The organism is Streptomyces sp. NPDC051364 (assembly GCF_040682115.1).
In the GTDB taxonomy this organism is placed as follows: Bacteria; Actinomycetota; Actinomycetes; order Streptomycetales; family Streptomycetaceae; genus Streptomyces.
Map to the genome: position 1 here is coordinate 276,928 of NZ_JBFBAH010000006.1, position 57,149 is coordinate 334,076.

Consider the following 57,149-nt stretch of genomic DNA (forward strand, 5'->3'; position numbering starts at 1 on the left):
ACCACGCCACCCGCACCGACCTTCGCCTGCGGCACACCCAGACCCGACCGCGTGTCCATCAGACGCTTCGGACCGATGTTGGTGTGCGTGGCGCCGCCACCGGCCGACGTGAAGTAGCCCGTGACGTCCGCGATCAGATCCACGGTGCCCTGGTTGTTGAAGAAGCTGACCTTCCCGTCCACCACCGGGACGACCACCAGGTTCGGGATCGTCTGGCCCGGAGTGAAGTTCAGGTTCGAGGCACTCGAACGCGTCACCCCGCTGGGGTACACCGACACGAAGCTCGGCTCCGTCGGGTTGGTCGCCGTCACGTTCAGGACCACGGCGGTCACACCGGCCGCGGGAATTCCATTGGTACCGGCCACCGGCAGCGTCACCACGCCACCCGCACCGACCTTCGCCTGCGGCACACCCAGACCCGACCGCGTGTCCATCAGACGCTTCGGCGTGACCGGCGTGAACGTGGCGGGCTTCACCTCGGCCACGACCGTGACGGGGAGGGTGGTGGAGGTCTTGCCGTTGGTCGCGGTCGCCTTGACCTGGACCTGGTGGGTGCCGTCCGTCAGCGTCGTGATCGCCGTCCGGGCCGTGCCGGAGGCAGTCGCCACCGAGGTCCCGTCGACCAGCACCTCGAACGAACCGATGCGGTCGCTCGCCGTGCTCGTCGACCAGCCGACGGACAGGACACCGTCGGACTTCGCGTCGACGCCCGGCTGGACCGGCACACCGTTGACGGTGGCCACCTTCAGCTGCGCCGCGGGGCCAGAGGTGCGGAGCGCGCCGAGCTGCCCGTAGAGCTGGTTGCCCGGGCACTCGGTGTTGAAGCCGTCCCGGTGGCCCGAGAGCGACTTGAACGTGTACGGCTTGCCCGCCTCGAACGCGGTCCCGAAGAAGTTGGTCTGCGTGGCGCCCGCGGTCAGCGTCGCCGTGCCGTTCATGTCGCCGTCGTACTGGCCGAGCTTGTAGGCCGCGATCCTGGAGATGGCGTCCTGGGCGGCGGCCGAGGCGCCCTCGGCGTTGTAGTCGCCGAGGACGGCGATGCCCGCCGACTCGTTGTTCCAGCCGTACGTGTGCGCACCGAGGACGGGCTGGTCGGTACCGCCCTGCCGGCCCTCGAAGATCGTGCCGCACTTGTCGACGAGGAAGTTGTAGCCGAGGTCCCGCCACCCGTTGGTCTTCACGTGGTAGACGTGGATGCCGCGGACGATCGCCGCGGACTGCGAGCAGTCGTACGGCTGGGTGTCTGCGGTGTGGTGGACGAAGACCGCCTTGACCTTCCCGCCGGGCAGGTAGATCGGGCCCTCGTTGTTCATCGTCTCGTCGGCGCCCCAGGCGAGGCGCGAGACCACGTTCGGCTGCGGGGCCGTGGAGACGGGCCCGGGGACCGACGGCGGAGTGGTGGGCGGGTCCGCCGGGGCGGGGCCTGCCGCCGGCGCGGCGAACGCGGCCGGGCCGGCGTTCAGGGAGCCGCTCTGCTGGGCGCCGTTCTTCTTCGCGCCGCTCTTCTTCGCCGGACTGTTGGCGCCGCCCGGGTCCACCAGGTTCAGCTCCAGGCCCGCGGGCAGCGCACCGCCGCCGCTGATCCGTACCTCGGCACCGTCCGACGCGCCGACCCAGACGGGCTCAGTCGAGCCGTGCGCGCCGGGGCGTACGCCGTCCATCCCGGCCTTCACCGGGTCGAGGGCGATCCAGTGCGACCACTTGCCGGTCTTCGCGTCGCGGGCGCGGGCCTCGATGGTGCCCTTCACCTCGGCCTTGGGGTCCGTCCAGGAGACGCCCAGCAGGCCGAAGGGCTCGGTGCCCTGCTGCGAGAGCACGGCTTCGCCGCTGCCCTTGGGCTTGAGCGCGAGCTTGTGCACCTCGCCCTCGACCGGTCCGGTCTCCTTGACGCCGGCGCTGTAGGCCTTCGCCGGTTCGTTGCCGTCCGAGCCCAGTTCGGCTCCCCCGGCCCATCCCTGAACGCCCAGTACCGCGGCGGCACCGATCGCGGCCGCCAGCGCGGTACCGCGCACGCGTGTCAATCTCAAGTTTGCTCCCCACCCCTGTGGCGATTGCGCCATACGACACCACTGACGGGGCGGATGCTACTGGCCGGCTATGACAGGTGGTACGGGTGGGGTCGCCCGGGGGGGCGCCCCGGGCGACCGGACCGCGTGGCTCTACTTCTTCTGTGCGTCCTTCTCGGCCCCGGCGGCGTCCTTCCGAGCCTGCTTTTCGGCCTCGGCGTCCCGTTCGATGTCCGCCTTCGACCTCACGCGCTTGGGCGCCTTCATCCCGCAGACGCTGGGCCAGTCGTCGGCCACGATGCCGGCGCACCAGATGTAGTCCTGGATGGGGCCGGGCTTCCAGTCGTTCTTCTCGATGTCCCAGCAGCTCTCGCGGGGCGAGAAGCGCGGGCAGCTGCCGTCCCGCGTCTTGATGACGTGTGCGCGGTACGCGTCGATGCCCATCGAGTCGACGTCGGACGAGGGCATGTAGCGGTTGGCCGACCAGGACGCGCCCATGGCCGCGAACAGGGCGACCACGCACACCATGCCGGCGGCGAGCTGGCGGATCACCCGTGGCGGAACGACCCGGGCGAGCCCGGCCCCGGAACCGGCCCCGGCACCGCTCGGGCGCAGCGTGCGCTCGATCCACCCGGAGCCCCGGTTGACCACGGCCATCATGCCGAGGACGGCCAGGATCATCAGGCAGTACATGATGATCCACGTGGTGCGCGGGTAGAGCTGGATGGCCTTGTCGTGCGCCATGTGCCCGGCGAACCAGAAGCGGGCGAGCCAGGCGCCGGCCAGGACCGCCGCCGCGGTGCGGACCATGATGTTGCGCAGGCCGAGACCGAGGCCGAGGCCCACCCCGAACAGCAGCAACAGCGCGAACCCGCTCTGGCCGGCCATCTCGCCGGCCACGGGCCAGGTCTGGTACGTCAAGGGCGAGGACCGGTCCGAGACCCAGCCGAGGACGTACCCGGGGTCCGCGTACACGGCGAGGAAGGCGTAGCGGTCGGGGTTCTCCGAGCCCAGCCGGACCATCTGGTAGAGCAGCGGGGCGCCGACGACGCCGGCCGACAGCAGCGTGACCCCTATGTACAGGCCCGCCTTCTTGGCCGTCGCCGCGCCCTGGCGCCACGGGAAGAAGAACAGCACGGCGGCGAGCGCGCCCGGCGCGGCCCAGATGTACCAGCCGGAATACCAGAGGAACAGCGCGCCGAAGATCAGGCCGAGGACGAGGCCGCGCAGCAGCAGGTGCCGCGTGTCGCGCCGCCCGGCCAGGCGCATCTCGCGCAGCCAGTAGCCGAGCAGCGGCAGCAGCACGATCATGACGATGTGGCTGTACGGGCGGATCGGGTCGAGGAAGAGCACCACGGCCGGAACCGCGATCAGCAGCGCCCAGAAGGGCCTCAGCAGTATCCGCCAGGCCAGGTAGGCCATCGGTCCGGCCACGGCGGTGAAGAAGATCTGCAGGTCGTGCAGGGCGAAGCCGGTCTCGCCGCGGCCGTTGTAGCGGATCTTCGCCCAGAGGGCCATGAGGGCCGGGAAGGCGGGCGGGTAGATACCCGACATCCCCTCGTGGTGCAGGAACGAGTTGGCCATGTCGATGAGGACGCCCGGGTCGGCCTCCTGGCCGCCGAGCGGGTGCGGCGTACCGCGCAGGGCGACGACGACACCGCCGGCGATCACGCCGGTGGCCAGGCCCGCGAGGGCGGCGCAGACCAGGCGCTTGACCAGCTGGTGGCGCCGGGCCGCGCCCCGGTGGGCGGTGTACAGGAGCAGCGCGAGCAGCGGCAGGCCGATGACCGCGGCGTACTGCTGGAGCGTGGCGAGCCCGCTGACCTGGTCGAGGCGGACGATCGGGTTCACGCTGATGTGGCGGCTCAGCAGCATGTAGCCGAGGGCCGCCGTGAGGCTGACGACGGCCTCGGCGAGGGCGAGCACCCGGCGCCGTGACGTCCACGGGCGGCGGGCCGCCGAGCTGGACGGGACCGGCCCGGGGTCCGCGGTCCCGGTCCGGCTGTGCGCCGGGCCGGATGTTCCGACGACCTCGGGGGCCAGGTGTGTCATCTCAGTCCAATTTCCGTCGCGGGTGTCAGTCGGCGCGCTGACCGGCGGTGAAGGCGTGCTTCGCCAGCGTACGGACGCCCTCGCGGTGTCCGCGGAGCAGGGCGCCGGGGAGCATGGTGATGGCGTGGAACCGGGAGCCGCTGTGGAAACGGGCCGCGCGTGCGGCCTTGGGCCAGCCCCGGGCGTCCATCCGGCCGGCCACGGCGGAGAAGTACCGCTCGGCCTCGGTGAAGCGGGTGCCGGAGAACGCCTGCACCGATGACTCGCTGACCGCGTGGCGGCGGTACTGGAAGACCGTGGTGGTCTCGTCGATCAGCATCTGCTCGCCGAGCTCGAGGAGGTCGACCACCAGGGCCAGGTCCTGGATCACCGAGTACTCGTCGCGGAAGTTGACGCCGCGCAGGGCTTCGCCGCGCCAGCAGATCGACGGGAAGTACAGCCAGTTCCCGCGCAGCACGCTGGTGGCGAGCTCTTCGCCGCCCATCAGGCGCCGGCCCTTGACCTGCGGGGCGTACAGCCGCCGCTTGGTCTGGTCGGCGAGGCCGGACGTCAGCTGCCCGTCGCCGTCGATCACCTCGACGCCGGGCTGGACCATGCCGATGCCCGGGTTGGCCGCGATGAGGCCGCGGACGGTCTCCAGGTAGTGCGGGTGCAGCAGGTCGTCGCAGCCCATGATGACGACGTAGTCGGCCTCGGAGAGCCGTACGCACTTCTGGAAGTTCTTGGTGATGCCGAGGTTCTGCTCGTTGCGGGTGTAGTGCACCCGCTCGTCGCCGAGTGCCTCGAACCAGCCCGGGACGTCCGGCTCCTTGCCGTCGTCGATGACGACGAGGCGGAAGTCCGGGTCCGTCTGGGCCAGGACGCTGCGGACGGCGTCCTGCATCAGCTGCACGTCCCCGTAGTAGGGGAGCATGAAGTCGAAGGTCACCACGGGACGTCAGGCCTTCACGGTGTCGGAGTCGGCAGGCTCGGGCTCCGGCTCGGCGGCAGCGCCGGCCTCGGTGGCGACGGCAGCGGCGGCGGTCGTGGTCGAGCCGAGGCGCGCGTCGTTGTGCCGTGCGCCCTCGCTCAGGGCCACCGTCCGGGCCAGGTCGGTGAGCTTCTTCTCCAACGAGCGGAAGCGCAGGAAGGTGTTGAGGGTCAGGAAGCCCATCGCCAGCACCATCACGTACAGCACGAGGTCGGTGCCACGGCCGACGCCGAGCTGGTGGGCCACCCAGGTGACGTCCGTGGGGCGGAGCACGGCGTACACGTTGACGATGACGAACAGCGAGAACGCGATGCGCTTCCAGGCGCGGTTCTTCGCCTGCCCCCACGTGCGTATGAACATCAGTGCCATCGACACCGAGCCTGCGATGAGCAGCAGCTGGATCCAGAAGTACTTCATCAGCGGCTTCGCTCCCGCATCGTGATGTCAAAGATGATGTTGACGCCGTTGATCAGGGACTGACCCTTGGCGCGCGAGTACTCGGTGTAGAGGATGTCCACCGGGACCTCGGTGACGCGCAGGCCGGACCCGGCCAGGAAACCGACGATCTCCGACGCGTGCGCCATGCCGTTCATGGTGATGTTCAGCTGCTCGGCGGCCTTGCGGCTGAGCACGCGCAGGCCGTTGTGCGAGTCGGTGAGCTTCAGCTTGCGGGCGGTCGGACTGACCGACGCGGCCGTACGCAGCACGACGCGCTTGATCCACGGCACCTGGCCGTTCTGCTCGATGAAGCGCGAGCCGAGGACCACGTCGGCCTCGTCGTCGCGCAGCACCTGGACCATCTTCTCGACGTCGTGCGTCTGGTGCTGGCCGTCCGCGTCGAAGGTCGCGAAGTAGCGGGCACCGGGCTGGGTGAGGGCGTACTTGAGGCCCGTCTGCAGGGCAGCGCCCTGGCCGAGGTTGACCGGGTGCCGCACCAGGTGGGCGCCGGTCGTCGCGATGTGCTCGGCCGAGTTGTCGGAGCTGCCGTCGTCGACGACGACTATGTTCGGGAAGGTCGCACGCGCTCCCTCGACCACATCGGCGATCACCTGGCCCTCGTTATAGGCCGGAATGACCAGCCAGACATCGTCGTATTGGGACACGGTAGCTCCAGCGGAATGTGGCACGGGCGCGTGCTCGGTGATCGGTGGGACGTCGGAAGCCGGCATGGTCACTCCCCGACCGCTCCGGCGCCCAGTGGGCTTGGGGCGACCTTGTGCGCGGGTCCTTCGGTCACGCCCGGAGCAGCTCCGGGGAACCTCAGCCTCAGCACGGACAGCATACTGAGCACGGTGGCAAGGGACCCGAGAGCGTAGGCCAGAGTGACACGCACGGCAACGTCGCCCGGAGCAAAAGTGATGCCGATCAGGACGACGGTGCCGATGGCCCAGCAGAGCAGTTGCAGGTTGTGCCGCTTGAATACCATCAGCGCCTGTCCGAGCACCATCGCGAACATGTACGCCACGGTGCCGGCGGACAAAAGGAAGAAGTCGAGGCATCCCAGCGCCGGCTTGGCGTGGAAGAGGACCTCGATCAGCCAGGGGCCCAGGGCGGTCGCGGGCACTCCGCCGAGCAGCCCCAACAGCCCGACGACCACGCCGATCCGGCGCAGCATCGCGGAGAACGCCGCCCGGTCGCCGGCCGTGTAGGCGGCGGTGAGCCCGCCCAGCAGCGAGGCCTGGAGCGAGCCGAAGACGAACAGCGGCACCCGGGCCAGGACCAGCGCGTTCAGCAGCGCCGCGATCAGCACGCTGTCGGTGGGGGCGAGCAGCTTGGTGCTCATCACCGCTGCGTTGACGACGACCTGGGAGAGCAGGGTCGAGCAGATCAGCAGGCCGAGCCCGCCGGTCAGCTCCCGCCAGGCGATCTCCTCGCCGGGCTCCACCGCGCGCAGCAGCGCAGGCAGGGTGATCAGCGTCGCGGCGACGGGCGCCACGGCCAGGACCAGGCTGAAGGCGAGCGCGGAGTGCAGCCCGGACACCGCGCAGCCGAAGGCGAGGGCGATGCGCAGCCCGCCGTCGACGGCCAACTGGGTGCCGTACGCGCCGAACCGGCCGAGGCCGGCCAGGACACCGCGGGTCAGGTAGCAGACGGCCATGCCGGTGAAGGCGCCGCCGAGGGCCGCCACCAGGCCGCGGTCGCCGTGGAACAGCAGGTCCGCGATCGGGCCCGCACCCACGGCGAGGAGGAGCAGGGTCGTGCCGAGGATCCCCGAGGTCAGCAGTGTGGCCCGGCGCAGCACGGGGGCCGCGCCCTGGCCGAGCACCACGCGGGCGGCGACGAGCCGGGTGAGCTCCTGCTCGATCGGGAAGAAGATGCCGAGCCCGAGCGCCATGACGATCGTCCACAGCACCGAGACGTTCGCCACGGCCTCCGTGGACAGGCTGTAGCCGGCCACGCCCAGGTGGACGTACGAGGCCGCACCGAGCACGACGGTGCCGCCGGCCACCGCGACGGTGCCCGGCGGCAGCGCCGCGGTGAGCCTGCTCAGCAGGGACTTCATCCCGTACTGCCGTTCCTGGCTTCGTCGGCCAGGACGGTGAACGCGGGAGCGGCGAGCGCCTCGGCGAGCTGCTCGCGCCAGTCGGCGAGCGGGGCCAGGCCCGCGTCGGCCCAGCGGTCGTGCGCAAGCACGCTGAACGCCGGGCGGGCGGCCGGGCGGACGAACGCGGCGGAGGTGGTCGGCCGGATCCGCTCCGGGTCGAGCCCGCTCAGCCGGTAGCTCTCGCGGGCGAGCCCCATCCAGGTGGTCCGGCCGCTCGCGGTGCCGTGGTAGATCCCGCCCATGGCATGGCCCTTCAGCGCGGCCAGGCCGAGCTCGACCAGGTGGCGTGCCAGCGCGTAGGACCAGGTGGGCTGGCCGTGCTGGTCATCGACCACGTCGAGGGTGTCCCGCCGGGCGGCCAGCTTCAGCATGGTGGCGACGAAGTTCGGCCCGTGCTCGCCGTACAGCCAGGCGGTCCGGACCACGTAGCCGTCCTGCGGCAGCAGTTCGGCCACGGCCCGCTCGCCGACCAGCTTGGAGCGGCCGTACGCGTTCACGGGCCCGGTGGCCGCGTCCTCGCGGTACGGCTCCGAGGCGTCCCCGGGCAGCACGTAGTCGGTGGAGACGTGCAGCAGGCGCACATGGGCGGCGGCGCAGGCCTCGGCGAGGACGCGTACGCCGGTGCCGTTGACGGCGGTGGCGGCTTCCTCGGCGGTCTCGGCGCCGTCCACGTCGGTCCAGGCGGCGCAGTTGACGACCACGGTGATGCCCTCGACCGCGGCCCGGACGGCGGCCGGGTCGGTGATGTCGAGGTCTGCGCGGCGCAGGCCCACGGCCTCGATCCCGGCGTCCTTGAGCACGGCCAGGACGTCCTGGCCGAGCATCCCGGCGGCGCCGGTGACGAGCCAGCGCCCGGCCGGCGAGTTGGTGCTCACTTCTGCAGGGCCGCCTTCGCCTTCAGCGGCTCCCACCAGGCGCGGTTCTCGCGGTACCACTCGACCGTGGCGGCGATGCCGTCCTCGAAGGTGACCTGCGGGGCGTAGCCCAGCTCGGCACCGATCTTGCTGATGTCGATGGAGTAGCGGAGGTCGTGGCCCTTGCGGTCCTCGACCTGCTCGACCATGTCCCAGCCGAGGCCGGCCGCCTCGAGCAGCACGCCGGTGAGCTCCTTGTTGGTGAGCTCGGTGCCGCCGCCGATGTTGTAGACCTCGCCGGCGCGGCCCTTGCGCATCGCCAGGTCGATGCCGCGGCAGTGGTCGGAGACGTGCAGCCAGTCGCGGACGTTGCCGCCGTTGCCGTACAGCGGGACCTTCGTGCCGTCCATCAGGTTCGAGACGAACAGCGGGATGACCTTCTCCGGGAACTGGTAGTGCCCGTAGTTGTTGGAGCAGCGCGTGACGACGACGTCCATCCCGTGCGTACGGGCGTAGGCCAGGGCCAGCAGGTCGGACGAAGCCTTGGAGGCGGAGTACGGGGAGTTCGGGACCAGCGGCCACTCCTCGGTCCAGGAGCCCTCGGTGATCGAGCCGTACACCTCGTCGGTGGAGATGTGGACGAAGCGGCCGACGCCGTGCTTGCGGGCGGCGTCCAGCAGGACCTGCGTGCCCACGACGTTGGTCATCACGAACGGGCCGGCGCCGGCGATCGAGCGGTCCACGTGGGACTCCGCCGCGAAGTGCACCACGACGTCGTGTCCGGGCATGACCCGGTCGACGGCCTCGGCGTCGCAGATGTCGCCCTTGACGAAGGTGCACCCGGGGTGGTCCGCGACCGGGGCGAGATTGGCTTCGACACCGGAGTAGGTCAGTTTGTCGAAGACCGTGATCTGAGCCGATGTGTCTGCACCGAGCTGCTGGCGAACGAATTCTGAACCGATGAAGCCGGCGCCGCCGGTCACGAGGATGCGCATAATACGAAGAGTCTAGCCGCTCGTACACCACCGTTCGGGCCCGGACCACGCCGCCCCCGCGCTCTCGCATAGGGTTGTGCCCATGCGTGGAATTCTCTTGGCCGGTGGCACCGGATCCCGACTCTGGCCGCTGACCCGGGCAGTCTCGAAGCAGCTGCTCCCCGTCTTCGACAAGCCGATGATCTACTACCCGCTCTCCACCCTGGTCATGGCCGGAATCAGCGAGATTCTCGTCATCACCACGCCGGAGGACCGTGCCCAGTTCGAGCGACTGCTCGGCGACGGCTCCCAGTTCGGCATCCGGCTGGAGTACGCGGTCCAGGAGCGCCCCGAGGGCATCGCCCAGGCCTTCGTGCTCGGCGCCGACTTCATCGGCGACGAGTCCGTGGCCCTGATCCTCGGCGACAACATCTTCCACGGCAGCGGTCTCGGCACCCGCCTGGCGGAGCACACCGACTCCAAGGGCGGCCGGGTGTTCGCGTACCCGGTGGCGGACCCGACGGCGTACGGCGTGGTCGAGTTCGACGAGAACGGCCAGGCCATCTCCATCGAGGAGAAGCCGGTCAAGCCCAAGTCCCGCTACGCGGTGCCCGGTCTGTACTTCTACGACAACCGCGTCGTCGAGATCGCCCGCACCCTGAAGCCCAGCGCGCGCGGCGAACTGGAGATCACCGCGGTCAACGACGCGTACCTCCAGGCCGGTGAGCTGAATGTCACCATCCTCGACCGCGGCACCGCCTGGCTGGACACGGGCACCTTCGTCTCCATGGTCCAGGCCTCGGAGTTCGTCCGCGTGATCGAGGAGCGCCAGGGCTTCAAGATCGGCTGCATCGAGGAGGCGGCCTGGCGGGCCGGCCTGATCGACTCCGCGCAGCTGCGCGAGCTGGCCCAGCCGCTGCTCAAGAGCGGTTACGGCGACTACCTGATCAGCCTGCTCGACGAGGAGTCCTCCCGGTGAAGTTCCGTCAGCTCTCGATAGAGGGCGCCTACGAGATCACCCCGCAGCTGCACGGCGACCCGCGCGGCATGTTCACCGAGTGGTACCGCTTCGACAAGCTGTCCGAGGTCGTCGGCCACCCGCTGAACCTGGCGCAGGCGAACCTCTCGGTGTCCTCGCGCGGCGTGGTCCGCGGCATCCACTTCGCCGACGTACCGCGCGGCCAGGCCAAGTACGTGACCTGCGTACGGGGTGCCGTGCTCGACGTCATCGTGGACCTGCGGGTCGGCTCCCCGACCTTCGGCCGCTGGGAGGGTGTCCGGCTGGACGACGTGGACCGCCGCGCGGTCTACATCCCGGAGGGCCTGGGCCACGGGTTCTGCGCGCTGAGCGACGACGCCACGCTTTCGTACCTCTGCTCGGAGACGTACAACCCGACCGGCGAGCACTCGGTTCACCCGCTCGATGCGGATCTGGGCATCGACTGGCCGGCGGACATCCCGCTGCTGTCCGCCCGCGACGAGGCCGCGCCGTCGCTGGCCGAGGCCATCGAGTCGGGCCTGCTGCCGGACTACGCCGCCTGCAAGGAGTTCACCGAGTCGCTGCGCGTGACCGGCTGACCGCTCCCCCGCAGCACACGGATGAGGGCCGCACCCCGCGATCGGGGGTGCGGCCCTCTTCCGTGTCCCGTACGTCCTGCACGCCCGTACGACGAAGGGCCCCTCCCCCGCCGCCGAGGCGGAAGGGAAGGGGCTCTTCTGTCAAACATGGTGCCCGCTCGCGCGAGCTACCAGGTCAGAGCACGAATTACTTCGTGATCTTGATGACCTGGCCGGCGCCGACCGTACGACCACCCTCACGGATGGCGAACTTCAGGCCCTCCTCCATGGCGACCGGCTGGATCAGCGCGACCGTCATCTCGGTGTTGTCGCCCGGCATGACCATCTCCGTGCCGGCCGGCAGGGTGACGACACCCGTGACGTCCGTGGTACGGAAGTAGAACTGCGGGCGGTAGTTGTTGAAGAACGGGGTGTGACGGCCACCCTCGTCCTTCGACAGGATGTAGGCCTGGGCCTCGAACTCGGTGTGCGGCGTGACCGAACCGGGCTTGATGATGACCTGGCCGCGCTCGACGTCCTCGCGCTTGATGCCACGGAGGAGCAGACCGACGTTCTCACCGGCCTGGCCCTCGTCGAGCAGCTTGCGGAACATCTCGATGCCGGTGACCGTGGTGGTGGTCTTGGCTTCCTTGATGCCGATGATGTCGACGGTCTCGTTGACCTTCAGGACACCACGCTCGATACGGCCGGTGACGACCGTACCGCGACCGGTGATCGTGAAGACGTCCTCGACGGGCATGAGGAACGGCTTCTCGGTGTCACGCGGCGGGGTCGGGATGGCCTCGTCGACGGCGGCCATGAGGCCGAGAAGCTTCTCGCCCCACTCCTTGTCGCCCTCGAGGGCCTTCAGCGCGGAGACGCGGACGACCGGCAGGTCGTCGCCCGGGAACTCGTACTCGGAGAGCAGCTCACGGACCTCGAGCTCGACGAGCTCCAGGATCTCCTCGTCGTCCACCATGTCGGCCTTGTTCAGGGCGACGACGATGTACGGAACGCCGACCTGGCGGGCCAGGAGCACGTGCTCCTTGGTCTGCGGCATCGGGCCGTCGGTGGCGGCGACCACGAGGATCGCGCCGTCCATCTGCGCGGCACCGGTGATCATGTTCTTGATGTAGTCGGCGTGACCCGGGCAGTCGACGTGGGCGTAGTGACGCGCCTCGGTCTGGTACTCGACGTGCGCGATGGAGATGGTGATACCGCGCTGGCGCTCCTCAGGAGCCTTGTCGATCTGGTCGAAGGCCGAGGCCTCGTTCAGGTCCGGGTACGCGTCGTGCAGCACCTTGGTAATGGCGGCCGTGAGGGTCGTCTTACCGTGGTCAATGTGACCGATGGTGCCGATGTTGACGTGCGGCTTAGTCCGCTCGAACTTCGCCTTCGCCACGGGGTCCTCCTGGAGAGTGGTTCTGTACGCCTTGCTCATCGGCGCCAGGTGATCTTTGCTGGAAAGCCGGCCCCTCCGGGGCAACGGAGGGTTACTCCTGTTGCCCCAGAGGCTCCGGTGACAAGCCTAAAGCGTGTACTCGGAAGAGTTACTCGCCCTTGGCCTTCGCGATGATCTCCTCGGCGACGTTCCGGGGAACCTCGGCGTAGGAGTCGAACTGCATCGAGTAGCTGGCGCGACCCGAGGTCTTGCTGCGGAGGTCTCCGACGTAGCCGAACATCTCCGAAAGCGGCACGAGGCCCTTCACGAGACGCGCGCCGTGACGCTCCTCCATGGCCTGGATCTGGCCACGGCGGGAGTTGATGTCACCGATGACGTCGCCCATGGACTCCTCGGGCGTGGTGACCTCAACGGACATCATCGGCTCGAGCAGCACGGGAGAAGCCTTGCGCGCGGCCTCCTTGAAGGCCTGCGAACCGGCGATCTTGAAGGCGAGCTCCGAGGAGTCGACCTCGTGGTAGCCACCGTCGAGAAGAATGACGCGGACGCCGGTCATCTCGTAGCCGGCCAGGATGCCGAACTGCATGGCCTCCTGCGCACCGGCGTCGACCGAGGGGATGTACTCCCTCGGGATGCGGCCACCGGTGACCTTGTTCACGAACTCGTACGCCGGACCATCGGCGTCCGTGATCGGCTCGATCGCGATCTGCACCTTGGCGAACTGACCGGTACCACCGGTCTGCTTCTTGTGGGTGTAGTCGTGACGCTCGACGGTCTTGCGGATCGTCTCGCGGTACGCGACCTGCGGCTTGCCGACGTTGGCCTCGACCTTGAACTCGCGCTTCATACGGTCGACCAGCACCTCGAGGTGCAGCTCGCCCATACCGCCGAGGATGGTCTGGCCGGTCTCCTCGTCCGAGTGAACGTGGAAGGAGGGGTCCTCCTCCGCGAGACTCTGGATGGCGACACCCAGCTTCTCCTGGTCACCCTTGGACTTGGGCTCGATGGCGACCTGGATGACCGGAGCCGGGAAGTCCATGGACTCCAGGATCACGGGTGCCTTGTCGTCACACAGCGTCTCACCGGTGGTGGTCTGCTTCAGGCCCATGACGGCGACGATGTCACCGGCGCCCACCGCGGCGATCTCTTCACGCTTGTTCGCGTGCATGCGGTAGATCTTGCCGATGCGCTCCTTCTTGCCCTTGACGGAGTTCAGCACCGAGGTGCCGGCCTCCAGGCGGCCCGAGTAAACCCGGACGAAGGTGAGCTTCCCGAGGTGCGGGTCGCGCATGATCTTGAACGCCAGCGCCGCGAGCGGCTCCTCGTCGGACGGCTTGCGCTTCACGACGGTCTCGGCGTCGCGGACGTCGTGGCCCTCGATGGCCTCGATGTCCAGCGGCGACGGCAGGTAGCGGACGACAGCGTCGAGCAGGGGCTGAACACCCTTGTTCTTGAACGCCGTGCCACAGAACACCGCGGTGATCGTGGGCTCGCCCTTGCCCTTGCCGGAGCCGAGGATGATGCGACGGACGGCGGCGTGCAGCTGCTCCACGGACGGCTCGTCGCCGTTCAGGAAGAGCTCCATGATCTCGTCGTCGTTCTCGGCGACGGTCTCGACCAGCTTGCCGCGCCACTCTTCAGCGGCCTCGGCGTGCGTGGCCGGGATGTCGACGATGTCGTACATCTCGCCCTTGGTCGCCTCGGCGGACCAGACGAACGCCTTCATCGTGACGAGGTCGACAACACCCTGGAAGTCGGCCTCGGCGCCGATGGGGAGCTGCATGACGATCGGAACCGCACCGAGGCGGTCCTTGATCATGTCGACGCAGCGGTGGAACTCGGCGCCGGTACGGTCGAGCTTGTTCACGAAGCAGATGCGCGGCACGCCGTAACGGTCGGCCTGACGCCACACCGTCTCCGACTGCGGCTCCACACCCGCGACACCGTCGAACACGGTGACGGCACCGTCGAGGACGCGGAGCGAACGCTCCACCTCGACCGTGAAGTCCACGTGACCCGGGGTGTCGATGATGTTGATGGTGTGGTCGACGTCCTCGAGCGGCCAGTGGCAGGTCGTCGCGGCAGACGTGATCGTGATGCCGCGCTCCTGCTCCTGCTCCATCCAGTCCATCGTGGCAGCGCCGTCGTGGACTTCACCGATCTTGTAAGAGACACCGGTGTAGAACAGGATGCGCTCGGTGGTGGTCGTCTTGCCCGCGTCGATGTGAGCCATGATGCCGATGTTGCGCACCTTGGCCAGGTCAAGCGAAGTGGTAGCCATATCGGCTCAGTCTTCTCTCGGTCTCGATGTGGGTTGGGACTACCAGCGGTAGTGCGCGAAGGCCTTGTTGGACTCGGCCATCTTGTGCGTGTCCTCACGCTTCTTGACGGCCGCACCGAGGCCGTTCGAGGCGTCGAGGAGCTCGTTCATGAGGCGCTCGGTCATGGTCTTCTCACGACGGGCGCGGGAGTAACCCACGATCCAGCGCAGCGAGAGGGTCGAGGCGCGACCGGGCTTGACCTCGATCGGCACCTGGTAGGTGGCGCCACCGACACGGCGGGACTTGACCTCGAGCGACGGCTTGACGTTCTCGAGCGCGCGCTTCAGCGTGATGACCGGGTCAGCGCCGGTCTTCTCGCGGAGGCCTTCCATGGCGCCGTAGACGATGCGCTCGGCGGTGGAGCGCTTGCCGTTCAGGAGGATCTTGTTGATGAGCGACGTCACCAGAGGAGATGCGTAGACCGGGTCGATGATGACCGGGCGCTTCGGGGCGGGGCCCTTACGAGGCATTCTTACTTCTCCTTCTTGGCGCCGTAGCGGCTGCGGGCCTGCTTGCGGTTCTTGACAGCCTGGGTGTCAAGCGCACCGCGGATGATCTTGTAACGAACACCCGGCAGGTCCTTCACACGGCCACCACGCACGAGCACGATCGAGTGCTCCTGCAGGTTGTGTCCCTCACCCGGAATGTAAGCGGTGACCTCGATGCCGGAGGTCAGACGCACACGCGCGACCTTACGGAGCGCCGAGTTCGGCTTCTTCGGGGTGGTCGTGAACACACGCGTGCAGACGCCACGACGCTGGGGCGAAGCCTCAAGCGCGGGCGTCTTCGTCTTCTCGACCTTGTCCTGCCGGCCCTTACGGACCAGCTGCTGGATCGTAGGCACTACTTCTCCGGTTTCTGTGTGCCGTGTAGTGAAGCTAACCTGGAACTTTGCCGACCCACGCGGTCGGGTGTGTCGGATCCGGCGGAACTCCGCGCAAGCACGGAAACGCATGGATCGCGGTGGCTGATCCGGCTCTCATGCGGTTGATGGACACGCACAGGAGCCCAGGCACACCCCAGGCACAAGGTCTGAGCGTACCTACCGCATCCCATCCGGTCAAAACAAAAGCCCGCGCGGGACGACCGGAACATCGCCGCCGGTCATGTGCCACTTGGGCGAGGCCCCCGTGTGGCCGCTCCGACTCGCGCATGTGGTCAAGGCGTGCTAAGCGGTGCCGGACGGAGCTGCCTCCCCCGCGAACTAAACTGCCTCGGCATTCGGCGAAGCAGCGAATTCAGCGATTCACCCCAAACGGCACGACCAACCACCAGGGAGCGGGACATTGCGGACGGTCACCACGGAGACGACGGCCGCCGACAGCCCGGTCCACCCGTCGCCCCGCCGCCGGCCCCCGCGATCCGCCCGCCTGTACGGGCCCCTGCTGGCGTTCCTCGTCACCTCGGCCGCGTTCTGCGCGGCCTGGGCGGCCCGCGGCACCTTCCCCTTCGGCGACACCGGCCGGGCCCTCAACGACCAGGCCAACCAGTACGTGCCCTTCCACCGGGCGCTGTGGGACCTGGTCCACGGGCAGGCCGCCGGCGACGTGCTCTTCACCTGGCGCGGCGGCTTCGGCCAGCAGTTCCTGTCCGACTACTACACGTACCTCGGCAACCCGTTCTCCTGGCTGGCCGTCCTCGTCCCGCGCGCCCACGTCGACCTCGCCGTCTTCGCGGTCACCCCGATCACGATGGGCGCCGCCGCCGCCGTCATGACGGTCTACCTCGGCAAGCTGCACCCCGGCCCGTGGTGGCAGCGCGGGGTACTCGGCGCCTGCTACGGCCTGTGCGGCTGGGCGCTCAGCGACGCCTCGTACATCCCCATGTGGCTGTGGGGCCTGGTCGCCCTCCCCCTCCTCGGCATCGCCGTCGAGTGGTGCCTGGAGGAGCGCCGCTGGCCGGGGGTGGCGCTGTTCGTCGCGCTCGCCTGGTTCGGCAACTTCTACACCGCGATGATGGCGACGATGGCCGCCTGCGTCCTGCTCGGCATCCGCCTGATCACCCGGGACATGACCGGCCGGCAGCGGCTGCGCGCCCTGTGGCGGGCCTCGAGCGCCACCGCGACCGGCATCCTGCTCACCCTCCCGCTGCTGCTGCCGTCGTTCCTGTCCAGCGGCTCCGCGCAGCCCACCCAGGCCGGGGCGTTCGAGCCGGTGCGGATCGAGGTCTTCCTCGCCGGGATGCTCCCGGCCACCCACCTGTGGGGCGGCCGGCCGCGGCTGTGCGTGGCCTCGCTGGGCCTGATCCTCGCCGGATCGTTCCTGTTCAACGCCGCCATTGCGAAGAAGACCCGCCTGGTGTGGGCCGCGGCGACGCTGCTCGTCGTCGCCTCGTTCCAGTTCCCGCCGACGCAGTACCTGTGGCACGGGCTGGCCGTGCCGAACGGCAATCCGTACCGCGAGGCCTTCGTCTTCAGCGGCATGGTCGTGATCCTGGCCTGGCTGGCCCTGGCCCACCGCCCGCGCCCGCTCCACCTGGCGCTGACGGCCGCCCTGCTGGTCGCGGCCACCTTCGTCCTGCGCCGCACCGACGACTTCGGCGGCTGGACCTGGCACGCGGTGCTGCTGGGCGGAGGCGTCTCGCTACTGGCCCTGATCCTTCTCTCCCTGGGCGCGAAGCACCGGGTACTGATCCCCGTGGCCGCCGTCCTCATGGTCGGCGTGGTCTTCGCGGAGTCCACGGTGGCGGCCGCCAACGCGGACGCCCGCCGGGCCCGGGAGCGCTGGGCGAAGCCGGTCGCCACCTCGAACCGCTCGATCGGCGCGCACTTCGACGCCGTCCGACAGGTGGACGGCTGGCCCGCATACCGGACTGATTCGGGCGCGCCGCAGACCTCGTACAACGACGCCCTCGCCCTGCGGGCCGAGGGCCCGCAGTACTACAGCAGCTACCTGCCGGAGGCGACGTACCAGGCCCTGGAGCCCCTCGGGTACGGCTTCAAGAACGACGGCCGTACCTTCTTCGGGGCCGACAGCCCGGTGCTCGACGCGATCTTCGCGATCGGCGCCCGGGTCCACCCCGGCCCGGCGAAGGACACCTGGACGTCGACGCGCTTCCCCGCGCCTCCGCTGGTGACGGTCCGCAGCACCGCCTACACCTCCCCGAACCCGGCCGACAGCGTCTACGCCCGCCAGGAGAACGTCCTGGGCGCCACCGTCTACCAGGTCCCGCAGGTCACCCGGGGCGGCAGCGCCACGGAGCAGACGTACACCGCCCAGTGCACCCCGGGCTCCGAGGCGTACTGGTTCTCCCCGGATCTCTACGGCACCCTCGCCTTCGCCGGCACCTCCCGCCCCCTGGAAGACCGGATGACCGGGGTGGTCGAGCTGGGCACGGTCCCCGCGGACGGCAAGGTCGCGGTGGCGGTGAACACCCGCACGCAGGACGCGACGGCGGGCGAGCACCCCGTCGGCTGCCTGAACCGCGCCGGCCTGGACACGGCGATCGGCTCCCTCACGTCCACCGGCGCCACGAAGGTCACGGCGGGCGGCCACACCATCGAGGCCACCCTCCCGAAGGGCGCCACGGGGACGGCGGTCTTCGCGATGACCGACGTCCCCGGCTGGCAGTGCACGGCCGGCTCCCGCACGACGGACCCGACCCCCTTCCACGGCCTGGTCTCCCTGCCCCTCCCCCCGGGCACGGACAAGGTCTCCTGCACCTTCACCCCGAAGGGCCTCGCCCCAGGCCTGGCAGCCGCCGCCCTGGCCCTCCTGGCCCTCACGTCGGCCACGGTGACGAGCCTGCGCCGCCGTCGCGCCTGACGGCACCCCAGGGGCCCGGGGCAACCCCGGGCTCCCGGGACACGAAGAAGCCCCCCGCCGCTCCTCTCGGAGCAGCGGGGGGCTTCTTCTTACGAGCTGTCAGCCGTTGTACGGGCCGTAGTCGTAGTCCTCCAGCGGGACAGCCTGGCCGGAGCCGGTGCCGAAGGGCGAGTAGTCGATGTCGTCGTAGCCGACGGCCGAGTACATCGCGGCCTTCGCTTCCTCGGTGGGCTCGACCCGGATGTTGCGGTAGCGGGCGAGGCCCGTACCGGCCGGGATGAGCTTACCGATGATGACGTTCTCCTTGAGGCCGATGAGGCTGTCGGACTTGGCGTTGATCGCCGCATCCGTCAGGACTCGGGTCGTCTCCTGGAAGGAGGCGGCCGACAGCCAGGATTCCGTCGCCAGCGAGGCCTTGGTGATACCCATCAGCTGCGGACGGCCGGAGGCGGGGTGACCGCCCTCGGTGACCACACGACGGTTCTCGGTCTCGAAGCGCGAGCGCTCGACGAGCTCGCCCGGCAGGAGCTCCGCATCGCCGGACTCGATGATCGTCACGCGGCGGAGCATCTGCCGGATGATGATCTCGATGTGCTTGTCGTGGATCGACACGCCCTGCGAGTTGTAGACCTTCTGGACTTCGCCGACCAGGTGGACCTGGACCGCACGCTGGCCGAGGATGCGCAGCACGTCGTGCGGGTTGGTGGCACCCGCGGTGAGCTTCTGGCCCACCTCGACGTGGTCACCCTCGTGCACGATGACCTTGGCGCGCTTCGAGATCGGGAAGGCCGTCTCGTCGCTGCCGTCGTCCGGCGTGATGACGATCTTCTTCGTCTTCTCGGTCTCCTCGATCCGCACGCGGCCGGCGGCCTCGGAGATCGGGGCGACACCCTTCGGGGTACGGGCCTCGAAGAGCTCGACGACACGCGGCAGACCCTGCGTGATGTCGTCACCGGCCACACCACCGGTGTGGAAGGTACGCATCGTCAGCTGGGTACCGGGCTCACCGATGGACTGGGCGGCGATGATGCCGACCGCCTCACCGATGTCGACCAGCTTGCCGGTGGCGAGCGAGCGTCCGTAGCAGAAGGCACAGGTGCCGACCGCGGACTCACAGGTCAGGACCGAGCGGGTCTTGACCTCCTCGACGCCGTTGGCGACCAGGGCGTCGATCAGGACGTCACCGAGGTCGACGTTGGCCGGCGCGATGACCTTGCCGTCGATGACGACGTCCTCGGCCAGCATGCGGGCGTAGATCGAGGTCTCGACGTCGTCGGCCTTGCGCAGCACGCCGTCCTCGCCGCGAACGGCGATCTTCAGCTTCAGGCCGCGCTCGGTGCCGCAGTCCTCCTCGCGGATGATCACGTCCTGCGAGACGTCCACCAGACGACGGGTCAGGTAACCCGAGTCGGCGGTACGCAGGGCGGTGTCCGCCAGACCCTTACGGGCACCGTGCGTGGAGATGAAGTACTCCAGAACGGTGAGGCCCTCACGGAAGGACGCCTTGATCGGACGCGGGATGGTCTCGTTCTTCGCGTTCGACACCAGACCACGCATACCGGCGATCTGTCGCATCTGCATCATGTTTCCTCGGGCACCCGAGTCAACCATCATGAAGATGGGGTTCGTCTTGGGGAAGTTCGCGTTCATCGCCTCGGCAACCTCGTTGGTCGCCTTGGTCCAGATCGCGATGAGCTCCTGCGTGCGCTCGTCCTTGGTGATCAGACCGCGCTCGTACTGCTTCTGGACCTTCTCGTCCATCGCCTCGTAGCCCGCGACGATGGCCTTCTTGGCCTCGGGCACGACGACGTCGGAGATGGCCACGGTGACGCCCGAACGGGTCGCCCAGTGGAAGCCGGCCGCCTTCAGGTTGTCGAGCGTCGCCGCCACGATGACCTTGGGGTAGCGCTCAGCCAGGTCGTTGACGATCTCGGAGAGCTGCTTCTTGCCCACCGAGTAGTCGACGAACGGGTAGTCCTCGGGCAGCAGCTCGTTGAAGAGCGCGCGGCCCAGGGAGGTGCGCAGACGGAAGCTGTCGCCCGGCTGGAACTCCTGCTCGCCCTCTTCGGCGACCGGCGGCACCCAGCCACGCGGCGGGATGGTGCCCACCGGGAAGCGGATGTCGACGGACGACTGCAGCGCGAGCTCGCCGGCGTCGAACGCCATGATCGCCTCGGCCGTGGAGCCGAACGCGCGGCCCTCGCCCTTGGTGTCACGGAGCTCACCGTCGGTGGTCAGGAAGAACAGACCGAGGACCATGTCCTGGGTCGGCATCGTGACCGGACGGCCGTCGGCCGGCTTCAGGATGTTGTTCGAGGACAGCATCAGGATGCGGGCCTCGGCCTGCGCCTCCGCGGAGAGCGGCAGGTGCACGGCCATCTGGTCACCGTCGAAGTCCGCGTTGAACGCGGTGCAGACGAGCGGGTGGATCTGGATGGCCTTGCCTTCGACCAGCTGGGGCTCGAAGGCCTGGATGCCGAGGCGGTGCAGCGTGGGTGCACGGTTCAGCAGCACCGGGTGCTCGGCGATGACCTCTTCGAGCACGTCGTACACGACCGTGCGGCCGCGCTCGACCATGCGCTTCGCCGACTTGATGTTCTGCGCGTGGTTCAGGTCGACCAGGCGCTTCATCACGAACGGCTTGAAGAGCTCCAGCGCCATGGCCTTGGGCAGACCACACTGGTGCAGCTTCAGCTGCGGACCGACGACGATCACGGAACGCGCGGAGTAGTCCACGCGCTTGCCGAGAAGGTTCTGACGGAATCGACCCTGCTTGCCCTTGAGCATGTCGCTCAGGGACTTCAGCGGGCGGTTACCGGGACCGGTCACCGGACGACCACGACGACCGTTGTCGAAGAGGGCGTCCACGGCCTCCTGAAGCATGCGCTTCTCGTTGTTCACGATGATCTCGGGGGCACCGAGGTCGAGGAGACGCTTCAGACGGTTGTTGCGGTTGATCACGCGGCGGTACAGGTCGTTCAGGTCGGAGGTCGCGAAGCGGCCACCGTCCAGCTGCACCATCGGACGCAGGTCCGGCGGGATCACCGGGACGCAGTCCAGAACCATGCCCTTGGGCTTGTTGCTGGTCTGCAGGAACGCGGAGACGACCTTGAGGCGCTTGAGCGCACGGGTCTTCTTCTGGCCCTTGCCGGTACGGATGATCTCGCGGAGGCGCTCGGCCTCCTCGTCGAGGTCGAAGGACTCCAGGCGCTTCTGCAGCGCCGCGGCACCCATGCAACCGTCGAAGTACGTACCGAAGCGGTCGCGCAGCTCGCGGTAGAGCAGCTCGTCGCCCTCGAGGTCCTGGACCTTGAGGTTCTTGAAGCGCGCCCAGACCTCGTCGAGGCGGTCGATCTCGCGCTGGGCGCGGTCACGGAGCTGCTTCATCTCGCGCTCGGCACCTTCGCGCACCTTGCGGCGTACGTCGGCCTTCGCGCCCTCGGCCTCGAGCTCGGCCAGGTCGGTCTCGAGCTTCTTGGCACGGCCTTCGAGGTCCGCGTCGCGGCGGTTCTCGATCTGCTGGCGCTCGACGGAGACGTGGGCCTCCAGCGACGGGAGGTCGCGGGTGCGGCGCTCGTCGTCCACGAACGTGATCATGTACGCGGCGAAGTAGATGACCTTTTCGAGGTCCTTCGGCGCGAGGTCCAGCAGGTAGCCGAGGCGCGACGGGACGCCCTTGAAGTACCAGATGTGGGTGACGGGAGCGGCAAGCTCGATGTGGCCCATCCGCTCACGGCGCACCTTGGCGCGCGTGACCTCGACGCCACAGCGCTCACAGATGATGCCCTTGAAGCGGACACGCTTGTACTTGCCGCAGTAGCACTCCCAGTCCCGGGTCGGACCGAAGATCTTCTCGCAGAAGAGTCCGTCCTTCTCGGGCTTGAGGGTGCGGTAGTTGATGGTCTCCGGCTTCTTGACCTCGCCGTGGGACCAGGTTCGGATGTCGTCCGCGGTGGCAAGGCCGATCCGCAGCTCGTCGAAGAAGTTGACGTCGAGCACTGTGCGTCAATCCCTCTTTCGGGGTCGAGTCTCAATCATGGTCTGAACGGTCCCGGGGATGACGGGGGGCTCTTGAGCGAGCCCCCCGTCAGGCCCGTCAGACCTCTTCGACGCTGCTCGGCTCGCGCCGGGACAGGTCGATACCGAGCTCCTCCGCCGCGCGGAAGACGTCCTCGTCGGTGTCGCGCATCTCGATGGACATGCCGTCCGAGGACAGCACCTCCACGTTGAGGCAGAGCGACTGCATTTCCTTGATGAGCACCTTGAAGGACTCGGGAATGCCCGGCTCGGGGATGTTCTCGCCCTTGACGATGGCCTCGTAGACCTTCACGCGGCCGGTGACGTCATCGGACTTGATGGTCAGCAGCTCCTGGAGGGCGTAAGCGGCGCCATAAGCCTCGAGCGCCCACACCTCCATCTCACCGAAGCGCTGGCCACCGAACTGCGCCTTACCACCCAGCGGCTGCTGCGTGATCATCGAGTACGGACCGGTCGACCGAGCGTGGAGCTTGTCGTCGACCAGGTGGTGGAGCTTGAGGATGTACATGTACCCGATCGAGACCGGGTCCGGGAACGGCTCCCCGGAGCGGCCGTCGAACAGGTGCGCCTTGCCGGTCGGCAGGACCAGGCGGTCCCCGTCGCGGTTCGGGATCGTGTGCTCGAAGAGGCCGGCGAGCTCGTCCTCGCGGGCACCGTCGAACACGGGGGTGGCGACGTTGGTACCGGGCTCGACACGGTCGGCCCCGATGACCTTCAGACGCTCGGCCCACTCCTCACCGAGGCCGGAGACGTCCCAACCGCGGCTGGCGAGCCAGCCGAGGTGGATCTCCAGGACCTGTCCCGGGTTCATTCGGGACGGGACACCCAGCGGGTTGAGGATGATGTCGACCGGCGTGCCGTCTTCCAGGAAGGGCATGTCCTCGATCGGAAGGATCTTGGAGATGACACCCTTGTTGCCGTGGCGGCCGGCGAGCTTGTCACCGTCGGTGATCTTGCGCTTCTGGGCGACGTAGACGCGGACCAGCTGGTTCACGCCCGGAGGAAGCTCGTCGCCCTCCTCGCGGTCGAAGACGCGGACACCGATGACCTTGCCGATCTCACCGTGAGGGACCTTGAGCGAGGTGTCACGCACCTCGCGGGCCTTCTCACCGAAGATCGCGCGGAGCAGGCGCTCTTCCGGGGTCAGCTCGGTCTCACCCTTGGGCGTGACCTTGCCGACCAGGATGTCGCCGGCGACTACGTCCGCACCGATGCGGATGATGCCGCGCTCGTCGAGGTCCGCGAGGACCTCCTCGGAGACGTTCGGGATGTCCCGGGTGATCTCCTCGGGGCCCAGCTTGGTGTCACGGGCGTCGACCTCGTGCTCCTCGATGTGGATCGAGGAGAGGACGTCGTCCTGCACGAGGCGCTGCGACAGGATGATCGCGTCCTCGTAGTTGTGACCTTCCCAGGGCATGAACGCGACGAGCAGGTTCTTGCCGAGGGCCATTTCGCCCTCTTCGGTCGCGGGACCGTCGGCGAGGACCTGGGACTCGATGATCCGGTCACCCTCGTTGACGATGACCTTCTGGTTGACCGAGGTGCCCTGGTTCGAGCGGGAGAACTTGGCGACGCGGTACGTGGTGTACGTGCCGTCGTCGTTGGCGACGGTGATGTAGTCGGCCGAGACCTCCTGGACGACACCGTCCTTCTCCGCCTTGATCGAGTCACCGGCGTCGACCGCACAGCGGTACTCCATGCCGGTACCGACGAGCGGCGCCTCCGCCTTGATGAGCGGAACGGCCTGGCGCATCATGTTCGCGCCCATGAGGGCACGGTTGGCGTCGTCGTGCTCGAGGAAGGGGATCATCGCGGTCGCGACGGACACCATCTGGCGCGGCGAGACGTCCATGTAGTCGACGTCGCCGCCGGCGATGTAGTCGATCTCGCCACCACGACGGCGGACCAGAACGCGGTTCTCGGTGAAGCGCATCGCATCGTTCAGGGCGGCGTTCGCCTGGGCGATGACGAAGCGGTCTTCCTCGTCGGCCGTGAGGTAGTCGACCTCGTCGGTGACGACACCCTCGACGACCTTGCGGTACGGGGTCTCGATGAAGCCGAACGGGTTGATCCGGCCGTAGGAGGCCAGCGAGCCGATCAGACCGATGTTCGGGCCTTCAGGCGTCTCGATCGGGCACATGCGGCCGTAGTGCGACGGGTGCACGTCACGGACCTCGAAGCCGGCCCGCTCGCGGGACAGACCACCCGGGCCGAGGGCGTTGAGACGACGCTTGTGCGTCAGACCCGACAGCGGGTTGTTCTGGTCCATGAACTGCGACAGCTGGCTGGTGCCGAAGAACTCCTTGATGGAGGCGACGACCGGCCGGATGTTGATCAGGGTCTGCGGCGTGATCGCCTCGACGTCCTGAGTCGTCATGCGCTCGCGCACGACGCGCTCCATACGAGCCAGACCCGTGCGGACCTGGTTCTGGATGAGCTCGCCGACGTTGCGGATACGACGGTTGCCGAAGTGGTCGATGTCGTCGGTCTCGACGACGATCTCCCGGCCCGACTCGCCGACCGTCTCGGTCTCGCCCGCGTGCAGCTTGACCAGGTACTTGATCGTCGCGATGACGTCGTCGGTGGTGAGCACACCGGCGTCGAGCGGCTCGTCGGCGCCGAGCTTCTTGTTCACCTTGTAGCGGCCGACCTTCGCGAGGTCGTAGCGCTTCGGGTTGAAGTAGAGGTTCTCGAGCAGCGTCTGAGCGGCCTCGCGGGTCGGCGGCTCGCCCGGGCGCAGCTTGCGGTAGATGTCGAGCAGCGCGTCGTCCTGGCCCTGGGTGTGGTCCTTCTCCAGGGTGGCGCGCATGGACTCGTACTCGCCGAACTCTTCGAGGATCTGCTCGGTGGTCCAGCCGAGAGCCTTCAGGAGGACGGTGACGGACTGCTTGCGCTTGCGGTCGATGCGGACACCGACCATGTCGCGCTTGTCGATCTCCATCTCGAGCCAGGCACCCCGGGACGGGATGATCTTGGCGGCGAAGATGTCCTTGTCGGACGTCTTGTCGATGGAGGAGTCGAAGTAGACACCGGGGGAGCGGACAAGCTGCGACACGACGACACGCTCGGTGCCGTTGATGACGAAGGTGCCCTTGTTGGTCATGAGCGGGAAATCGCCCATGAAGACCGTCTGAGACTTGATCTCTCCGGTCTCGTTGTTCGTAAACTCGGCCGTGACAAACAGCGGCGCCGCGTACGTGAAGTCGCGGTCCTTGCACTCGTCGACGGAGTTCTTCGCCGGCTCGAACCGGTGGTCGCGGAACGTCAGCGACATGGAACCGGAGAAGTCCTCGATCGGCGAGATCTCCTCGAAGATCTCTTCCAGACCGGACTTGGTGGGGACGTCCTGTCCACTCTCGAGCGCCGACTCGACGCGAGACTTCCAGGCGGCATTGCCGAGAAGCCAGTCAAAGCTCTCGGTCTGCAGCGCCAGGAGGTTCGGAACCTCGAGGGGCTCCTTGATCTTTGCAAAGGAGATGCGCAGCGGGGCGGTGCTGGCACCGGTGTTCGTATTGGTCGAGGCGTTGCGCGAGGCGGCCAAGAGGGGGTCCTTCCGAGGGCTCGGACTCACTACGCGCGTACCGGTCCCAGCTGACACAGAAGACAACCCCCCTGATCTGGCCGATAAGGCCTGGTCAGGGCGTATCAATCAAGTGTGCTCAAGCGTGGGCATGCCCCTGGCGACGGGCAGGGGGCAGCTAACAGGCAGCGCAAAGGGTCAGTGTAGCCACTTGGCTCACTGATGTCCAGACCAGGTTTCCGGAAACCGGCAACAGGCCTTCCCCATGTCGTTAAAACCAACCCTGCAACCCTGCGTCCAACATTGCGGCTCGTACTACAGAGCGCGAATCAGTACTGCCCTCTTCGTAGCCGATCCATGCCTCGGATCTCGGATCCGTGTCCCGGATCCCGGATCGGGCGGACCGATCCCGCAACGGGTCTGAGAATTGCGCGCCGCGTGCCGTTCGTCAAGGCCCCCTGCTCCGTGCGGATCAGCTCCGGACCCGACCGCGGGGCAACGATGATCACCCTACTCCCCAACGAGACCAGGGCAAGTCAGGCACCGCGGATACGCCAAAGGGCGACCACCCTTACGGGTGATCGCCCTTGGTTGGGGCCCCAGAGGGCCCCAGAGGTGTTACTTGACCTCGACAGCCGCGCCGGCAGCCTTGAGGGACTCGGCGGCCTTGTCAGCGGCCTCCTTGGCGACCTTCTCGAGGACCGGCTTCGGAGCGCCGTCCACGAGGTCCTTGGCCTCCTTCAGACCCAGGGAGGTCAGCTCACGCACGACCTTGATGACCTGGATCTTCTTGTCGCCGGCACCGGTGAGGATGACGTCGAACTCGTCCTGCTCCTCAGCGGCCTCAGCGGCAACCGGGGCACCCGGACCGGCAACGGCGACGGCCGCGGCGGCGGTGACGTCGAACTTCTCCTCGAAGGCCTTCACGAACTCGGAGAGCTCGATGAGGGTCATCTCCTCGAACTGGGCGAGGAGGTCGTCCTGAGAGAGCTTCGCCATGATGGGCGATCCTTCCACTAATTCGGCAGGTGCCGGATGTATATAGAGGCGGGCGTAACGGCCCGCTACGACCCACGCACTAGGCGGCGTGGATCAATGCGCGAGCCGAATTACTCGGCACCGCCCTGCTCGGCGAGCTTGACGCGAAGCGCTTCCGCGGTGCGGACGAACTTCGACGGCAGCGCCTGGAAGAGCGAGGCAGCCTGAGACTGCTTGCCCTTGAACGCGCCGGCCAGCTTGCTGAGCAGAACCTCGCGGGACTCGAGGTCCGCAAGCTTCTTGATCTCATCGGCGGTGAGCGCCTTACCATCAAGGACACCCGCCTTGATGATGAGGTTCGGGTTGTCCTTGGCGAAGTCACGCAGGCTCTTCGCCGACTCCACCGGGTCACCGGTGATGAAGGCGACCGCGGTCGGACCAGCGAAGTGCTCGTCCAGCGCGGTGATCCCGGCCTGGTTGGCCGCAATCTTGGTCAGCGTGTTCTTCACCACGGCGTACTGGGCGTTCTCACCAAGGGAGCGACGCAGCGTCTTGAGCTGCGCGACGGTGAGACCCCGGTACTCGGTCAGCACGGCGGCGTTCGAGCTCTGGAACGCGTCCTTGAGCTCGGCTACCGATGCAGCCTTGTTGGGCGTCGGCATGGTGCGTTCGCCTCCTTCCGGGTGATGAGGACCGCTCAGAAGGGGCTGAAATAAGAAACGCCCCGGCGCAGGCGCCAGGGCGTGGCTCAACCGGAACGAGTTCCGGGAACCTTCCACAGTCACCTACGCGGGTCGTCCGCATTCAACGGATCCTTCGGCCGCCGAACCCTTGCGGGCACGGCAACGACCAGCGGTCTTTGGCTTCTGGTGAAGACTACGTGACCCGGCACCGGTCAGGCAAATCGGTCAGTGTCCGAGGCCGGCGGACGTGGCCCGGCAACACCGCCAGGCCCGGGGCGGGCCCGTCCCGGGCCGCCTGAGGCCGTCCCGTGCCGCCCGAGGACCCCGAGGCCGTCCGAGAGCAAGAAAACGGGCCCCTCGCCGCCCTGTGAGGGGGCGAGGGGCCCGTTTCAGCCACTCAGGTGAGCCGGAGGCTCAGCGTGGGGCTCAGACAGCGGCCGGGTCTTCCTCGACGAGGAGGTTCCGGGTGCGGTTCGAGTCCAGCTGGATGCCGGGGCCCATCGTGGTGCTCAGGGCGGCCTTCTTGATGTAGCGGCCCTTCGCGGCGGACGGCTTCAGACGAAGGATCTCGTCCAGGGCCGCGCCGTAGTTCTCGACCAGCTGCTCATCGGAGAAGGAGACCTTGCCGATGATGAAGTGCAGGTTCGAGTGCTTGTCGACGCGGAACTCGATCTTGCCACCCTTGATCTCGGTGACAGCCTTCGCGACGTCCATCGTGACGGTGCCGGTCTTCGGGTTCGGCATGAGGCCACGGGGACCGAGCACGCGACCGAGGCGGCCGACCTTGCCCATGAGGTCCGGGGTGGCCACAACGGCGTCGAACTCGTTCAGGCGGTTGCCCTTGGCGATCTCGTTGATCAGCTCGTCGTCGCCGACAATGTCGGCGCCGGCGGCTTCCGCGGCCGCAGCACGGTCACCGGTCGCGAAGACCAGGACCCGGGCGGTCTTGCCGGTGCCGTGCGGGAGGTTCACGGTGCCGCGGACCATCTGGTCGGCCTTGCGCGGGTCTACACCCAGGCGGAAGGCGACCTCGACGGTGCTGTCGAACTTGGTCGCGGAGGTCTCCTTGGCGAGACGGACGGCCTCGAGCGGGGCGTACAGCTTCTCCCGGTCGACCTTGGCGTCCGCAGCGCGGAGAGTCTTGCTGCGCTTCACTTCTGCTCCTGTATTTCGGCTTCAGGCATGGAGTCGTGGTGCGGACCAGCGCTTGGCCCTACCACTGGTGGTACTGGGGTGGCTGGATCAGCCTTCGACCGTGACGCCCATCGAGCGCGCGGTGCCGGCGATGATCTTCATCGCGGCATCGACGTCGTTGGCGTTCAGGTCGGGCATCTTCAGCTCGGCGATCTCGCGGACCTGGGCGCCGGTGAGCTTGGCGACCTTGGTCTTGTGCGGCTCGCCGGAGCCCTTCTCGATGCCCGCGGCCTTGAGGATCAGGCGCGCTGCCGGCGGAGTCTTGGTGATGAAGGTGAAGGAGCGGTCGTCGTAGACCGTGATCTCCACCGGCACGACCATGCCACGCTGCGACTCGGTCGCGGCGTTGTAGGCCTTGCAGAACTCCATGATGTTGACGCCGTGCTGACCGAGCGCGGGGCCGACCGGCGGAGCCGGGTTGGCCGCGCCGGCCTTGATCTGGAGCTTGATAAGCCCCGTGACCTTCTTCTTCTTGGGAGGCATTGCTCTCTCCGGGTCCTAGTGAGAGTTTTTCGCCGCCGATCCGGTCATCCGGATGGAGGCATACCGCACCACAATAACGGGTATCGGAGCGGGGCTAAAAACCGAGCAGGTCAGACCGCCCTTTGCGGGGCGATCTGACCTGTCCGGAAGCTTGCTTCAGAAGATCGGTTCAGTTCTTCTGGATCTGGTCGAAGCTGAGCTCGACCGGAGTCTCGCGACCGAAGATCTCGACGAGGCCCTTGACCTTCTTCGAGTCGGGGTTGATCTCGTTGATGGTCGCCTGCAGCGTCGCGAACGGGCCGTCGGTGACGGTGACCGAGTCGCCGACCTCGAAGTCCAGGACCTCGATGGTGCGCTTGACGGCGGGCGCGGGCAGGCCGGCCTCTTCCGCGGCGGCCTTGGCGGCCTTCTCCTGCGCCTCCGGGGCGAGCATCTTGACGATCTCGTCCAGCGTCAGCGGGTACGGGTCGTACGCGTTGCCGACGAAGCCGGTGACACCGGGGGTGTTGCGGACGACGCCCCAGGACTCGTTCGTCAGATCCATGCGGACGAGAACGTAGCCGGGCAGCTTGTTCTGCCGGACGTTCTTGCGCTCGCCGTTCTTGATCTGGACGATCTCTTCCTCGGGCACCTCGGCCTGGTAGATGAACTCCTCGACGTTCAGCGAGACGGCACGCTGCTCGAGGTTGGCCTTCACGCGCTTCTCGTAGCCGGCGTAGGTGTGGATCACGTACCACTCGCCGGGCAGGAGGCGCAGCTCCTCGCGCAGGGCCTGGATGGGGTCGACGGGCTCGGCGGGCTCGGCCTCGGCCTCGACCTCGTCCGCGGCGGCCTCGACCTCGGCCTCGACCTCGACCTCGTCGGCAGCCTCGGTCTCCTCGGCCGCTTCGTCCTCGTCGGCAGCCTCTTCGACCTCGGCGTCGTCCTCGGACTCGGCGTCGACCTCGTCCTCGATGTGCAGCGCGGCCTCTTCGGCGGCGACACCGGCCTCGGCGTCGGCGAGCTCTACCTCGTCGGGGTCCACAGCGTCTGCCGCCTCGACGATGTCGAGCGCGTCCTCGACGGACTCGACGGAGTCGGGGCTCGCGTTCAGGTTCGGGTCAGACACGGTGGCGGCTTCTTCCTGGATACAAAAGGTGGTCGAACATGCGAAAACGGGCGGCACCCATCAAGGCGCCGCCCTCCGCGGGGATCAGCCGAAGACGAACTTGATGGCTTCCTGGAACCCATAGTCAATCACGGTCACCAGACCGATCATGATGACGACGAAGACAATCACCACGGTGGTGTACGTCGTGAGCTGATTGCGCGTCGGCCAGACGACCTTGCGGAGCTCCGCGACGATCTGGCGGTAGAACAGTGCAAGCCGGCCCAGAGGACCCTTCTTCCCGCGCTTGCCGCCCTTTCGGGCCTTCTTCTCGCGGGTGTCGTCCTCGGCGTCAGGCATGTCGATGGAGCCCAGGGCGTCCGTCACGTCTCTCACCTGAATCCGGGTCGTGGCCGTAGCCGCGCCCGGTTGCGCCGCACGGCGTTGCATCGAAGTACGTACCTGCGCACACATCCGAGAAGGAGTGTGGAGCAGGGCCGGAGGGACTCGAACCCCCAACCGCTGGTTTTGGAGACCAGTGCTCTACCAATTGAGCTACGACCCTTTGCGTCCCCCAACCTACCGCATCCAGACGAGTGCACGGAGTGCTCGCGCTCTGGAGTGATCGGCGGGGTCCAACGACAGGTGAGTGTACGTGGTCCGGGCCCTGACGTCGAACAGAGCACTTTTCCGGCTGCTCCGTCCGATGACTGAAACGGTGTGCGGCGCCTCTGGGGCGTCTGGGACGATTGGCCGCATGACCTCTGCAACGCCTTCCTCCGAGCGCCGGGTGTCCGCCCGTATCGGCGCCATTTCCGAGTCCGCCACCCTCGCCGTGGACGCCAAGGCCAAGGCCCTCAAGGCCGCCGGGCGCCCGGTCATCGGCTTCGGTGCGGGCGAGCCCGACTTTCCGACCCCGGACTACATCGTCGAGGCGGCGGTCGAGGCCTGCCGCAACCCGAAGTACCACCGCTACACGCCGGCCGGGGGTCTGCCCGAGCTGAAGGCCGCGATCGCCGCGAAGACGCTGCGCGACTCCGGCTACGAGGTCGATGCGTCGCAGGTCCTGGTGACCAACGGCGGCAAGCAGGCGATCTACGAGGCGTTCGCCGCCATCCTGGACCCGGGTGACGAGGTCATCGTCCCGGCTCCGTACTGGACCACCTACCCCGAGTCGATCCGCCTCGCCGGCGGTGTCCCGGTCGAGGTCGTCGCCGACGAGACCACCGGCTACCGCGTGTCCGTCGAGCAGCTCGAGGCCGCCCGCACCGAGCGCACCAAGGTCGTCCTGTTCGTCTCCCCGTCGAACCCGACCGGAGCCGTGTACTCCGAGGCCGACGCGGAGGCCATCGGCCGCTGGGCCGTCGAGCACGGCCTGTGGGTCCTGACCGACGAGATCTACGAGCACCTCGTCTACGGCGACGCGAAGTTCGTCTCCCTCCCGGCGATCGTCCCCGAGCTGGCCGACAAGTGCATCATCGTCAACGGCGTCGCCAAGACGTACGCGATGACGGGCTGGCGCGTGGGCTGGATCGTGGGCCCGAAGGACGTCGTGAAGGCCGCGACCAACCTCCAGTCGCACGCCACCTCCAACGTCTCCAACGTCGCCCAGGTCGCGGCGCTGGCCGCCGTCTCCGGCAACCTGGAGGCCGTCCACGAGATGCGCACCGCCTTCGACCGCCGCCGCCAGACGATGGTGCGGATGCTGAACGAGATCGACGGTGTGTTCTGCCCGACCCCCGAGGGCGCGTTCTACGTCTACCCCGCGGTCAAGGACGTGCTCGGCAAGGAGATCCGCGGCAAGCGCCCGCAGACCTCCGTCGAGCTGGCGGCCCTGATCCTGGACGAGGCCGAGGTCGCGGTCGTCCCCGGCGAGGCCTTCGGCACCCCGGGCTACCTGCGCCTGTCGTACGCCCTGGGCGACGCGGACCTGGTCGAGGGCGTGTCCCGCATCCAGAAGCTCCTCGCCGAGGCCAAGGCCTAGGCCTAGCCTCCGGCGGTACGCAGCCCGGTCCGAGCGGCGGTTCCCCCACGGGGAGCCGCCGCTCGGGCACATCGGGGCCGAGCCATGGAGCCGCACCGCCGTTCGCGGCACCGGTGCGGATGGAGCCCGGTCTTCCAGCCCCGCCGGCGTTCGAGGCGCGGGTCGGGGCGGCGCCCGGGCAGGCCCCGCGCAGGCGGCCCCGCCACCGCCTCCCGCCTCGCGCAGACGTTCGAGCAAGCCCCCGATCGGTAAAACCCCCTCCCGCCGAGCGCAGCGGTACGGCAGGATCACCAGATGGAGCACGTACGCGATCTCACGCTTCTGCCGAAAGCCCACCTCCACCTGCACTTCACGGGGTCGATGCGCCCATCGACCCTCCTGGAGCTCGCCGACAAGTACGGCGTCCGCCTCCCCGACGCCCTCACCGCCGGTGAGCCACCCAAGCTCCGCGCCACCGACGAGCGCGGCTGGTTCCGCTTCCAGCGCCTCTACGACGCCGCCCGCTCCTGCCTGCGCGAGCCCGAGGACATCCGGCGCCTCGTCCGCGAGGCGGCCGAGGAGGACGTACGGGACGGCAGCGGCTGGCTGGAGATCCAGGTGGATCCCACCTCCTACGCCCCCCTGCTCGGCGGCATGATCCCTGCCGTCGAGATCATCCTGGACGCCGTCGACATGGCCTCCCGCGAGACCGGGCTCGGCATGCGGGTCCTCATCGCCGCGAACCGGATGAAACACCCCCTCGACGCCCGCACCCTCGCCCGCCTCGCCGTCCGCTACGCCGACCGCGGCATCGTCGGCTTCGGGCTCTCCAACGACGAGCGCCGCGGCATGGCCCGCGACTTCGACCGGGCCTTCGCCATCGCCCGCGAGGGCGGCCTGCTCGCGGCCCCGCACGGCGGCGAGCTCACCGGACCCGCCTCCGTCCGGGACTGCCTCGACGATCTGCACGCCTCCCGCATCGGCCACGGCGTCCGGGCCGCCGAGGACCCGCGCCTGCTCAAGCGGCTCGCGGACCGGCAGATCACCTGCGAGGTCTGCCCGGCGTCGAACGTCGCGCTCGGGGTCTACGAGCGGCCCGAGGACGTCCCGCTGCGCACCCTCTTCGAGGCCGGGGTGCCGATGGCGCTGGGCGCGGACGACCCGCTGCTGTTCGGATCCCGGCTGGCGGCGCAGTACGAGATCGCCCGCCGCCACCACGCCTTCACGGACGCGGAGCTCGCCGAGCTGGCCCGGCAGTCGGTGCGCGGTTCGGCGGCGCCGGAGGACGTACAGGACAAGCTGCTGGCCGGGATCGACCACTGGCTGGCTTCCTGACGGTCACCGGGTGAGCCGCAGGTCGCCCTCCCAGCAGTCGGCCCGTACCCGGTCGCCGTCGGGGAAGCCGATCTCCAGCTGCGTGCGCCCGGTCTCCGGCGCCGCGAACTCGGCCACGGTCGCCACCGTGTCCCCGAGGTGCCGCAGGAAGGGGTGGTCGCCGAGGTCCTCGCCGACCTCGATCCGGCCCCACTCCCCCATGTCGTACGACTCGTGGGGCGACGCGGATTCGACGATGAGGCACCGGTCGGACCCGGTGCTGATCCTGGTGGAATCGCCCTCGCTGTCGATCAGCCAGACGTCGAGCGGCGCCTCGGAGCGTTCGCCCTCGTAGACGTGCCAGGACGCGACGATCCTGCTGATCGTGCGTCCCACCAGGCGGGTGGGGTCCGTACCGGCCCCGTGCAGTGGACAGAGCATGGCGGCCGGGACTCCTCAGATGCTGACGCCGACCGTCACCGGCTCGTTGACCAGGGTGACGCCGAAGGCCGCGTGGACGCCCGCGACGACCTCGCGGGCCAGGGTGAGGAGGTCCTCGGTGGTGGCCTCGCCGCGGTTGGTCAGGGCGAGGGTGTGCTTGGTGGAGATCCGGGCGGGGCCGGTGCCGTAGCCCTTGGTGAAACCGGCCTTGTCGATCAGCCAGGCCGCGCTGGTCTTCGTACGGCCCTCGCCGGCGGGGTACGCGGGCGGGGCGGTCTCGGGGCCGAGCCGGTCCTGGACGCGGGCGAGGAAGGCGGCGTACGCCTCGTCGCTCAGGATCGGGTTGTGGAAGAAGGAGCCGGCGGACCAGGTGTCGTGGTCGGCGGGGTCGAGGACCATGCCCTTGCCGGCGCGCAGGCGGAGCACGGTCTCGCGGGCCAGCGTGGCCGGGACCCGGTCGCCGGCCTCGACGCCGAGGGCTCGGGCGGTCTCGGGGTACTTGATCGGCGCGGACAGGCCGCCCGCGTCCTCCAGGGCGAAGCGGACGCGGAGGACGACGTACCGCTCCGGCTGGTGTTTGAAGAGGCTGTCGCGGTACGAGAAGGCGCACTCGGCGGCGGTCAGCGTGACCGTCTCGCGCCGGGTGCGGTCGTACGCGACGACCTCGGTGATGGTGTCGCAGACCTCCTGGCCGTACGCCCCGACGTTCTGGATCGGGGTGGCACCGGCGGAGCCGGGGATTCCGGCGAGGCACTCGATGCCGGCCAGGCCCGCCTCGACGGCACGGGCGACGGCGTCGCTCCAGTTCTCACCGGCGGCGAGCTCCAGGGTGATCCCTCCCCTGGCCTCCGGCATGGGGGCCCCCAGATGGAAGCCGGTGGTCGCGATGCGCAGGGCGGTGCCCTCGAAGCCGCGGTCGCCGATGACCAGGTTGCTGCCGCCGCCGATGACGAGGAGCGGGGTGCCGCTCTCGTCCGCGGTGCGGACGGCGTCGACCACTTCGGCGTCGGTGGTCGCGGTGACCAGACGGGTGGCGGGGCCACCGAGGCGGAAGGTGGTCAGGGGGGCGAGGGGGGCGTCGTGGAGTTCCTGCACGTGGACAAGAGTACGGTCCGTACCCCTCGCATCCCTGCGGGGCCACGGACCGTACGTCATGAGCGGGCGGCCTCCTCGGCCAGCCGGTGCTCGGCTTCGGCCCAGGTGACCGGGAGGGCGGAGGCCGGGGCGGTCCAGAAGGCGAAGGCCGATTCCCGCATGAACGCGGCGGCGGCGCGGGAGCTGGAGCGGTGCGGCTCGCTGCGGGCGAAGCGGTAGAGCGCGTCGCGGTCCTGCCAGGCGGAGAGGGTCAGGAAGGTCCGGCTGAAGACCCGGGCGCGGAGGGCGACGCCATGGGCACCGGGGGCGGAGCGGATCTGACGGATGATGCCGGGCGACTTGAGGAAGAACCGGAAGGCGCCGACAAGGGTCTCGGTCTCGAAGCGGGAGGCCATGACGTAGACCTCGGCGTCGGGAGCGGGCGGGGTGGGCGTGGACCAGGGGATGTCGGGCATGGCGTGGACTCCTTTCCGTTGCGGTCCGGTGCCGGTCAGCGCGTGGCGGGGACCTTGTCGGCGAGGACGGGGGCGGGGGTGACGGGGGCGGGGGCGGGGGTGACGGGGGCGGCGGCCTTGCGGGCTCCCTTGCCCGGGACCAGGAGGGCGAAGGCGGCTGCCACGGCCACCGCGGCGGCGCCGATCCACAGCGCGGGCACGGTCCCGTCGGTGAAGGCCTGCGGGGACTCGTAGCCGCCTTGGGCGGAGAAGACCGAGGCCAGGACCGCGACACCGAGGGCGCCGCCGACCTCGCGCAGGGCGTTGTTGGCACCGGAGGCCTTGCCCTGGTCGGCGGGGGACACCGTGGACATCAGGATGTTGGAGGCGGGGGCGAAGAACAGGCCCATGCCGATGCCGCTGAGGATCAGCGCCGGGAGCTGGGCGGCGTACGAGACGTCGGTGCTCAGGATCGTCGCGAACCAGCCGAGGCCGAGGGCCTGCAGGGCGAGCCCCGTGGCGACGACGGGGCGGCCGCCGATCCGGTCGGAGAGGATGCCCGCGATCGGGGCGGCGATCATCGGCATGGCGGTCCAGGGGAGCATGCGCAGCCCGGCCTGGGTGGGCGTGTAGCCGGCGACGCCCTGGAGGAACTGGCTGAGCAGGAAGATCGAGCCGAACATGCCCAGGTACATCAGCAGGCTGGCCGCGTTGATCCCGAGGAAGCCGCGGCCCAGGAAGAGGCGCATGGGCAGCATCGGGTTCGCGTGGCGGAAGCCGTGGATGACGAATCCGCCGACGAGCGCGGTACCGGCGATCAGGCTGGTGAGCACCGGGGTGCTGGTCCAGCCGTGGGCGTTGGCGTTGACGAGGCCGTAGACGATGCCGAAGAGGCCGCCGCTGATGAGGAGCGTGCCCGGGACGTCGAGACGGGCGTTGGGGGCGGTGGACTCGGTCAGCTTGAGGCGGGCGAGCGGGATCAGGGCGAGGCCGATCGGGACGTTCAGCCAGAAGATCCACTGCCAGGAGATGTGTTCGGTGAGGGTGCCGCCGATGAGCGGGCCGCTGGCGACGGCGAGGCCGCCGACGGCGCCGAAGATGCCGAGGGCCATGCCGCGGCGGGCGGGCGGGACGGCGGCCGTGAGCAGGGTGAGGGTGAGCGGCATCATGATCGCGGCGCCGACGCCCTGGACGGCGCGGGCGGCGATGAGCTCGTTGATGCCGGGCGAGAGGGCGGCGACGGCGGAGGCGCCGGTGAATATCGCGAGGCCGGACATGAAGAGCCGGCGCCGGCCGAAGCGGTCGCCGAGGGCCGCGCCGAACATGAGGAGGACGGCGAAGGTGAGCGTGTACGCGTTCACCGTCCACTCCAGGTCCTCCAGCGCTCCGCCGAGATCCTTGCGGATGGCGGGGAGGGCGGTGGTGACGACGAGGTTGTCGAGGGCGGCCATGAAGCCGGCCACGGAGGTGAGGACGAGCGCCCAGACGGCGGGACCGCGGAGGGCGGTGCCTTGGGTGCCCTGCGTGCCTTGGGTGTCGTGGATGCCTTGCGTGCCGTTCACGATTTCCCCCTGAGGGTGAGGACCGAACTGTTAGTTATTGCTGACTAACTTTCACGCGCATGGGTATGCGACGCATGACGCGCAGGGTGGGCGGAGCGGACCGGGGCTCACTCCCCCGGCTGGTCCAGGCCCTTCACGCGGGCGGAGGGATACAGCCCCTCCCAGACCCGGTGCCCGGGCGGGAAGCCCATCGCAGCCAGGTTGTTGATCAGCATCCCGTAGGCCATGAAGGTCGTGGTCTCGTTCACGTCGCCGCCGAGGGGCACGTGGACGGTGTCCCAGAGGTCCATCCAGCCCTTGCGGACGAGCTCACCGAGCTGGTGGTCGCCGGCAGCCTCGGCGGCGGCGACGGTGACGTACATCTGGAGCTGCATCTGGAGCTTGTCCGGATCCTCGGCGATGAGCCGGACGTACGCGTTGGCCATGGCGTGCGTGGCCTCTTCGCCCTCGAGCCCCTCGGCGGCGGCTGCGAACACCTCACGAGTGTCCCGCAGGCAGCGCTCGGCGGCGGCGAGGAAGATCGCCGGCTTGTTGGGGAAGAGCCGGAACAGGTACGGCTGCGAGACCCCGACGTGCTTGGCGATCGCCTCGGTGGAGGTCCCGTAGTAGCCACCCCGGGCGAACTCGTGCATCGCCGCCCGGATGACGCTCTCGCGCCGCTCGTCTGCACTCATCCTTGCCATATTTCAAAGTTAGTACTCAATCACTAACTTCGTCAACCCTTCCGGCCCGCCGACGTTCGGAGCTCGGGGGTCCCGGGGGCAGAGCCCCCGGCAACGGTGCCGCAGCCGCAATGGCGCAGGCGGCGGCACCGGGTCCAGGCGGGGCCTGGGGAGGGTCAGGCCAGGGTGACCACGGCTCGGGACATGCCCAGAACCTTCTGGCCCGCGCTCATCGCCGTCAGGTCAACCCGCACGCGGTTGTCCTCCAGCTTCGCCGCAACCTTGGCCGTGACCTCGATCACCGCACCCGCGTCGTCGTTCGGGACCACCACCGGCTTCGTGAACCGCACGCCGTACTCCATGACCGCCCCCGGGTCGCCGACCCAGTCGGTGACCACGCGGATCGCCTCGGCCATCGTGAACATGCCGTGCGCGATGACGTCCGGCAGTCCGACCTCCTTGGCGAACTTCTCGTTCCAGTGGATCGGGTTGAAGTCGCCCGAGGCACCCGCGTACTTCACGAGCGTGGCCCGCGTCACGGGGAAGGACGCCGCCGGCAGCTCGGTGCCGACCTCGACGTCGGCGTACTTGATCTGCGCAGTCATCTCAGGCCTCCTCGGGGGCGCGGGAGACGAGCTTCGTCCACGCCGTCACCACGTGCTCGCCGGTCTCGTCGTGGACCTCGCCGCGGATGTCGATGATGTCGTTGCCCGCCATCGACTTCACGGCCTCGATCGTGGAGGTCACCGAGAGCCGGTCACCGGCACGCACGGGGCGCGAGTACGCGAACTTCTGGTCGCCGTGCACGACGCGGCTGTAGTCCAGACCCAGCTGCGGGTCCTCCACGACCTGGCCGGCCGCCGCGAACGTGATCGCAAACACAAAAGTCGGCGGAGCGATCACATCCAGGTGGCCGAACGCCTTGGCGGCTTCGGGGTCGGTGTAGACGGGATTCGCGTCACCCACCGCAACCGCGAATTCGCGGATCTTCTCCCGGCCGACCTCGTACGGATCGGTGGGCGGGTAGCTACGCCCCACGAAGGACTGGTCGAGCGCCATGGCTCCCTACCTCCTGTTGAAAAAGACGGTCACGGAAATGATCACGGAAACGACACGAGGCCGCCCCCCAATGAAGGGGACGACCTCATGACGGTGCCTGTTATTCGAGACTTCGCTGGGGTCAGCGGGTCTCGCGGTGCGCGGTGTGCGAGTTGCAGCGCGGGCAGTGCTTCTTCATCTCAAGACGGTCCGGGTCGTTACGCCGGTTCTTCTTGGTGATGTAGTTCCGCTCCTTGCACTCCACGCAGGCCAGCGTGATCTTCGGGCGGACGTCGGTGGCAGCCACGTGAAGTGCTCCTTGACGGACTATGGGACGGATGAACGCATAAAAGAGTAGCCGATCGGGAGACCGACCCCGCAATCGGCTACTGTGGGTAGCGGCGACCGGACTTGAACCGGTGACACAGCGATTATGAGCCGCTTGCTCTACCGACTGAGCTACGCCGCTTTGATGTGATCAGCTCCCCACCCGAGGGTGGGGGACCTCTCTCACCAGAGCCCCAATGCGGAATCGAACCGCAGACCTTCTCCTTACCATGGAGACGCTCTACCGACTGAGCTATTGGGGCGAGCGAGGAAGACATTACACGGTTGCCCGCCCATCGCCCAAATCCTTTGTGGGGACTGGCCTCCGAGGGGGCGGGCAAGGCTTTCTTGATCAGCCCCCAGGCGGCCCCGGAGCCCTTTTCGGGGCAGATTGTGTCCGGGCTCACAAACCCGCCGCCCCCGGCGGCACGTCGGGCGCACACGAAGCGGCCCGTTGGACGCGGCCCGTTCGAGGAGGCGCGCCCGGAGAGGCACACCCGAAGCGGCCTTTACAAGGCCACGCACCCGGGGCACGTGAGGCAGCCGCCACGCACCCGGGGCACCTGAAGCACACGAAGCCCGACGGGCCACCCGCTGCCGACAGGGCGCGCAGGCGCGCGCCGCGGCGCGTGGGCACCACACCGGTACGACTATTGCGCTCTTCCGTGAAGCGGAGAGCCCTGCGCCCTAGGCTCTGAGCACGCTGCGTGATCTTGGGCCGCAAGCCGCGGCCATCCGGCCCAGGAACCGCCCGAGCCACCGCAGGAGCGCGATGTCCGACAGCCAGCCGCAGCAGCCGTCCTCCTCCCCGCGCAAGGGACGCGGTGAGGGCGGCGGCCGCGGGCCGCAGCGCCCGACCGGCAACGCGAACGCGGCCGCCGCCGAGTCCACCACCCTCCTGCTCACCGGGGCCCGCCTCACGGACGGCCGTACGGTCGACGTCCGGCTCGGCGGCGGCCGGATCCAGGCCGTCGGCACCGCAGGCAGCCTCCCCGCTCCCGCCCTCTCCCGGGTGGATCTCGGCGGCTATCTGCTGCTCCCCGCCCCCGCCGAGCCGCACGCCCACGGGGACACCGCACTGACCGCCGACGGCGAGGGGCCCGTCTCGTACAGCCCCGACGAGGTGCAGCGCCGGGCCACCGAGGCCGCCCTGCTCCAGCTCGGGCACGGCGCCACGGCCGTGCGCTCCCACGTCCGGATCGGCGATGTGCACGGCCTCGGCCCGATGGAGGCCGTGCTCCAGGCCCGCCGCTCGCTGCGCGGGCTCACCGACCTGACCACCGTCGCCGTGCCCCGCCTCCTCACCGGGATCGCCGGAGCCGACGGGTTCGCCATGCTGCGGGACGCCGTGAAGATGGGCGCCTCCGTCATCGGCGGCTGCCCGGACCTGGACCCCGACCCGACGGGCTTCCTCGAAGCCGTCCTGGAACTCGCCGCCGAGCACGGCTGCCCCGTGGACCTGCACACGGACGGTGACGATCCCGGCCGCCTGGCCCGGCTCGCGGCGATGGCCGGCGGGCTGCGCCCGGGGGTGACGATCGGCCCCTGCGGCGGGCTGTCGCGGCTCCCGCTGGACGTGGCGCACCGGGCCGCCGACCAGCTGGCCGCGGCCGGCGTACGGGTGACCTGCCTGCCCCAGGGCGACTGCGCGGCCCTGGAACGGCGCGGCCTGCGCACCGCGCCCGTACGGCTGCTGCGCGCCGCCGGGGTCCGCGTCGCGGCCGGCAGCGGGGCGCTGCGGGACGCCGGGAACCCGGTCGGCCGCGGCGACCCGCTGGAGGCTGCGTTCCTGCTGGCCTCCCAGGGCGGGCTGCGGGCGGCGGAGGCCTACGCGTCGGTCAGCGGCGCCGCCCGGGAGGCCATGGGCCTGCCGGAGGTCCGGGTGGAGGCCGGGTTCCCGGCGGAGCTGCTCGCCGTACGGGGGGACCGGATCTCGGGCGTGCTGTCCCTGGCCTACAGCCGGATCGTGATCCACCGCGGCCGGGTGGTAGCCCGGACGAGTGCCGTACGGGAGTACTGCGACTCGGCGGTCGCGGTGGCCCTGGACCTGCCCCGGCAGGGCCGTGTGGAGCCCGGTCCCTGAAGGTTCGCCGGCCCGTCGGTGGACACTTTCGCGGGCGGGGGCGCCCGGCTCGTCGTACGGTCGGGGCATGCGCATCGTCATCGCGGGTGGACACGGTCAGATCGCGCTGCGGCTGGAGCAACTGCTCGCCGCGCGCGGGTACGAGGTCGCGGGCATCATCCGCGACCGGGCACAGGGCGACGACCTGCGGGAGGCGGGCGCCGAACCGGTGCTCTGCGACCTGGAGTCGGCTTCGGTCGAGCATGTGGCGGGCATTCTGCAGGGCGCGGACGTGGCGGTGTTCGCGGCCGGTGCGGGGCCCGGCAGCGGTGTCGGGCGCAAGGACACCGTCGACCGGGGCGCGGCGGTGCTGTTCTCGGACGCGGCCGAACGGGCGGGGGTACGGCGCTTCCTGATGGTCTCTTCGATGGGTGCGGACGCGTACCACGAGGGCGACGACGTCTTCGACGTCTACCTGCGGGCGAAGGGCGAGGCGGACGATCACGTACGGACGCGGCTGGGCCTGGAGTGGACGGTCCTGCGGCCCGGGTCGCTGACCGACGACCTGGGGGCGGGGCAGGTGCGGCTCGAGGTGCGGACGGGCGGCGGGTCGGTGACGCGCGACGACGTGGCGGCCGTGCTGGCGGAGCTGATCGAGACCCCGGCGACGGCCGGCCTGACCCTGGAGCTGGTCGAGGGCTCGACCCCGGTGGCGGTGGCCGTCAAGGACGTCGCGGGCAACTGAGGCGGTCCCTGGCTCCCTGAGGCGCCCTCAGAACTCGGCGGTCACCTTGTCGTCGGAGCGCCCGACGGAGTCCTGCTGGTACTGGTCCTCGTAGGCCTGCCGGATCCGCTCGATGCGCGCGCTGCGCTCGTCGGCCTCCTTCTCCGGGTACAGCAGTACCACCTCGTACGAGGTCTCCCGGATGACCTTGCCGTCCCGCTGCCACTGGCCGTGCCCGTCCTGGAGGGTGAGGCCCTCGGGGAAGGCGGGGGTGATCTCGCGGTCCAGGAAGCGCATGAACTCCTGTTCCGCGACCGGGTCCCGGCCGCCCGGGCGTTCGGTCCCGAAGTAGAGCCTGGTTTCCTGGTAGGGCTCGCCCACATGGCTGTGCAGTGCCGCCCCGACCAGGGCCGGGATCCCGGCCCCGAGGAGGGCGAGGAGCACGCCGCCGCCGACCTTCCCGCGCGTGTCAGAAATGAAGTTCACGACCGGAGAACGAACAGGAGATCAGGACGATGCGGCCGATGGCCGGCTCCGACGTCGAACGGGCGGCAGCCGAAATGGTGTCGGCCCTGACCCCGCACACCGGACGGGACTGGCAGGTGAAGGCAGGTTCGCTCGACTGGACCTGCTGGACGACGGCGGCGCACGTCGCCCACGACCTGATGGCGTACGCCGCCCAGGTGGCCGCACTGCCCTCGGACGCCTATCTGCCGCTGGACCTGCGCGTACGGGAGGCCACCCCACCCGAGGCGGTCCTCCAGGTGATCTCGGCGGCGGCCCGGCTGCTGGGCACCGCCGTGGACGCGGCGCCGGAGTCCGCGCGGGCCTGGCACTGGGGCCCCTGCGATCCGGGCGGCTTCGCGGCGATGGGCGTGGCGGAGATCCTGCTCCACACGTATGACATCACCCAGGGCCTCGCCCTCCCCTGGCTCCCGCCGGCCGGCCTCTCGGCCCCGGTCCTGGCCCGCCTCTTCCCGGACTCCCCGTCCGGCCCGGCCCCGGAGGTCCTCCTCTGGTCGGCCGGCCGGCTGGCCCTCCCGGCCCACCCGCGCCGCACCACTTGGTCCTGGCGCGTGTCCCTCACGCCCTGACGGGATCCGGACGCGGAAGCCCCGCGTTCGGATCACCGAGCATGCGAGAAGACCCCCGTTACTGCGTTTCCGCAGTAACGGGGGTCTCACATCGCGTGGCGGCGCCAGGGTTCGAACCTGGGTAGGCTGAGCCGGCAGATTTACAGTCTGCTCCCTTTGGCCACTCGGGCACACCGCCAAGATACGTTGCCGTTTTTTCCGCCTTACGGCGGCGCTCCCTGGCAACGACGTAAACAATACCTGATGTGCGAGGGTGCTTCGCCACTGGATTGATCAGCGCTGCGGGTGGGTGCGGTGGCTAGGCTTTGCGGAGCGGGCCGGGGATGTCCGGCCGCGCCCTCCGGGGCAATGACAGCCGATTTCAAGGAGCCACAGCACATGGCCGACTCCAGTTTCGACATCGTCTCGAAGGTCGAGCGGCAGGAGGTCGACAACGCCCTCAACCAGGCCGCCAAGGAACTCTCGCAGCGCTACGACTTCAAGGGCACCGGCGCCACCATCGCCTGGTCCGGCGAGAAGATCCTGATGGAGGCGAACTCCGAGGAGCGCGTCAAAGCCGTCCTCGACGTGTTCGAGACCAAGCTGGTCAAGCGGGGGATCTCGCTGAAGGCGCTCGACGCCGGCGAGCCGCAGCTGTCCGGCAAGGAGTACAAGATCTTCGCCTCCATCGAGGAGGGCATCTCCCAGGAGAACGCCAAGAAGGTCGCGAAGATCATCCGGGACGAGGGTCCCAAGGGCGTCAAGGCCCAGGTGCAGGGCGAGGAACTGCGTGTCAGCTCCAAGAGCCGTGACGACCTGCAGGCCATCCAGGCGCTGCTGAAGGGCAAGGACCTGGACTTCGCGATCCAGTTCGTGAACTACCGCTGATCGCGGTTCCCCACCTGCCGTCCGGCGGCCCGGCGGTCCTTCCAGGACCGCCGGGCCGCGGCCGTTTCCGGGGGCGTGCGGATCATGTGCCCGGCGTGCACGGCGCATGCGCCTCAGCGGCCCCCGATGAGCACTTGAGGAGCCCTGCGCGCGCCCACCACTCTGGTGGCAATCATCACCGCGGGACAGGGGAGGTTCTCGGATGCCTGGGGTCGACACGTTTCGCGAAGACTTCGGGGCGTCCGTCGTCGTGGCGCTCGTCGCGCTGCCTCTCTGCGTCGGCGTGGCCGTCGCCTCAGGTGTGCCGGCCGAGCTGGGGATCGTCACCGGGGTGGTGGGCGGGCTGGTCACAGGATGGTTCCCGGGGAGTTCGCTCCAGGTGAGCGGGCCGGCCGCCGGGCTCACCGTGCTCGTCTACGAGGCGGTGCACACGCACGGTGCCCGCGCGCTCGGGGTCCTGGTGCTGGCCGCCGGGGTGCTGCAGCTGGGCATGGGGGCGCTGCGGCTCGGGCGGTGGTTCCGGGCGATCTCCGTCGCCGTCGTGCACGGGATGCTGGCCGGGATCGGGCTCGTGCTGATCGCGGGGCAGCTGTACGCCCTGGGCGGCGTGCAGGCCCCCGGCGGAACCCTGGAGAAACTGGCCGCGGTGCCCGGGCTCGCCGGGCAGGCCAACTGGTCCGCCGTGGCGCTCGGGGCCGGGACCATCGCCGTCCTCGCGGCCTGGCGCCGGATGCCTGCCCGGCTGCGGCTCGTACCGGGCGCGCTCGTCGGGGTGGCGGCCGCCACCGCTGTGTCGATGCTGCTGCAGCTGCCCGTCGAGAAGGTGACCGTGACCGGGGTCCTGGACGCCGTGGCCCCGCCCGGCTGGGGGGACTTCGGGCTGCTGGCCTCCGCCGGGGCCCTCGGAACCGTGATCGCCCTGACGCTGATCGCCTCCGCCGAGACCCTGTTCAGCGCCGCCGCCGTGGACCGGATGCACGACGGGACCCGGACCCACTACGACCGGGAACTCATGGCCCAGGGCGTCGGCAACACCGTCTGCGGACTGCTCGGTGCGCTGCCGATGACCGCCGTGATCGTGCGCAGCGCCGCCAACGTGGAGGCAGGGGCCCGCACGCGGGCGTCCCGGGTCCTGCACGGCGGCTGGCTGCTGCTGTTCGCCGTCGCGCTCCCCCAACTGCTCGAAGTGGTGCCGCTCGCCGCGCTGGCCGGGGTGCTGTTGCACGCCGGATGGAAGCTGCTGCCGGCCCGGGCCGTCGCCGGCCTGTGGCAGACGCACCGGGGCGAGGCGGTGGTGCTGGTGGCGACGGCCTCCGCGATCGTGGCCACCAACCTCTTCGAGGGGGTGCTGGTCGGGCTGGGGCTGGCCGTGGTCAAGGCGGCCTGGGAGACCTCCCACGTGCACATCGAGGAAGTGTGGGAGGGCGGGGAGCTCCGCGTCCAGGTGATGGGGAGCGCCAGCTTCCTGCGGCTGCCGAAGCTGCTCGACGCGCTGGACGCACTGCCGGCCGGACAGCCCGTACGCCTCGACCTCAGCGGGCTCCGCCACCTGGACCACGCCTGCCTGACCGCCCTCCACGGGTGGCAGCAGAACCGGACCCCGCCGACCGGACGGGAAGGCGTCATTTAGGGCGGTTACTCTCCGCCTGTGGACAACGAGTTGAAGCGCACGCTGGGAGTCTTCGACGCCGTGGTCGTCGGGCTCGGGGCGATGGTCGGGGCCGGTATCTTCGCCGCGCTCGCCCCGGCGGCAGGCGCGGCGGGTCCCGCGGGCGGCGCGCTGCTCGCCGCCCTCGCGGTGGCGGCCTCGATCGCCTACTGCAACGCGCACTCCTCGGCGCGGCTGGCCGCCCGGTATCCGGCCTCCGGCGGGACCTACGTGTACGGGCGGGAACGGCTCGGCCCGTTCTGGGGATATCTGGCCGGCTGGAGCTTCGTCATCGGCAAGACGGCCTCGTGTGCGGCGATGGCGCTCACCGTGGGGGCGTACGTGTGGCCCGGGCAGCAGCATGCCGTGGCCGTCGCGGCGGTGGTGGCGCTGACCGCCGCGAGCTACGGAGGCGTGCAGAAGTCCGCCCGGATCGCGCGGGTGATCGTGGCGGCGGTCCTGGCCGTGCTGGCCGGGGTCGTGGTGGTGTGCCTGACCTCCGGCGCGGCCGACGCGGGACGGCTCGGCGGCCTCGCCGGGGGCGGCCCCGGCGGCCTGCTCCAGGCGGCCGGACTGCTGTTCTTCGCCTTCGCGGGATACGCCCGGATCACCACCCTGGGCGAGGAGGTGCGTGATCCGGAGCGCACGATCCCGCGGGCGGTGCCCCTCGCCCTGGGGATCGCCCTGCTCGTGTACGCCGCGGTGGCGGTTGCGGCGCTGTCGGTGCTGGGCGCCGACGCCCTGGCGGCTTCGACGGCCCCGCTGGCCGACGCGGTTCGGGCGGCCGGACGGCCCGGACTGACCCCCGTGGTCCGGGTCGGTGCGGCCCTGGCGGCGCTGGGCTCGCTGCTGGCCCTGGTGCTCGGGGTGTCGCGGACCACCCTGGCGATGGCCCGGGACGGCCATCTCCCCCGCGCGCTGGCCGCCGTACATCCACGGCATCAGGTGCCGCACCACGCGGAGCTGGCCGTGGGTGTGGTGGTCGCGGTGCTCGCGGCGACCACCGATCTGCGGGGTGCGATCGGCTTCTCCTCGTTCGGGGTGCTGGCCTACTACGCGATCGCGAACGCTTCCGCGTGGACTCTCGATGCAGATGTCAAGGGCCGGGCCGTGGCAGCGGTCGGGCTGTCCGGCTGTGTCGTGCTGGCCTGCGCGCTGCCCCCTGCAACGGCGGGCGCGGGGGCTGCGGTGCTGGCCGTGGGGGCCGCCGCCTACGTGGTGCGCGGCCGGCTCAGACCCGGGATCTGAACTCCGCCCGGAGAGTCATCTCCAGACCCGCCTCCTCCGAGTCGTCGCAGAACCAGGCGGTGCCGTCGAGCCAGCCGCGCAGCCAGTCGGCGAGGGCGGGCGAGTCCGCGTACCAGGCGAGGTCGGGATCGCCCGGATTCGGCTCGAACAGCAGGACTTCTGCGGTCTCGGAGCGGCAGTCCACGCACCCCAGCATGGCGCAGCCGTAGTCGGTTATCGGCAGGACGCCCTCGGGCCAGCCCCAGTCCGAGGTACGCATCGCGGTGTACTGCTTGAGGGCGGCCTCCAGCGGGAGCAGTCCGTACTCCGGGCCGAACCCGCCGTCCGCGATCCGGGTGTAGAGACCGGCCAGGAGCGGGGGCAGGGCGAAGCCGAGTATGCCTTCGGCCCGACGCAGCGCCCCCGGGTCCACGGGAGCCGGCAGGCGCCCGGGCACCAGGGTGCCGCCCTCGGGTCCGAAGCCCCGGACATGTCGGGCGACTTGCTCCAGCAACTGCTCGGTCTCGTTCATGCGTTCATAGTGACCCACGCCACTGACAATCGCCCTGACCTGCGCCGCCGCCCCCGGGAGACAGCGCGCCGGGCCTCGGACCGGCCGTCAGTTCCGCGTCTCCCCCGGCTCCTTGCCGGAGTCGTCGCGCGCCGAGTCGTACCCGATGAAGTACGTGGGCCGGCGCTGTACGGCGGTGTAGATCCTGCCGATGTACTCGCCGAGCAGCCCGACGCAGATCAGCTGCACACCGCCGAGGAACAGCATGCCGACGAACAGCGAGGTCCAGCCGGGCACCGTCTTGCCGAGCAGAAACACCACCAGCGTCCAGGCGATCATGACGAGGCAGGTGACGAAGCTGATGACGCCGAGCCAGGTCGCAAGCCGCAGCGGGGCGGCGGAGAAGTTGGTGATGCCGTCCACGGCGAGGCGGATCATCTTGCTCAGCGGGTACTTGGTCTCGCCCGCCACCCGTTCGCCCCGGCGGTACGTGACCTGCCCGCTCGGGAAACCGAGCCAGGGCACCAGCAGCCGGTAGACCTGCTGCTGGTCGGGCAGGGCCTTGAGGGCCTCCACGGCCTCGCGGCTGAGCAGCCGGAAGTCCCCGGCCTGCGCGGGCACCTGCTTGCCGACCATGCGGCGCATGAGCCAGTAGTAGGCGGCGGCGGTGCGGCGCTTGAAGCCGGTGTCGGTGCTGCGGTCCGAGCGGACGCCGTAGACGATGTCGAGGTTCTCCGACCGGGCCAGGTCCAGCATCTCCGGTATTTTCTCCGGCGGATCCTGGAGGTCGGCGTCGATGCTGGCCACGTACGCCCCGACCGAGCTGTGCAGCCCGGCGCGCAGGGCGGCCTGGTGGCCGGAGTTGCCGCGCAGCCGCACGATGCGGAGCTCGGGCCAGTCCGTACGGAACTTCTCGAGGAGTTCGGCGGTCCGGTCGGTGCTGCCGTCGTCGACGGCGAGGACCTCGTACGGGACCCCGGTGTCGTCGAGCACCGGCCGCAGGCGGCTCACCAGGGCAGGGAGGGCCTCTTCCTCGTTGTACATTGGCACGATGACCGACAGGGTCGTGGCCGTGCTCGCAGCCGACACTGGTTCTCCCTGCCCGTGAGTTCCCTCGCCGCCCCGTCGTCTACCGGGAGGCGAACGGAGCGTCGGTCGGAACGATCTCGCGGCCCAGCGGGAGCAGGGCCAGCGGGACCATCTTGAAGTTGGCGATGCCGAACGGGATGCCGATGATCGTGACGCACAGGGCGATGCCGGTGACGATGTGGCTGAGGGCCAGCCACCAGCCCGCCAGGACCAGCCACAGGACGTTGCCGATGCAGGACGCCGCGCCCGCGTCCCGGCGCTCGACCGTGGTGTAGCCGAAGGGCCAGAGGGCGTACACGGCGATACGGAAGGCCGCGATGCCGAACGGGATGCCGATGATGGTGATGCACAGGAGCACGCCCGCCAGGCAGTAGCCCAGGAACAGCCAGACGCCGCTGAGGACGAGCCAAATGATGTTGAGGATGGTCTTCACTGACTACGGCCTGCCATCTGTTCGAGCCGGGCGATGCGCTCGGCCATCGGTGGGTGCGTGGAGAACATCTTAGAAAGGCCCTGGCCCGGACGGAACGGATTGGCGATCATCATGTGGCTCGCGGTCTCCAGCCTGGGCTCGGGGGGAAGCGGGAGCTGCTTGACGCCGGCGTCCAGCTTGCGCAGGGCGCCGGCCAGGGCGAGCGGGTCGCCGGTGAGCTGGGCGCCGGCCGCGTCGGCCTCGTACTCGCGCGAACGGCTGATGGCCAGCTGGATCACGGATGCGGCCAGCGGGCCCAGGATCATGATCAGCAGCATGCCGAGGATGCCGGGCCCCTCGTCGTCGTTCGACCGGCCGATCGGGATCAGCCAGGCGAAGTTCACCAGGAACATGATGACGGAGGCGAGGGCTCCGGCGACGGACGAGATCAGGATGTCGCGGTTGTAGACGTGGCTCAGCTCGTGGCCGATCACCCCGCGCAGCTCGCGCTCGTCGAGTATGCGCAGGATGCCTTCGGTGCAGCAGACCGCGGCGTTGCGCGGATTGCGGCCGGTGGCGAAGGCGTTCGGCGCGTCGGTCGGCGAGATGTAGAGCCGTGGCATGGGCTGGCGCGCGGAGGTGGAGAGCTCGCGCACCATGCGGTAGAGCTGGGGGGCCTCGAACTCGCTGACGGGGCGGGCGCGCATCGCGCGTAGAGCCAGCTTGTCGCTGTTCCAGTACGCGTACGCGTTCGTCCCGAGGGCGACGAGGACGGCGATGATCAGGCCGCCCCGCCCGAAGAAGCTTCCGATGACGATGATGAGTGCGGACAGCCCGCCGAGGAGTACGGCGGTCTTCAGCCCGTTGTGCCGGCGGTGCACGGTACGCCCTCCAAATGGTGCGGCAGGGGGACCCCCGTCCAGGATCTGCGGATCTGAGGGTCTACGGTCCAGTGGACCCTCCCTTCTCGGTCAACGCGAGGTGAGGGCATCTGGTTCCCAGGGCGTGCCGGGGCCGCCGCCCCGGTGTCCGGGGCGGCGGTGCAGCGGCGGGCGTTGCTCCGTACGGGTCACGGCGTACGGTCGGGCCGGCGTACGGGTCTGCCGGGGCGGGCTACTGCGGGAACAGGCTGCCCGCGGCGAAGCGCAGGACGAGCTGCGGGGCACCCGAGAGCACCACGGCGGTGACGGCCGTGATCGCGATCGCGGCGGTGACCGGCCACGGGGCCTTCGTACGGGCGGCCTCGGCGGGGCCCTCCGGGGCGCGGAAGAGCAGCGCCGTCCAGCGCAGGTAGTAGTACAGGGCGATGACGACGTTGACCGCCATGACCACGGCCAGCCAGCCCAGGCCCGCGTCGACCGCGGAACGGAAGACGGTGACCTTGGCGAAGAGGCCGATGAGGCCCGGCGGCAGGCCGGCCAGGCAGAGCAGGAAGAAGGCCAGCGCGAGGGCGGCCGCCGGGCGCTCGGCGTACAGGCCGCGGTAGTCGCTGAGGCGGTTCAGCGGCTTCGTACGGGCGACCAGCGCGGCCACGGCGAAGGCGCCGAGGTTCACGGCGGCGTACATGAGGGCGTACGCGACGGTGGAGCCGATCTGGTCGCGGTCGGAGTAGGCGGCGGCCGCGATCGGGACCAGTAGGTAGCCGGCCTGGCCGACCGAGGACCAGGCGAGCAGCCGGACGGCGCTGCCCGGCCGGTCCGCGCGCTGGCGCAGGGCGGCGGCGTTGCCGAGCGTCATGGTGAGCGCGGCGAGGACGGCGAGGGCCGGGCCCCAGATGTCGGAGTACGCCGGGAAGGCGATCACCGTGACGAGGATGAGGCCGGTGAAGCCGACGGCCTTGCCGATCACGGAGAGGTAGCCCGCGATGGGCAGCGGCGCGCCGACGTAGGTGTCCGGGACCCAGAAGTGGAAGGGGACGGCGGCGGTCTTGAAGGCGAAGCCGACGAGGGTGAGTGCGACGCCGGCCATGGCGAGGGTGTCGAGCTGCCCGGGGACGTCCTCGAGGCGGTCGGCGACCTGGGTGAGGTGCAGGGAGCCGGTGGCGGCGTAGACGAAGCTGATCCCCATCAGCGACACGGCGGTGGCGGTGACGGAGGAGAGGAAGAACTTGAGGGCGGCTTCCGAGGAGAGCCGGTCGCCGCGGCGCATGCCGACGAGGGCGAAGGCGGGCAGCGAGGCGACTTCGAGGGCGACGATCAGGGTGGCGAGGTCGCGGGAGGCGGGCAGCAGGGCGGCGCCGGCGGCGGAGGACAGCAGCAGGAACCAGTACTCGCCGGCCGGCATGCGCGCGTCGCGGACGGTGGTGACCGACAGCAGGGCGGTGACCAGGGCGCCGGCCAGTACCAGGAACTGGATGACGAGCGTGAAGTGGTCGGCGGTGTAGCTGCACGCACCGGGGTCGGTGGTGAGGCAGAAGGTGGCGCGGTCGCCGGCGCGCAGTGGCAGCAGGGTGAGGGTCGCGGCGGCGAGGCCGGCGACGGAGAGCCAGCCGAGCAGCGGCTTGAGCCGTTCCGGTACGAAGAGGTCGGCGACCAGGACGACCAGGGCGACGGCGGCGGGGAGCACCACGGGGGTGATTGCGAGCCAGTCGACGTTCTGGACGAGGCTCGCGGTCTCGGCGGCCGGGGCCGTGGCCGCGGACAGGGCGGACAGGGCCGTCATGCGTTGCCTCCTGCGAGGAGCTTCTGGACGGCCGGGTCGGTGAGGCCGAGGAGGACAGCGGGCCACAGGCCGGCGAGGACGGTGAGGGCCGCGAGCGGGGTCCAGGCGGCGAACTCGTAGCGCTGGATGTCCGCGAGTTCGAGCGCGGGCCCGGGTTCGGGCCGGGCCTTGGGGTCGCCCATGCAGATGCGCCGCACGACGATCAGCAGGTAGGCGGCGGTGAGCAGGGTGCCGAACGCGCCGAAGGCCATGTAGGTGAGGAACGCGGGCCGGGACAGGCCCTGCGCCGGGTTGAACGCGCCGAACAGGGCCAGCATCTCGCCCCAGAAGCCGGCGAGGCCGGGCAGGCCGAGGGAGGCGACGGCGGCGAAGGCGAGGAGGGCGCCGAAGCGGGGGGCGCGGCCGTAGAGGGCGGCGCCGGTGGCTCCGGCGAGGGTGTCCAGATCGGCGGTCTTGTAACGGTCCTTGAGCGCACCGACAAGAAAGAAGAGAAGGCCGGTGATCAGACCGTGCGCGATGTTGGCGAACAGCGCGCCGTTCACGCCGGTGGGAGTCATCGAGGCGATGCCGAGGAGGACGAAGCCCATGTGGCCGACGGAGGAGTACGCGATGAGGCGCTTGAGGTCGCCCTTGTTGCCCTTGCGGGCGAGCGAGAGACAGGCGAGGGATCCGTAGATGATGCCGATGGCGGCGAAGGCGCCCAGGTAGGGGGCGAAGGTCGCCATGCCGTCGGGCGTGACGGGGAGCAGGATGCGCACGAACCCGTACGTGCCCATCTTGAGCAGCACGCCGGCCAGCAGGACGGAGCCCACGGTGGGCGCGGCGGTGTGGGCGTCGGGCAGCCAGCTGTGCAGCGGCCACATCGGGGTCTTCACGGCGAGGCCGATGCCGATGGCGAGGACGGCCAGGAGCTGGGTGGTGTGGCTCAGTTCGCGGCCGTTGTCGGAGGCGAGGGCCACCATGTCGAAGGTGCCGCTGTTCAGCCCGATCAGCAGCAGTCCGAGCAGCATGACCACGGAGCCGAGGAGGGTGTAGAGGATGAACTTCCAGGCGGCGGCCTGCCGCTGAGCACCGCCCCAGCGGGCGATGAGGAAGTACATCGGGATGAGGACCATCTCGAAGGCGAGGAAGAACAGCAGCAGGTCGAGGACGGCGAAGGTCGCGAGGGTGCCGGACTCGAGGACGAGGAGCAGCGCGACGAAGGCCTTCGGGGACGGGCCTTCGGGGAACTTGAAGTAGCTGTAGAGCGCGCAGAGGAAGAACAGCAGCGCGGTCATCAGGAGGAGGGGGAGCGAGATGCCGTCGATGCCGAGGTGGATCCGGACGTTCAGCGCCTGGATCCAGCTGATGTCCGTGGTCGCCTGGAAGCGGGCCGGGGCGTCGCGGTCGAAGCCCAGGGCGAGGGCGATCGCCGCGGCGAGGATCACGCCGGTCACGGTCACGCCGTGGCGCAGCACGGCCTGTTCGGGGCTCTTGCCCTTGAGACCGGGCGGGGCCGGCAGGAGGGCCGCGGCGGCGCCGAGGAGCGGTGCGGCCACGACGAACGCCAGAAGGAACTGCATCACGGACGGGCTGATATCAATCACGGCTGACTCACGGCTCACGATCCGGCGTTGACGTTGGCGAGGACGGCGGTGGCGATCGCCAGGACCACGGCGCCGGCGAGCAGGGCGCTCAGGTAGCTCTGCACGTTGCCGGTCTGGGCCCGGCGTACGAGGCTGCCGAGCAGCCGGGGGCCGGCGCCCGCGCCGCGGACGTACGTGTCCACGACCTCGCGGTCGAGGAAGCGGACGAGGCTCGCGGCGGCGCGGACGGGGCGGACGAACAGCCGGTCGTAGACGGCGTCGAGGTGGAAGCCGTCGGCCGCGTGCCGGTGCAGCGGGCCGAGCAGCGCCCGGCCGGGGTCGGGGGCTGCTCCGGCCGGGACGGCGGGGTGGTCGTGGGTGACCTCGGCGACCTCGGGGGTCTCGGCGGCGGACTCCGCGGCGGCGGCGGACGCGGACGCGCCGGCTCCGTAGCCGACGGCGGCGGCCTTGGCCGTGGCCCGCTGCCACAGGGCGTAGGTCAGCACCGCGCCGACGGCGGCGGCTCCCGTGCCGAGGACCGAGGTGGTCAGGGACGGGGTGAGTTCGTTGCCGTCGAACCAGTCGGCGATCGGGCCGGCGGCGAGGCCGAAGCCGATCGTCGGGATCGCGAGCAGCCACAGCACGCCGGTCATGGCGACGGGTTCCTTGCCGTGGTCGGGGGCGGCGGCGCCCCGGCCGCGGAAGGCCATCAGCCACAGCCGGGTGGCGTAGGCCGCGGTGAGCAGGGCGGTCAGCACCCCGGCGACGAGCACGACCCAGCCGGCGGCGCTGGGAGCGGACTCCGAGTGCCCGCCGGCGGCGTGCTCGGCGGCGACGAGGACGGCTTCCTTGGAGAAGAAGCCGGCGAAGGGTGGGATCGCGGCGAGCGCGAGCAGCGCGATCGTCATGGTCCAGAAGGCGTCGGGGATGCGTTTGGCCAGGCCGTCCATCCGGGACATGGCGGCCAGGGAGTTCGTCCCGGCGGCGTGGATGATCACGCCCGCACCGAGGAACAGGAGCGCCTTGAAGGCGCCGTGGGAGAGGAGGTGGAAGATGGCGGCGCCACGGTCGCCGACGGCCAGGGCCCCGAGCATGTAGCCGAGCTGGCCGACGGTCGAGTAGGCGAGCACGCGCTTGATGTCGTCCTGGGCCAGGGCGGCGAGGCCGGAACCGAGCATCGTGACGGCCGCCATGACGGCCATGACCACCAGTGCGGCCTGGGAGGCCGCGAAGACCGGGAGGAGGCGGGCGACGAAGTAGATACCGGCGGCGACCATCGTCGCGGCGTGGATCAGCGCGGAGACCGGGGTGGGGCCCGCCATGGCGTCCGGGAGCCAGGTGTGCAGCGGGAACTGCGCGGACTTGCCCGCGACGCCGGCGAGCAGGAGGAGCGCGATCAGCGTCGGGTGGTCCAGCCCGCCCGCGGCGACGGTGCCCAGGATCTTGGGGATCTCGAAGGAGTCGGCGTCGGCGCCGAGCGCGAACAGGCCGATCAGGAAGGGGACGTCGCCGAGCTTGGTGACGAGGAAGGCCTTGAGGGAGGCGGAGCGGGCCGCCTCGGTCTCCCAGTAGTGGCCGACGAGGAAGTACGAGCAGATGCCCATGATCTCCCAGCCGACCAGCAGCACCATCAGGTCGCCGGAGTAGACGACGAGCAGCATGGCGGAGGTGAACAGTGACACCAGAGCGGCGTACGACGGGTAGCGCGGGTCCTCACGGAGGTACGCCGTCGAGTAGAGCTGTACGCAGGTGGCGACGACGCCGACCAGCACGGCGACCAGGACGGCGAAGCCGTCCAGGTAGAGCGCGAGGTCGATCGGCACCGAGCCGGTCGGGGTCAGCTCCGTCGAGGCGACGATCGGCTTGCCGCCGCCCTGGCGGACGGCGACGAGCACGGCCAGCACGGCCGCGGCCAGCGCCGGCAGTACCGCGAGGGGCCGGACGAACCCGGGTGCGCTGCGGCCGAGCAGCAGTCCCGCCACCGCGCCCAGGAAGGGCAGGAGCGGGACGAGGACCGCGAGGGTCGTGGTGCTCACGCGGTGACCTCGCTCTGGTTGTTCGGGGCGGGTTCGTGGCCCTCGGCGGTGTCGCGCAGCCGGTCGACGTCGGAGGTGCCGCGGTTGCGGTAGACCATCAGCACGATCGCGAGGCCGATGCCGATCTCGGCGGCGGCGATGGCGATCGTGAAGAGGGTGAGGGCCTGGCCGGCGTGGAGGGTGTCGCGCAGCCAGACGTCGAAGGCCACCAGGTTGAGGTTGACGGCGTTGAGCATGAGCTCGACGGACATCAGGACCAGGATGGCGTTGCGGCGGGCGAGCACTCCGTACAGGCCCGTGCAGAAGAGGAGCGCCGCGAGCACGGCGGGATAGGCGAGGTGCATCAGCGCTGCTGCCCCTTCTTGTCGTCGGGCTCACCGGCGGCGGCGTCCCTGCGGGAGAGCACGATGGCGCCGATCAGGGCCGCGAGGAGGAGGACGGACAGGGCTTCGAAGGGGAGCACCCAGTGCTGGAAGAGCATCTCGCCGGTCACCTGGGTGGAGCCCTGGGCGGGGCCGTCGAGATCGATCCAGGTGGTGCGGAACGCGTCCACGACGACCCAGACGAGCGCGGCGGCCGCGACGAGGGCGACGCCGAGGGCGACCCAGCGATTGTCCGAGTCGGCGTCCGGGGAGCGGCCGATGGGGGCCTTGGTGAGCATCAGCCCGAAGAGGAGGAGGACGACCACGGAACCGAGATAGATCAGGACCTGGACCCAGGCGATGAACTCGGCGGTCAGCAGCAGGTACTCGACGGCGATCCCGCCGAGCGCGACGACCAGCCAGAGGGCGGCGTGCACGAGCTGCTTGGTGGTGACCGTGATCACGGCCGCGCCGAGGGTGGCGAGGCCGACGAGGACGAAGGCGATCTCGACGCCGGTCGGGGAGAGGAACCCGTTGCCCGTCGCCGCGGCGGCCAGGGCGGTGGCTGCGGGGGTCACGCGTCTCCCTCCGGGGTGTTCGGGGCATCGGTCTCGGGCGCGGCGGGCTCGGGCGCGGCGGGCTCGGCGGCAGCGGCGGCCGCTGCCGCGGCGGCGGCCTCGGCCTTCTCCACCGCCTTGCGGGCGGCGGCGATCTCCTTGGGCTCCTCCGCAGCCGGGTCCAGGGCGGGCGGGGCCGGGACGGTCCACATCCACTCGCGCAGCTTGTCGCGCTCGTGGGTGAGTTCGAGGATGTCCGTCTCCGCGTACTCGAACTCCGGCGACCAGAAGAGGGCGTCGAAGGGGCACACCTCGATGCAGATGCCGCAGTACATGCAGAGGGAGAAGTCGATGGCGAAGCGGTCGAGGACGTTGCGGCTGCGCTCGCGGCCGCCGGGGGCGGCGGCCGGGACCGTCTCCTTGTGGGAGTCGATGTAGATGCACCAGTCGGGGCACTCGCGGGCGCACAGCATGCAGACCGTGCAGTTCTCCTCGAACAGGCCGATGACCCCTCGGGTGCGGGGCGGGAGCTCGGGCTGCGTCTCGGGGTACTGGGCGGTGTGCGCGCGCTTCGTCATCGTGCGCAGGGTGACGGCGAGGCCCTTGGCGAGGCCGGATCCGGGGATGGGCATTACTGGATCGCCACCTTCACGATGCCGGTGAGCGCGATCTGGGCGAGCGCGAGCGGGATGAGTGTGGTCCAGGCGAGCTTCTGGAGCTGGTCCTCGCGCAGCCGCGGGTAGGTGACGCGGAGCCAGATCACGACGAAGGCGAGGACCGCGATCTTGAGGAGGGTCCAGACCCAGCCGTCGGCGATCGGCCCGTGCCAGCCGCCGAGGAACAGGACGGTGGTGAGGGCGCAGAGGACGACGATGCCGGCGTACTCGGCGAGCAGGAACAGCGCGAAGCGCAGGCCGGTGTACTCGGTGTACGCGCCGAAGATGATCTCGGAGTCGGCGACGGGCATGTCGAAGGGGGGACGCTGGAGTTCGGCGAGGCCGGCGATGAAGAAGACGAGCGCGCCGGTGATCTGCCAGGGCAGCCACCACCACTGGAAGGCGCCGACGATG

51 protein-coding genes and 4 tRNA genes (1 of these 55 running past the window's edge) are annotated in these 57,149 nt (G+C 69.7%); 11 read left to right on the forward strand and 44 right to left on the reverse strand.

Features of this window, described 5'->3' with window-relative positions; all coding sequences use genetic code 11:
* The 8 genes from AB0M76_RS15995 to rfbB form a co-directional block, all read right to left on the reverse strand.
* Positions 1-2,027 (reverse strand): peptidoglycan recognition protein (locus tag AB0M76_RS15995; protein WP_365953407.1); only part of this gene is annotated, 2,027 nt, incomplete at its 3' end.
* A 132-nt stretch (positions 2,028-2,159) separates the two neighbouring features.
* Positions 2,160-4,058, reverse strand: coding sequence for a hypothetical protein (locus tag AB0M76_RS16000; RefSeq protein ID WP_365953408.1), 1,899 nt, complete (start codon positions 4,056-4,058; stop codon positions 2,160-2,162).
* Positions 4,059-4,083: 25 nt separating this feature from the next.
* A complete protein-coding gene (locus AB0M76_RS16005; RefSeq protein ID WP_365953409.1) occupies positions 4,084-4,986 on the reverse strand; it encodes a glycosyltransferase family 2 protein in 903 nt (300 codons plus the stop codon).
* A gap of 9 nt (positions 4,987-4,995) precedes the next feature.
* Positions 4,996-5,445 (reverse strand): DUF2304 domain-containing protein, encoded by a 450-nt coding sequence (locus AB0M76_RS16010; protein ID WP_266664752.1) that lies wholly within the window; start codon positions 5,443-5,445, stop codon positions 4,996-4,998.
* Positions 5,445-6,131 (reverse strand): glycosyltransferase family 2 protein, encoded by a 687-nt coding sequence (locus AB0M76_RS16015; RefSeq protein WP_365953410.1) that lies wholly within the window; start codon positions 6,129-6,131, stop codon positions 5,445-5,447. The genes AB0M76_RS16010 and AB0M76_RS16015 overlap by 1 nt, the downstream gene beginning before the upstream one ends.
* Before the next feature lie 68 nt (positions 6,132-6,199).
* Entirely contained in the window at positions 6,200-7,531 is a 1,332-nt protein-coding gene (locus AB0M76_RS16020; protein ID WP_365953411.1) for a hypothetical protein, read from the reverse strand.
* Positions 7,528-8,448 carry a dTDP-4-dehydrorhamnose reductase gene (gene rfbD, locus AB0M76_RS16025; protein ID WP_365953412.1) on the reverse strand — a complete coding sequence of 307 codons (921 nt, stop codon included), beginning with the start codon at positions 8,446-8,448 and terminating at the stop codon, positions 7,528-7,530. Before rfbD ends, AB0M76_RS16020 begins: the two co-directional genes overlap by 4 nt.
* The gene (rfbB, locus tag AB0M76_RS16030; RefSeq protein WP_365953413.1) at positions 8,445-9,422 is read right to left on the reverse strand and encodes a dTDP-glucose 4,6-dehydratase; all 978 of its coding nucleotides are present in this window, start codon (positions 9,420-9,422) and stop codon (positions 8,445-8,447) included. Before rfbB ends, rfbD begins: the two co-directional genes overlap by 4 nt.
* 82 nt (positions 9,423-9,504) lie before the next feature.
* Between rfbB and rfbA the strand changes: the two genes are divergently transcribed.
* Positions 9,505-10,380 (forward strand): glucose-1-phosphate thymidylyltransferase RfbA, encoded by an 876-nt coding sequence (rfbA, locus tag AB0M76_RS16035; protein WP_030298189.1) that lies wholly within the window; start codon positions 9,505-9,507, stop codon positions 10,378-10,380.
* Positions 10,377-10,979 carry a dTDP-4-dehydrorhamnose 3,5-epimerase gene (rfbC, locus tag AB0M76_RS16040; RefSeq protein WP_365953414.1) on the forward strand — a complete coding sequence of 201 codons (603 nt, stop codon included), beginning with the start codon at positions 10,377-10,379 and terminating at the stop codon, positions 10,977-10,979. Before rfbA ends, rfbC begins: the two co-directional genes overlap by 4 nt.
* A 187-nt stretch (positions 10,980-11,166) precedes the next feature.
* Here rfbC and tuf read toward each other — a convergent pair whose 3' ends face one another.
* The 4 genes from tuf to rpsL all read right to left on the reverse strand — a co-directional run bounded on the left by tuf (position 11,167) and on the right by rpsL (position 15,525).
* Positions 11,167-12,360 (reverse strand): elongation factor Tu, encoded by a 1,194-nt coding sequence (gene tuf, locus AB0M76_RS16045; RefSeq protein ID WP_362634987.1) that lies wholly within the window; start codon positions 12,358-12,360, stop codon positions 11,167-11,169.
* Between the two features lie 148 nt (positions 12,361-12,508).
* Positions 12,509-14,641, reverse strand: coding sequence for an elongation factor G (gene fusA / locus AB0M76_RS16050; protein WP_266996560.1), 2,133 nt, complete (start codon positions 14,639-14,641; stop codon positions 12,509-12,511).
* A gap of 39 nt (positions 14,642-14,680) precedes the next feature.
* Positions 14,681-15,151, reverse strand: coding sequence for a 30S ribosomal protein S7 (rpsG, locus tag AB0M76_RS16055; RefSeq protein ID WP_266626462.1), 471 nt, complete (start codon positions 15,149-15,151; stop codon positions 14,681-14,683).
* A 2-nt stretch (positions 15,152-15,153) separates the two neighbouring features.
* Positions 15,154-15,525: a 30S ribosomal protein S12 gene (rpsL, locus tag AB0M76_RS16060; protein ID WP_007265893.1), complete on the reverse strand. Its 372-nt coding sequence runs from the start codon at positions 15,523-15,525 to the stop codon at positions 15,154-15,156.
* A gap of 442 nt (positions 15,526-15,967) precedes the next feature.
* Between rpsL and AB0M76_RS16065 the strand changes: the two genes are divergently transcribed.
* Positions 15,968-18,445: a YfhO family protein gene (locus tag AB0M76_RS16065; protein WP_365953415.1), complete on the forward strand. Its 2,478-nt coding sequence runs from the start codon at positions 15,968-15,970 to the stop codon at positions 18,443-18,445.
* Between the two features lie 99 nt (positions 18,446-18,544).
* On the opposite strand, the gene AB0M76_RS16070 is transcribed toward AB0M76_RS16065, so the two are convergent.
* The 9 genes from AB0M76_RS16070 to AB0M76_RS16110 all read right to left on the reverse strand — a co-directional run bounded on the left by AB0M76_RS16070 (position 18,545) and on the right by AB0M76_RS16110 (position 30,993).
* Positions 18,545-22,444, reverse strand: coding sequence for a DNA-directed RNA polymerase subunit beta' (locus AB0M76_RS16070; RefSeq protein ID WP_365953416.1), 3,900 nt, complete (start codon positions 22,442-22,444; stop codon positions 18,545-18,547).
* A gap of 97 nt (positions 22,445-22,541) precedes the next feature.
* Positions 22,542-26,024 carry a DNA-directed RNA polymerase subunit beta gene (gene rpoB / locus AB0M76_RS16075; RefSeq protein ID WP_365953417.1) on the reverse strand — a complete coding sequence of 1,161 codons (3,483 nt, stop codon included), beginning with the start codon at positions 26,022-26,024 and terminating at the stop codon, positions 22,542-22,544.
* A gap of 597 nt (positions 26,025-26,621) precedes the next feature.
* Entirely contained in the window at positions 26,622-27,002 is a 381-nt protein-coding gene (rplL, locus tag AB0M76_RS16080) for a 50S ribosomal protein L7/L12 (protein ID WP_189970642.1), read from the reverse strand.
* A gap of 110 nt (positions 27,003-27,112) precedes the next feature.
* Entirely contained in the window at positions 27,113-27,643 is a 531-nt protein-coding gene (gene rplJ / locus AB0M76_RS16085; protein WP_030008449.1) for a 50S ribosomal protein L10, read from the reverse strand.
* 447 nt (positions 27,644-28,090) lie between these two features.
* Complete coding sequence (gene rplA, locus AB0M76_RS16090) at positions 28,091-28,819, reverse strand: 50S ribosomal protein L1 (protein WP_030710300.1); 729 nt, start codon at positions 28,817-28,819, stop codon at positions 28,091-28,093.
* Between the two features lie 87 nt (positions 28,820-28,906).
* Positions 28,907-29,341, reverse strand: coding sequence for a 50S ribosomal protein L11 (gene rplK / locus AB0M76_RS16095; RefSeq protein ID WP_008739735.1), 435 nt, complete (start codon positions 29,339-29,341; stop codon positions 28,907-28,909).
* Positions 29,342-29,510: 169 nt separating this feature from the next.
* Positions 29,511-30,449 (reverse strand): transcription termination/antitermination protein NusG, encoded by a 939-nt coding sequence (nusG, locus tag AB0M76_RS16100; protein ID WP_365953418.1) that lies wholly within the window; start codon positions 30,447-30,449, stop codon positions 29,511-29,513.
* 84 nt (positions 30,450-30,533) lie between these two features.
* A complete protein-coding gene (secE, locus tag AB0M76_RS16105; RefSeq protein WP_030298162.1) occupies positions 30,534-30,815 on the reverse strand; it encodes a preprotein translocase subunit SecE in 282 nt (93 codons plus the stop codon).
* 105 nt (positions 30,816-30,920) lie between these two features.
* A tRNA-Trp gene (locus AB0M76_RS16110) sits at positions 30,921-30,993 on the reverse strand.
* 192 nt (positions 30,994-31,185) lie between these two features.
* On the opposite strand from AB0M76_RS16110, the gene AB0M76_RS16115 reads away from it, so the two are divergent.
* Together AB0M76_RS16115 and AB0M76_RS16120 are read left to right on the forward strand one after the other, a co-directional pair.
* Positions 31,186-32,412 carry a pyridoxal phosphate-dependent aminotransferase gene (locus AB0M76_RS16115; RefSeq protein ID WP_266664780.1) on the forward strand — a complete coding sequence of 409 codons (1,227 nt, stop codon included), beginning with the start codon at positions 31,186-31,188 and terminating at the stop codon, positions 32,410-32,412.
* A gap of 294 nt (positions 32,413-32,706) precedes the next feature.
* Complete coding sequence (locus AB0M76_RS16120; protein WP_365953419.1) at positions 32,707-33,726, forward strand: adenosine deaminase; 1,020 nt, start codon at positions 32,707-32,709, stop codon at positions 33,724-33,726.
* Between the two features lie 3 nt (positions 33,727-33,729).
* Here the strand turns inward: AB0M76_RS16120 and AB0M76_RS16125 are convergent, their stop codons facing one another.
* From AB0M76_RS16125 to AB0M76_RS16170, 10 genes are all read right to left on the reverse strand, one after another.
* Positions 33,730-34,146, reverse strand: coding sequence for a hypothetical protein (locus AB0M76_RS16125; RefSeq protein WP_365953420.1), 417 nt, complete (start codon positions 34,144-34,146; stop codon positions 33,730-33,732).
* A gap of 15 nt (positions 34,147-34,161) precedes the next feature.
* Positions 34,162-35,301, reverse strand: coding sequence for a UDP-N-acetylmuramate dehydrogenase (locus AB0M76_RS16130; RefSeq protein WP_365953421.1), 1,140 nt, complete (start codon positions 35,299-35,301; stop codon positions 34,162-34,164).
* On the reverse strand, positions 35,298-35,696 hold the full coding sequence (locus AB0M76_RS16135; protein ID WP_328620565.1) for a DUF3291 domain-containing protein: 399 nt from the start codon (positions 35,694-35,696) through the stop codon (positions 35,298-35,300). The genes AB0M76_RS16130 and AB0M76_RS16135 overlap by 4 nt, the downstream gene beginning before the upstream one ends.
* A 35-nt stretch (positions 35,697-35,731) precedes the next feature.
* Entirely contained in the window at positions 35,732-37,219 is a 1,488-nt protein-coding gene (locus AB0M76_RS16140) for a DHA2 family efflux MFS transporter permease subunit (protein ID WP_365953556.1), read from the reverse strand.
* A gap of 125 nt (positions 37,220-37,344) precedes the next feature.
* Entirely contained in the window at positions 37,345-37,920 is a 576-nt protein-coding gene (locus AB0M76_RS16145; protein WP_365953422.1) for a TetR/AcrR family transcriptional regulator, read from the reverse strand.
* Between the two features lie 155 nt (positions 37,921-38,075).
* A complete protein-coding gene (locus AB0M76_RS16150; protein WP_365953423.1) occupies positions 38,076-38,504 on the reverse strand; it encodes a MaoC family dehydratase in 429 nt (142 codons plus the stop codon).
* 1 nt (position 38,505) lies between these two features.
* Entirely contained in the window at positions 38,506-38,958 is a 453-nt protein-coding gene (locus tag AB0M76_RS16155) for a MaoC family dehydratase N-terminal domain-containing protein (RefSeq protein WP_266626489.1), read from the reverse strand.
* Positions 38,959-39,079: 121 nt separating this feature from the next.
* Positions 39,080-39,244: a 50S ribosomal protein L33 gene (gene rpmG / locus AB0M76_RS16160; RefSeq protein ID WP_006604855.1), complete on the reverse strand. Its 165-nt coding sequence runs from the start codon at positions 39,242-39,244 to the stop codon at positions 39,080-39,082.
* Positions 39,245-39,333: 89 nt separating this feature from the next.
* Positions 39,334-39,406 (reverse strand) — tRNA-Met (locus tag AB0M76_RS16165).
* Between the two features lie 48 nt (positions 39,407-39,454).
* A tRNA-Thr gene (locus AB0M76_RS16170) sits at positions 39,455-39,527 on the reverse strand.
* 509 nt (positions 39,528-40,036) lie between these two features.
* Between AB0M76_RS16170 and AB0M76_RS16175 the strand changes: the two genes are divergently transcribed.
* Both AB0M76_RS16175 and AB0M76_RS16180 read left to right on the forward strand, forming a co-directional pair.
* Positions 40,037-41,347 carry an amidohydrolase family protein gene (locus AB0M76_RS16175; RefSeq protein ID WP_365953424.1) on the forward strand — a complete coding sequence of 437 codons (1,311 nt, stop codon included), beginning with the start codon at positions 40,037-40,039 and terminating at the stop codon, positions 41,345-41,347.
* Positions 41,348-41,414: 67 nt separating this feature from the next.
* A complete protein-coding gene (locus tag AB0M76_RS16180) occupies positions 41,415-42,071 on the forward strand; it encodes an SDR family oxidoreductase (protein WP_365953425.1) in 657 nt (218 codons plus the stop codon).
* A 27-nt stretch (positions 42,072-42,098) separates the two neighbouring features.
* Here the strand turns inward: AB0M76_RS16180 and AB0M76_RS16185 are convergent, their stop codons facing one another.
* Positions 42,099-42,536, reverse strand: a complete 438-nt coding sequence (locus AB0M76_RS16185; RefSeq protein ID WP_365953426.1) for a DUF3574 domain-containing protein — start codon at positions 42,534-42,536, stop codon at positions 42,099-42,101.
* A 38-nt stretch (positions 42,537-42,574) separates the two neighbouring features.
* Between AB0M76_RS16185 and AB0M76_RS16190 the strand changes: the two genes are divergently transcribed.
* On the forward strand, positions 42,575-43,144 hold the full coding sequence (locus AB0M76_RS16190) for a maleylpyruvate isomerase N-terminal domain-containing protein (protein WP_365953427.1): 570 nt from the start codon (positions 42,575-42,577) through the stop codon (positions 43,142-43,144).
* A 96-nt stretch (positions 43,145-43,240) separates the two neighbouring features.
* Here AB0M76_RS16190 and AB0M76_RS16195 read toward each other — a convergent pair.
* Positions 43,241-43,322 (reverse strand) — tRNA-Tyr (locus AB0M76_RS16195).
* Positions 43,323-43,522: 200 nt separating this feature from the next.
* Here AB0M76_RS16195 and AB0M76_RS16200 point away from each other — a divergent pair.
* The 3 genes from AB0M76_RS16200 (at position 43,523) to AB0M76_RS16210 (ending at position 46,907) form a co-directional block, all read left to right on the forward strand.
* The gene (locus AB0M76_RS16200; RefSeq protein WP_030163016.1) at positions 43,523-44,011 is read left to right on the forward strand and encodes a YajQ family cyclic di-GMP-binding protein; all 489 of its coding nucleotides are present in this window, start codon (positions 43,523-43,525) and stop codon (positions 44,009-44,011) included.
* Between the two features lie 202 nt (positions 44,012-44,213).
* Positions 44,214-45,641, forward strand: coding sequence for a SulP family inorganic anion transporter (locus AB0M76_RS16205; protein WP_365953428.1), 1,428 nt, complete (start codon positions 44,214-44,216; stop codon positions 45,639-45,641).
* Positions 45,642-45,659: 18 nt separating this feature from the next.
* Positions 45,660-46,907, forward strand: coding sequence for an APC family permease (locus tag AB0M76_RS16210; RefSeq protein ID WP_365953429.1), 1,248 nt, complete (start codon positions 45,660-45,662; stop codon positions 46,905-46,907).
* On the opposite strand, the gene AB0M76_RS16215 is transcribed toward AB0M76_RS16210, so the two are convergent.
* The 11 genes from AB0M76_RS16215 to AB0M76_RS16265 all read right to left on the reverse strand — a co-directional run.
* Positions 46,891-47,418, reverse strand: coding sequence for an SMI1/KNR4 family protein (locus tag AB0M76_RS16215; RefSeq protein ID WP_365953430.1), 528 nt, complete (start codon positions 47,416-47,418; stop codon positions 46,891-46,893). The genes AB0M76_RS16210 and AB0M76_RS16215 overlap by 17 nt on opposite strands.
* 87 nt (positions 47,419-47,505) lie before the next feature.
* Positions 47,506-48,486 (reverse strand): glycosyltransferase family 2 protein, encoded by a 981-nt coding sequence (locus tag AB0M76_RS16220; protein ID WP_365953431.1) that lies wholly within the window; start codon positions 48,484-48,486, stop codon positions 47,506-47,508.
* A 40-nt stretch (positions 48,487-48,526) separates the two neighbouring features.
* Positions 48,527-48,919, reverse strand: coding sequence for a YccF domain-containing protein (locus AB0M76_RS16225; RefSeq protein WP_266664815.1), 393 nt, complete (start codon positions 48,917-48,919; stop codon positions 48,527-48,529).
* Positions 48,916-49,779: a zinc metalloprotease HtpX gene (gene htpX / locus AB0M76_RS16230; RefSeq protein ID WP_266664817.1), complete on the reverse strand. Its 864-nt coding sequence runs from the start codon at positions 49,777-49,779 to the stop codon at positions 48,916-48,918. The genes AB0M76_RS16225 and htpX overlap by 4 nt, the downstream gene beginning before the upstream one ends.
* Before the next feature lie 232 nt (positions 49,780-50,011).
* Positions 50,012-51,559 (reverse strand): NADH-quinone oxidoreductase subunit N, encoded by a 1,548-nt coding sequence (locus tag AB0M76_RS16235; RefSeq protein ID WP_365953432.1) that lies wholly within the window; start codon positions 51,557-51,559, stop codon positions 50,012-50,014.
* Entirely contained in the window at positions 51,556-53,121 is a 1,566-nt protein-coding gene (locus AB0M76_RS16240) for an NADH-quinone oxidoreductase subunit M (protein WP_365953557.1), read from the reverse strand. Before AB0M76_RS16240 ends, AB0M76_RS16235 begins: the two co-directional genes overlap by 4 nt.
* A gap of 38 nt (positions 53,122-53,159) precedes the next feature.
* Positions 53,160-55,160 (reverse strand): NADH-quinone oxidoreductase subunit L, encoded by a 2,001-nt coding sequence (locus AB0M76_RS16245; RefSeq protein WP_365953433.1) that lies wholly within the window; start codon positions 55,158-55,160, stop codon positions 53,160-53,162.
* Complete coding sequence (nuoK, locus tag AB0M76_RS16250) at positions 55,157-55,504, reverse strand: NADH-quinone oxidoreductase subunit NuoK (protein WP_030298116.1); 348 nt, start codon at positions 55,502-55,504, stop codon at positions 55,157-55,159. Before nuoK ends, AB0M76_RS16245 begins: the two co-directional genes overlap by 4 nt.
* Positions 55,504-56,100: an NADH-quinone oxidoreductase subunit J gene (locus AB0M76_RS16255; RefSeq protein ID WP_365953434.1), complete on the reverse strand. Its 597-nt coding sequence runs from the start codon at positions 56,098-56,100 to the stop codon at positions 55,504-55,506. Before AB0M76_RS16255 ends, nuoK begins: the two co-directional genes overlap by 1 nt.
* A complete protein-coding gene (locus AB0M76_RS16260; protein ID WP_365953435.1) occupies positions 56,097-56,711 on the reverse strand; it encodes an NADH-quinone oxidoreductase subunit I in 615 nt (204 codons plus the stop codon). Before AB0M76_RS16260 ends, AB0M76_RS16255 begins: the two co-directional genes overlap by 4 nt.
* Positions 56,711-57,149: the 3' end of a complex I subunit 1 family protein gene (locus tag AB0M76_RS16265; protein WP_365953436.1), read on the reverse strand. It continues 521 nt past the right edge of the window; the window shows 439 of its 960 coding nt (coding positions 522-960); its start codon lies beyond the right edge, outside the window; the stop codon is at positions 56,711-56,713. The genes AB0M76_RS16260 and AB0M76_RS16265 overlap by 1 nt, the downstream gene beginning before the upstream one ends.

Coding starts and splice junctions, on each gene's coding strand:
- AB0M76_RS16120 (WP_365953419.1), top strand. CDS start 32,707: ATGGAGCACGTACGCGATCTCACGCTTCTGCCGAAAGCCCACCTCCAC.
- rfbA (WP_030298189.1), top strand. CDS start 9,505: ATGCGTGGAATTCTCTTGGCCGGTGGCACCGGATCCCGACTCTGGCCG.
- AB0M76_RS16010 (WP_266664752.1), bottom strand. CDS start 5,445: ATGAAGTACTTCTGGATCCAGCTGCTGCTCATCGCAGGCTCGGTGTCG.
- rplK (WP_008739735.1), bottom strand. CDS start 29,341: ATGCCTCCCAAGAAGAAGAAGGTCACGGGGCTTATCAAGCTCCAGATC.
- rpsG (WP_266626462.1), bottom strand. CDS start 15,151: ATGCCTCGTAAGGGCCCCGCCCCGAAGCGCCCGGTCATCATCGACCCG.
- AB0M76_RS16215 (WP_365953430.1), bottom strand. CDS start 47,418: ATGAACGAGACCGAGCAGTTGCTGGAGCAAGTCGCCCGACATGTCCGG.
- AB0M76_RS16020 (WP_365953411.1), bottom strand. CDS start 7,531: ATGAAGTCCCTGCTGAGCAGGCTCACCGCGGCGCTGCCGCCGGGCACC.
- AB0M76_RS16155 (WP_266626489.1), bottom strand. CDS start 38,958: ATGGCGCTCGACCAGTCCTTCGTGGGGCGTAGCTACCCGCCCACCGAT.
- rfbB (WP_365953413.1), bottom strand. CDS start 9,422: ATGCGCATCCTCGTGACCGGCGGCGCCGGCTTCATCGGTTCAGAATTC.
- AB0M76_RS16115 (WP_266664780.1), top strand. CDS start 31,186: ATGACCTCTGCAACGCCTTCCTCCGAGCGCCGGGTGTCCGCCCGTATC.
- fusA (WP_266996560.1), bottom strand. CDS start 14,641: ATGGCTACCACTTCGCTTGACCTGGCCAAGGTGCGCAACATCGGCATC.
- AB0M76_RS16260 (WP_365953435.1), bottom strand. CDS start 56,711: ATGCCCATCCCCGGATCCGGCCTCGCCAAGGGCCTCGCCGTCACCCTG.
- AB0M76_RS16200 (WP_030163016.1), top strand. CDS start 43,523: ATGGCCGACTCCAGTTTCGACATCGTCTCGAAGGTCGAGCGGCAGGAG.
- AB0M76_RS16125 (WP_365953420.1), bottom strand. CDS start 34,146: ATGCTCTGTCCACTGCACGGGGCCGGTACGGACCCCACCCGCCTGGTG.
- rplL (WP_189970642.1), bottom strand. CDS start 27,002: ATGGCGAAGCTCTCTCAGGACGACCTCCTCGCCCAGTTCGAGGAGATG.
- AB0M76_RS16150 (WP_365953423.1), bottom strand. CDS start 38,504: ATGACTGCGCAGATCAAGTACGCCGACGTCGAGGTCGGCACCGAGCTG.
- AB0M76_RS16235 (WP_365953432.1), bottom strand. CDS start 51,559: ATGACGGCCCTGTCCGCCCTGTCCGCGGCCACGGCCCCGGCCGCCGAG.
- AB0M76_RS16130 (WP_365953421.1), bottom strand. CDS start 35,301: ATGACGTACGGTCCGTGGCCCCGCAGGGATGCGAGGGGTACGGACCGT.
- AB0M76_RS16240 (WP_365953557.1), bottom strand. CDS start 53,121: ATGCAGTTCCTTCTGGCGTTCGTCGTGGCCGCACCGCTCCTCGGCGCC.
- AB0M76_RS16190 (WP_365953427.1), top strand. CDS start 42,575: ATGGCCGGCTCCGACGTCGAACGGGCGGCAGCCGAAATGGTGTCGGCC.
- AB0M76_RS16180 (WP_365953425.1), top strand. CDS start 41,415: ATGCGCATCGTCATCGCGGGTGGACACGGTCAGATCGCGCTGCGGCTG.
- AB0M76_RS16000 (WP_365953408.1), bottom strand. CDS start 4,058: ATGACACACCTGGCCCCCGAGGTCGTCGGAACATCCGGCCCGGCGCAC.
- AB0M76_RS16175 (WP_365953424.1), top strand. CDS start 40,037: ATGTCCGACAGCCAGCCGCAGCAGCCGTCCTCCTCCCCGCGCAAGGGA.
- AB0M76_RS16135 (WP_328620565.1), bottom strand. CDS start 35,696: ATGCCCGACATCCCCTGGTCCACGCCCACCCCGCCCGCTCCCGACGCC.
- rplJ (WP_030008449.1), bottom strand. CDS start 27,643: ATGCCGACGCCCAACAAGGCTGCATCGGTAGCCGAGCTCAAGGACGCG.
- nuoK (WP_030298116.1), bottom strand. CDS start 55,504: ATGCACCTCGCCTATCCCGCCGTGCTCGCGGCGCTCCTCTTCTGCACG.
- AB0M76_RS16145 (WP_365953422.1), bottom strand. CDS start 37,920: ATGGCAAGGATGAGTGCAGACGAGCGGCGCGAGAGCGTCATCCGGGCG.
- AB0M76_RS16205 (WP_365953428.1), top strand. CDS start 44,214: ATGCCTGGGGTCGACACGTTTCGCGAAGACTTCGGGGCGTCCGTCGTC.